We start from the raw sequence: 54,022 nt of genomic DNA on the forward strand, positions 1-54,022 counted from the left end.
GTACGAGCTGCCCAACGACGCGGGCGCGGTCGCGGCGATCGAGCGGTTCGTGGAGATCGCCCTGTCCGGGCAGGCCAAGGAGCGGTACGACAACGCGGGCCCGCGCCCGAAGTCCAAGGTCCGCATCGCCCTGGACGCCCGCGAGCGGTCCGAGCGCGAGGCGGCCCGCGCGGAGCGCAACGCCTTCGCCACCGGGACGGCCCTCAGCGGCGTCCCCCTCCTGCTCCTCCTGCTGTGGCTGCGATGGCGGCGCCACAGCAGGCGCCCGGCAGTGAACGCGAAGAAGGCCGGAAAGCAAGGGAAGCGCCGGTGAACACCGTCATCCGGATCCTGGCCCTCGCGGCCGCGCTGCTGACCGTCCCGCTCCACACCGCGCCCGCCGCCGCGAGCGAACCCATCCCCGCGTACGCGCAGCACCGGCTGGACCGGGTGGCCGCGGCCCTCGCCAAGGACCCCCTCTTCATCGACCCCGACATGGTCTCGGCGCTCGACGAGGCCGGACGCGCCCGCGTCCGCGCGGCCATGAAGTCGGCGGCGGACGCGCTCGGCGCGCCCGTCTACGTGGTGGTGATCCCGAACAAGTCCGAGTCGGAGAGCCAGGGCAGGGACGACGTCTTCCTGCACGGGATCCACGACCGGCTCCGCCGCGACGGCCTCTACGTCCTGGTCAACTCGTCCGCCTGGTTCGAGGAGAAGGCGTTCGGCGTGCCGCGCCGGCTGTACGCCATCGACGACGACCGCGCGCAGCGCCCCGCCGACTCCGAGCGCCGCTTCGCCGACCTGGCCGACCGCCTCGCCACCCGGCTGCGGATCATCCAGGACGCCCCGTCCCGCACCCCGGAGACCCCGCGCCTCTACACCACGCCGGACCCGTTCGGGCAGGAGCACACGCTGCGGACGGTCGAGCCCGAGACCAAGCCCCCCTTCCTCACCGGCCTGCTGCTCGCCGGCCCGTTCGCCGCGCTCGTGCTGTACGGCGCCGGCGCGGGCGCCGCCGCCTACCGCCGCCACCGCCGCAGACCCCGCGTCCCCGCGGCCGTCGGTGCCGTCGGTGCCGTCGAGACCCATGCCAACGCGCCCGCCGACCCCTCCGTGAAATGGCTGCGCCGCACGGGCGCCAAGGAACTGGAGCGCCTGCGGGGGCTGCTCCCCGCCGCCGCGGAGGGCAACCACGGCCGCGAGTACGCGGTGTCGGCCTACGACGTCGCGCAGATCCTCTACGACGACGCCGCCGAGGACCCCGAACGCGCGCTCGACCTCGCCGGAGCGATCGTGCTGGCCCGCCAGGGCCGGGCGGCACTGACGGGCAAGACCGCGACACCCCCGCCGCCGTGCTTCATCAACCCGCTGCACGGCCCGTCCTCGCAGCGCCGCAAGGTGCAGCTGAGCGACGCCCGCGCCAGGCGCCGCCCCGTCTGCTCGACGTGCGCCAACAAGAACACAGCGGCCCTGGCCGAACGAACGCTGAAGGCCCCCGGCCCCAGCGGTCGACGCCCGCACTACGCCGTCCCCGGGGTCTGGAAGGACACCGGTTTCGGGGCCGACGGAGACCTGATCCCCCGCATCCAGGAGTATCTCGGTGTCGAGTGAACCGTCCCCGGGCGAGCGGCTCGCCGCGGCGCTGCGGCGCTCCCCCGTCTACGTCGACCCGTCGCTGGCGTCCGCGCTGCCGCAGGCCGACCGCGACCGGCTCATCGCCAAGTTCCGCAAGCTGCCCGTCCCGGTGTTCGTCGTCCTCGTCCCGCTGGTCAAGGGCGGCACCTGGAGCGACGACGACCAGCTCGCGACGGTCGTGCACGCGAAGCTCGGCCGGGACGGCGTCTACATCACCTTCAGCGACATCGGCGACGACCTGCGCGCCAAGGAGTTCGGCGGCGACCACCAGGCCCGCTACGCCGCCTGGGCGGTGTCCTTCGACCGCGCCTACGACGACGCGTCCGTCGCGGACCGCCTCAACCGGATCGCCGACCTCATGCTGTCGGGCGACGCGAAGAAGGAGTACGACCGCCAGTCCGCGCTGATCCAGAAGCGCGCCAACCAGCGACGCTCCGAACAGGGCCTCCGCACGGACGAGGGCGACTCCTCCGCGCTCCCCCTCGCGCTGGGCGGCACCGGGATCGCGGCGGCCGGGGTGGCGGGCCTGCTCCTGTGGCGCCGCCGCCGCATGGCCTCGGTCCGCCGCGACGACAGCGCGCTGCTCCTGCCCCGCACGGTCTTCTCCACGGCGAAGCGCGCCGGCGAGGACCAGCTCCGCGAGCAGGCGTCCCATGAGGTCATCGCGTTCGGCGAGCTCCTCGACACCACCGACGTGCGGGTGTCCGGGGAGCGGACCGGCGAGCTGATGACCCGGGCGCTGGACGCCTACCAGGCGGCCGGCAAGACCCTGGACCGGGCGCGCGGCGTCCCCGACCTGGCGGGCGTGCTCGTCCTGGTCGACCAGGGCCGCGACGCGCTCGCGTCCGCCCGGGCCGTCGCCGCCGGGAAGCCGGAGATCCCCCCGAGCCCGCTCTGCTTCTTCAACCCGCTGCACGGCGACGCGGGCTCCCGCATCGACTGGCGCCCCATCGGCTCCCGCCGCCGCCTCCGCGTCCACGCCTGCCGCGACTGCGCCCGCGCCGCCCGCGCGAAGGAGACCCCCGACATCCTCATGGACCGCCGCGACGGCCGCGACGTCCCCTACTTCGAGGCCGACCCGTCCAAGAGCGTCTGGGCCGAAACCGGCTACGGCCACCTGAGAGAAGACCTGGTCCCCCGAATCCTCAGAGGCGACCACACCCCCCGCTGACCAGGACAGCCAGGAACCGCCCCCGGCCCCACACTGCGCGAGCCATCGCCTGCGCCGTTCAAGGAGCCTTGGGCCATAACCTCAGCCCCGGGACGGGTCGGGCGGCCGGAGGGCGCCCTAGCGGCCGGAGGGCGCCCTAGCGGCCGGAGGGCGCCCTAGCGGCCGGAGGGCGCCCTAGCGCCCGGAGGTCGCCCGACCCGCCGAGCCGGGCGACCGCAGCGACACGCCGCAAACCGCACGGTCACAAGAACCGAAACCGTGGCGTGAGGATCGACCGGCTCGCAACGGGGGTTCCAGGGGGTCGCCCCCCTGGGAAACACAACTACCCCAGCATGTCCGCCGTGAGGTTGGCCTCGGTGCCGGGGATGCCCTGGTCGGTGGCGCGTTTGTCGGCCATGGCGAGGAGGCGGCGGATGCGGCCGGCGATGGCGTCCTTGGTGAGGGGCGGGTCGGCGAGCTGGCCGAGTTCCTCCAGGGACGCCTGCTTGTGCTCCAGGCGGAGGCGGCCGGCCTTGACGAGGTGGTCGGGGGCGTCGTCGCCGAGGATCTCCAGGGCGCGGGCGACGCGGGCGCCGGCGGCGACGGCGGCGCGGGCGGAGCGGCGCAGGTTCGCGTCGTCGAAGTTCGCGAGGCGGTTGGCGGTGGCGCGGACCTCGCGGCGCATGCGGCGCTCCTCCCAGGCGAGGACGCTGTCGTGCGCGCCGAGCCGGGTGAGCAGGGCGCTGATCGCGTCGCCGTCGCGGACGACGACGCGGTCGACGCCGCGGACCTCGCGGGCCTTGGCGTGGATCTTGAGCCGGCGGGCGGCGCCGACGAGGGCGAGCGCGGCCTCGGGGCCGGGGCAGGTCACCTCCAGCGACATGGAGCGGCCGGGCTCGGTGAGGGAGCCGTGTGCGAGGAAGGCGCCGCGCCAGGCCGACTCGGCGTCGCAGGCCGCCCCCGCGACCACGTGCCGGGGCAGGCCGCGGACGGGCCGGCCGTTGTTGTCGATGAGCCCGGTCTGCCGGGCGAGCGACTCGCCGTCCCGGAACACGCGGACGACGTAGCGGTTGCCCTTGCGCAGCCCGCTGGGCGCGAGCACGACGACCTCGGAGGTGTGCCCGAACACCTCCGCGATGTCCTTGATCAGGCGCCGTGCCGCGACGCCGGTGTCGATCTCGGCCTCGATCACGATCCGCCCGCTGACCAGGTGCAGGCCGCCCGCGAACCGCAGCAGCGTCGAGACCTCGGCCTTGCGGCAGCACGGCTTCATGACCGTGAGCCTGCTCAGCTCGTCCTTGACCACACCGGTCATCGCCATCTGATGAACCCTCCCCCTATCGGACTCCCAGCAGTGTGGCCGATGCCGACCACGCGGGATGTCACTCGCTGAAAATCTGTACCAAGGCTTGGGCCAGCCGGGCGGGTTCATGACGCGGCGAGCCGTCGTCGGCGGCGACGTCGGCGAGGACCAGCCGCCCCCCGAGCGCCTGGACGGCCTTGTCGAGCGCGGCCGGGTCGTCCACCACGCCGCCGTCGGCGAGGACGACGTCGACCCGCAGGTCCGGGGCGTGCGCCTGCAGGACCTCCAGGTGGGTCTGCGGCGAGAAGTCGTCGGTCTCGCCGGGCTGCGGCGCGAGGTTCAGCGCGACGACGCGGCGGGCGCGGGCGGTGGTGAGGGCGCGGGCCAGCGCGGGCACCTTGAGGTGCGGCAGGACGCTGGTGAACCAGGAGCCGGGGCCGAACACGATCCAGTCGGCGTCCTCGACGGCGGCGAGCGCCTCGGGGCACGCGGGCGGGTCGGCGGGCACGAGCGAGATGCCGAGCACGCTGCCGGGCGTCTTCGCGCACGCCACCTGCCCTTTGACGCGGGTGACCTCGCCGGGGCGGGCCGGGTCGGCGCCGCGGACCTCGGCGACGATGTCCATCGGGACGGCCGCCATCGGCAGCACGCGGCCGTGCGCGCCGAGCAGCCGGCCGACCCAGTCGAGGCCCGCGACGGTGGAGCCGGCGGTCCCGGCGCCGCCGAGCAGCTCCCACAGCGCGACGATCAGCAGGTTGCCGACGGCGTGGTCCTTCAGATCGCCCTCGCTGCCGAACCGGTGCTGGACGACGTCCCGCCAGGTCTGGCCCCATTCGTCGTCGCCGCAGAGGGCGGCGAGCGCCATCCGCAGGTCGCCGGGCGGCAGCACGCCCAGTTCGCGGCGGAGCCGCCCGCTGGAGCCGCCGTCGTCGGCGACGGTGACGACGGCCGTCAGCCGGTCGGTGACGCGGCGCAGCGCCGACAGGGAGGCGTACAGGCCGTGGCCGCCGCCGAGCGCGACGACCTTCGGGCCCTCCGTCGAGCCAGAAGGCTTCACCGTGCCGTTTCTCTCCTCGTCCGGGACCCGCGGGTGCTCATTCGCGGCCGAGGTCACGGTGGGCGACCTGCACCTCGATGCCCTCGTCCCGCAGCCGGGCGGCGATCTGTTCCGCCATGGCCACACTACGGTGTTTTCCACCGGTGCATCCCACGGCGAGCGTCACGTAGTGCTTGCCCTCGCGCTCGTACCCGTCGGCGAGGAGCCGCAGGACCTCGGAATAGGCGTCCAGGAACTCCTTGGCGCCGCGCTGCCCGAGCACATAGTCGCGGACGGCGGTGTCGCGGCCGGTCTTCGGGCGCAGCTCCGGCACCCAGTGCGGGTTCGGCAGGAACCGGCAGTCGACGACGAGGTCGGCGTCGACCGGCAGGCCGTACTTGTAGCCGAACGACACCACGGTGGCGCGCAGGCTGGACTCGCCGGTGTCGTTGCCGAAGAACCCGATGATCTTGTTGCGCAGCTCGTGCACGTTGAGCCCGCTGGTGTCGATCACCAGGTCGGCCTCGGCGCGCACCTCGCGGACCAGCTCCCGCTCGCGGGCGATGCCGTCGACCAGCCGGCCGTCGCCCTGCAGCGGGTGCGGGCGGCGGACGCTCTCGAACCGGCGCACCAGGTCGGCGTCGCCGGCCTCCAGGAACACCACCCGCGGGTGGACGCCGCGCGCCTCCAGCTCGGCGATCGAGGAGTGCAGGTCCGCGGTGAAGGCGCGGCTGCGCACGTCCACCACGACCGCGATGCGGGGCACCGCGTCCTTCACCCGGCCGCCGAGGTCGGCCATCGTGGCGAGCAGCCCCGGCGGCAGGTTGTCGACCACGTACCAGTCGAGGTCCTCCAGGGACTTGGCCGCGGTGCTGCGGCCCGCCCCCGACATGCCGGTCACGATCACGATGTCCGGGATCTTCGTCTCGCTGGTCATCCCCGTCTCCCCCTGTGCTCCCCGTCGCCCGTGCCGCCCGCCGCCTCGCGCGCCGGGACGGTACCGCCGTGCAGCGCCGCGACGATGCTCTCGGCGCTGCGCATGCCGATCCCCGGGACCTCGGCGACCTGCTCGGGCGTCGCGTCCTTCAGCCGCTTGAGCGAGCCGAAGTGCTTCAGCAGCGCCGCGCGCCGCGCCGGGCCCAGACCCGGAACGTTATCGAGTTCGCTGGCCGTCATGGACTTGGACCGCCGCTGCCGGTGGAAGGTGATGGCGAAACGGTGCGCCTCGTCGCGTACCCGCTGGACGAGGAACATGCCCTCGCTGTTGCGCGGCAGGATCACCGGATCGGCCTCGCCGGGCAGCCACAGCTCCTCCAGCCGCTTGGCGATGCCGCACACCGCGATGTCGTCCACGCCCAGCTCGTCGAGGGCGCGCTGCGCGGCGGCGACCTGCGGCGGGCCGCCGTCGACGATCACCAGGTTGGGCGGGTAGGCGAACTTGCGCGGCCTGCCGGTCTCGGGATCGATCGGCTGGTGCGCGCCCTCCTCCTCGGGATCGCCCAAGTGGTCGAGCTCGCCCATCTTCTCGCTCTCGGCGAGGTAGCGCCGGAACCGGCGGCTGATCACCTCGTGGATGGAGCGGACGTCGTCCTGCCCCTCGACGGCCTTGATCGTGAACCGGCGGTACTCGCTCTTGCGGGCCAGGCCGTCCTCGAACACGACCATGGACGCGACCACGTTGGTGCCCTGCAGGTTCGACACGTCGTAGCACTCGATGCGCAGCGGCGCCTCGTCCAGCTCCAGGGCGTCCTGGATCTCCTGGAGGGCGCGGCTGCGGGTGGTGAGGTCGGACGCGCGGCGCGTCTTGTGCTGCTTCAGCGCCTCGTGGGCGTTGCGGGCCACCGTCTCCAGCAGGGCCTTCTTGTCGCCGCGCTGCGGGACGCGCAGCCGCACGGGGCCGTCGCGCTGCTCCGACAGCAGCTCGGCCATGGCGTCCGCGTCGGGCGGCAGCGCCGGGACGAGCACCTCCCGGGGCACCGACTCGATCTCGCCGTAGATCTGGATGAGGAAGTTCTCCACCAGGTCGGCGGTGGTGACCTCCTCGACCTTGTCGACCACCCAGCCGCGCTGCCCACGGATGCGGCCGCCGCGCACGTAGAACACCTGGACGGCCGCCTCCAGCTCGTCCTCGGCGAAGGCGATCATGTCGCAGTCGGTGCTGTCGGGCAGCACGACGGCCTGCTTCTCCAGGGCCCGCTCCAGCGCGCGGATGTCGTCGCGGAGCCGGGCGGCGCGCTCGTACTCCTGGGACGCGGCGGCCTCGCGCATGTCGCGTTCGAGGCGGCGGGTGAACCGGGAGGTGTTGCCCGCCATGAAGTCGCAGAAGTCCTCGGCGAGCAGGCGGTGCTCGGCCGGCGAGACGCGGCCGACGCACGGCGCGGAGCACTTGCCGATGTAGCCGAGCAGGCAGGGCCGGTCGAGCTGGTGCTGCCGCTTGAACACGCCGGCGCTGCACGTCCGGACGGGGAACACGCGCAGCAGCTGGTCGACCGTCTCCCGGATCGCCCACGCGTGCGAGTACGGCCCGAAGTAGCGCACGCCCTTGCGTTTCGCGCCGCGCATCACCATCACCCTCGGGAAGTCCTCGTTCAGGGTGACGGCGAGGTACGGATAGGACTTGTCGTCCCGGTAGCGGACGTTGAACCGGGGGTCGAACTCCTTGATCCAGGAGTACTCCAGCTGGAGGGCCTCGACCTCGGTGCCGACGACCGTCCAGTCGACGCGGGCGGCGGTCCGCACCATGGTCTGCGTGCGCGGGTGCAGCGCCGAGAAGTCGGCGAAGTAGGAGTTCAGCCGCGAGCGCAGGCTCTTCGCCTTGCCCACGTAGATGACCCGGCCGTGCTCGTCGCGGAAGCGGTACACCCCCGGGGACTCCGGGATGGAGCCGGGTGCGGGTCGGTAGGTCGCCGGATCTGCCACGCTCAAAAGCCTAGTGGGCGGTACCGACACGCCGTGCTCCCGTGCGCGTCCGGCCCGATCCGGGACGGCGCGGGGGTGACATAGATCTCCCTTCCGGGTCGGATGACCGCAAAGGCAGCGGAAAGAGAAGGTCGAACGGAGGTCGTCGATCGCCGGAGGAGGTCGCCGCGCACATGTCCGCTCTCTGGGCGTGGGTCGTCCTGGCGGGCGTCGTCGCCACGTCCGCGGTCGTCGTGGAGGCGGGGCGCCGGCTGCTCGCCGGGCGGCTGTCGCACCGCTGGCCGGGCGCGGGCCGGGTCGCCCGCCGCGTCGCGGCGCCCGCGTTCGCGTTCGCGGCGGTCGTCAGCGCCAACGCCGCGATGCCCTACCACCTGCTGCACGGGCAGCCCGACGGCGCCGTCCGGCACGTGCTGCGGATCGCGGCCATCGGCGCCACCACCTGGCTGGTCCTGCGGATCGGGTACGCGCTGAGCGACCCGCCGCTGGAGCGGCTGATGCGGATCGAGGGCGAGCGCAACCGGCGGGCCCGGCGCGCCCGCACCCAGATGCTGCTGCTGCGCCGGATCGCGGCCGTGCTGATCGTGGTCCTCGCGGTGGGCGCGGCGCTGTTCACCTTCCCGGGCGTGCGCGCGGTCGGCGCCGGGGTGCTGGCCTCGGCGGGCGTCGCCGGGCTGGTCGTCGGCATCGCCGCCCGGCCCACCCTCGGCAACCTGCTCGCCGGGCTGCAGCTGGCGTTCAGCGACGCGCTGCGGCTGGACGACATCGTCGTCACCCAGGGCACCTGGGGGCGGGTCGAGGAGCTGACGCTGTCGTACGTGGTGCTCCGGCTCTGGGACGACCGGCGGATGATCTTCCCGGTGTCGCACTTCACCGAGCAGCCGTTCGAGAACTGGACCCGGCACTCCAGCCGCCTGCTCGGGTCGGTGGAGCTGCACGTGGACTGGACGGTGCCGGTCGAGGAGCTGCGGGCCGAGCTGTACTCGGCGCTCCAGGACAACCCGCTGTGGGACCGGCGCGAATGGGTGCTGCAGGTCGTGGAGACCCAGCCGAACGGGCTGATCACGCTGCGGGCGCTGATGAGCGCCGCCGACTCGGCGAGCACCTGGGACCTGCGCTGCGACATCCGCGAGCATCTCATCGCCTACATCCGCGACCACCACCCGGAGGCGGTCCCCCGGTTCCGGGTCGGGTCGGTCCCCGTCGCCGACGGCGCCGCGCCCTCCCCCGACGGGGCGGCGCCGGATGTCCCGCCGGGCACGGAGGGCGGCGCCTCGGCCGGCGTGAACGCGCCGGACGACGCCGACGGCGGGCGGGCCGACCCGGCCGGGGACGGCCCGCCGCCGAAGCGGCTCAGGCAAGCATGATCTTGTCGCCCTGAACGGTGACCTTCCTGGCCTCCAGCGGCTCGTCGGCGGGCGGGTTCGCCACCGAGCCGTCGGTGATCTTGAACTTGCTGCCGTGGCAGGGGCAGTTGATCGTCCCGCCGGACACCGAGCCGACGCTGCAGCCGCGGTGCGTGCAGGCGGCGGAGAAGGCCGTGAACCGGCCCTGCTCCGGCTGGCACACGACGACCTTGGCGTCCTCGAACACCTTGCCGCCGCCGACCGGGATCTCGCCGGCGGACGCGAGCGCGGTTCCGGCCGCCCCGCCCGCGCCCGGCTCCGCCCCGGAACCGGCGTCCGAGCCGCCGGACCCGCCGCCGCCGTCACCGGACCCGCCGCACGCGGCCGCCAGCCCGGCCACGCCCGCGAGCCCCGCGCCGACGAGCAGCGTCCTGCGGCTGCGCGGCTCCCCCGGCGCCTGCTCCGTCCCGTCCGCCTGCGTCTCGGACGCCTCTGCCATGCTCGCCCCTCCGGTGGTTCCCTCGATCGATCCGTCACCGGGAAACACGGACGGGCGCGCCGGATGGTTCAAACCGGAACCAACATCAGGTGACGACGATGCCGCCGTTCCGCACCTGGACGGGGTACTCCCGCAGCGGCTTGTCCGCCGGGCCCTTCACCACCGAGCCGTCCGTGATCTTGAAATCGCTGCCGTGGCACGGGCAGTTGATCAGCCCCTGCCTCACGCTGCCCACCGTGCAGCCCTGGTGGGTGCAGACCGCCGTGAACGCCTTGAAGGTGCCCTGCGTGGGCTGCGTCACGACGACCTTCTCGTCCCCGTAGATCTTCCCCCCGCCGACCGGGACGTCCGCGGCCTTCGCGATCTCCTTGCCCTTGAGGTCCTGCGCGGACTTCACCTCGTTGCCGGAGGCGCACCCGGCGAGCGCGGCCGCGCCGACCACCCCGGCGCCGCCGTACAGCACCGCACGGCGCCCGATGTCCCCGTCCCCGGCAGCCCGGGGCGTCGCGTTCTCTGCCATGGGTCCATCTTGGTGGACGGACGCGGGCGCCTCGAACCGGCCCCGGTCTAGCCGAGGATCTTCTTGAGGAACTGCCCGGTGTGGCTGGCCTCGACCGCGGCGATGTCCTCGGGGGTGCCCGCGGCGACGACCGTGCCGCCCCGGGAGCCGCCCTCGGGGCCCATGTCGATGATCCAGTCGGCGGTCTTGATGACGTCCAGGTTGTGCTCGATCACGATCACCGTGTTGCCCTTGTCGACCAGGCCGTTCAGCACGCCGAGGAGCTTGCGGATGTCCTCGAAGTGCAGGCCGGTGGTCGGCTCGTCCAGCACGTAGATCGTGCGCCCCGTGGAGCGCTTCTGCAGCTCGGACGCCAGCTTGACGCGCTGCGCCTCGCCGCCCGACAGGGTCGGCGCGGGCTGGCCCAGCCGGACGTAGCCGAGGCCGACGTCGTTGAGCGTCTTCAGGTGCCGGTGGATCGCCTTGATCGGCTCGAAGAACTCGGTGGCCTGCTCGATCGGCATGTCGAGCACCTCGGAGATCGTCTTGCCCTTGTAGTGGACCTCCAGGGTCTCCCGGTTGTAGCGGGCGCCGTGGCAGACCTCGCACGGGACGTAGACGTCCGGCAGGAAGTTCATCTCGATCTTGATGGTGCCGTCGCCGGAGCAGTTCTCGCAGCGGCCGCCCTTGACGTTGAAGGAGAACCGGCCCGGCTGGTAGCCGCGCACCTTCGCCTCGGTGGTCTGCGCGAACAGCTTGCGGATGTGGTCGAACACGCCGGTGTAGGTCGCCGGGTTCGAGCGCGGCGTGCGCCCGATCGGCGACTGGTCGACGTGCACGACCTTGTCGAGCTGGTCGACGCCGTTGACCCGCTTGTGCTTGCCGGGGACGGTCTTCGCCCCGTTCAGCTTCTTGGCGAGCGAGTTGTAGAGGATGTCGTTGACCAGCGTCGACTTGCCCGACCCCGACACACCGGTGACGGCGGTGAGGACGCCGAGCGGGAACGCCACGTCCACGTCGCGCAGGTTGTTCTGCTGCGCGCCCTTGACGGTGACCTCGCGGCCCTTGGCGCGCGGCCGGCGGATCTGCGGGACGGCGATCTCGCGCCGCCCGTCGAGGTAGGCGCCGGTCAGCGAGCGGTCGGACTTCTTCAGGTCCTCGACGGTGCCGGACACGACGATCTCGCCGCCGTGCTCGCCCGCGCGGGGGCCGATGTCGACGATCCAGTCGGCGGCGGCGATGGTGTCCTCGTCGTGCTCCACGACGATCAGCGTGTTGCCCATGTCGCGGAGCCGGATCAGCGTCTCCAGCAGCCGGTGGTTGTCGCGCTGGTGCAGGCCGATGGACGGCTCGTCCAGCACGTAGAGGACGCCGACCAGGCCCGACCCGATCTGCGTCGCGAGCCGGATGCGCTGCGCCTCCCCGCCGGCGAGCGTCGCCGACGCCCGGTCGAGGGTGAGGTAGTCGAGGCCGACGTCCAGCAGGAAGCCGAGCCGGGCGTTGATCTCCTTGAGCACCCGCTCGGCGATCTTCTTCTCGCGCTCGTTCAGCTCCAGCGCCAGCAGGAACTTCGCGGCCTCGCCGATCGGCAGCGCGGCGACCTCGGCGATCGACATCCCGCCCATGGTGACGGCCAGCACGACCGGCTTGAGCCGGGCGCCCTCGCACGTCGGGCACGGGATCTCGCGCATGTAGCCCTCGAACCGCTCCCGGCTGGAGTCGCTCTCGGACTCGGCGTGCCGCCGCTGGATGTAGGGGATCACGCCCTCGTAGGCGGTGTAGTACGACCTCGTCCGGCCGTAGCGGTTCTTGTACCGCACGTGGACCTGGGTCTCGTGACCGTTCAGGACGGCCTTGCGGGCCTTGGCGGGCAGCTTGTGCCACGGGGTGTTCAGGTCGAACCCCATGGCGTCGCCGAGGGCCGACAGCAGCCGCAGGAAGTAGTCGCTCACGTGCCCGTTCGACCACGGCTGGATGGCGCCCTCGCCGAGGGTCAGCTCCTCGTCCGGCACGACCAGCTCGGGGTCGACCTCCATGCGCGTCCCCAGCCCGGTGCAGTCGGGGCAGGCGCCGTAGGGCGAGTTGAACGAGAACGAGCGGGGCTCCAGCTCCTCGAACGACAGGTCGTCGTAGGGGCAGTAGAGGTGCTCGGAGTACATCCGCGTGCGCTGCTCGTCGTCCTCGGGGAGGTCGACGAAGTCGAGGACGATCGTGCCGCCCGCGAGCCCGAGCGCGGTCTCCACCGAGTCGGCGAGGCGCTGGCGCGCGGAGTCCTTCACCGAGAGCCGGTCGACCACGACGGAGATGTCGTGCTTCTCCTGCTTCTTGAGCTTGGGCGGCTCGTCCAGGCGGATCATCTGCCCGTCCACCAGCGCCCGGGAGTAGCCCTTGGACTGCAGCTCGCGGAACAGCTCCAGGTACTCGCCCTTGCGCCCGCGGATCACCGGCGCCAGCACCTGGAAGCGGGTGCCGGGCTCCAGTTCCAGCACCCGGTCGACGATCTGCTGCGGCGCCTGCCGGCTGATCGGCCGGCCGCACTCGGGGCAGTGCGGGTGCCCGATCCGCGCGTAGAGCAGCCGCAGGTAGTCGTACACCTCGGTGATCGTCCCGACCGTCGACCGCGGGTTCTTGCTGGTCGACTTCTGGTCGATCGACACCGCCGGGGACAGCCCCTCGATGAAGTCGACGTCGGGCTTGTCCATCTGGCCGAGGAACTGCCGGGCGTACGCCGACAGCGACTCCACGTACCGGCGCTGCCCCTCGGCGAAGATGGTGTCGAACGCCAGGCTGGACTTGCCGGACCCCGACAGACCGGTGAACACGATCATGGAGTCCCGCGGGAGGTCGAGCGAGACGTCCTTCAGGTTGTGCTCGCGTGCTCCACGCACGATGAGTCGGTCATGCACGGTGTGAATCCGGTTCCTCTTCTGGGGCGCGGCGATCTGGAGAGAGACGGGCCGTCTCAAGGCTAGCCACGGGGTAGGACAGAATCCCCCGACTCTGTAACGACGGCGCCCGCCGCCGCATTTCACGAAGCTACCCGCCCGTCCCCACCGGTCCGGACGGCACACCAAACCGTACACGTGTTCGAACATCGCCCGCCACCACAACACCCGAACCCCACGCGCCCCACGGGGCACCCCCTCCAGGGGCTACTCGTCGTCCAGGGCGTAGCTGAGGTAGCGGTCGGCGGAGCGGCGGACGGCGTCCTTGCCGTCGGTGTAGACGATCTTCTTCCACCAGGCGCCGTAGACGCGGTCGAAGTCGTAGGGCTCCAGCAGGCGCAGCGCGCGCCGGACGGTGCGGGGCCGCTCCGGGATGTAGTTCGGGTAGCTGTACATGAAGCTCACCCAGTCGCGGTCGTTGACGACCTGAAGGATGTCGCCGGAGAACAGGGCGCGGGCGTCCCGCCAGTGCAGCACCTGGCCGCCGTCGAAGTGGACGCCGGCGTTGATGAGCGTGAGGCCGTCCGCCAGTTCGTGGGTGTCTCCCTCCCAGAAGACGACCGCGTCGTCGGGGCGGGCCACCCACCGGCGGTCGGCCTCGTGGATGTAGACGGGGGCGTCGAACGCGTGCGCCCACTCGATCATGGTGCCGTAGTAGTGCGGGTGGCTGATCGCGATCGCGGAGACGCCGCCGAGGTCGTTCACCCGGCGGACCAGGTCGTCGTCCAGGTAGGTGATCATGTCCCAGAGGACGTTGCCGGACGGGGCGCGCAGCAGCAGGGCGCGCTGGCCGATGGCGAAGGACGGCTCGGTGCCGATCCCGACGATGCCCGGCCCCTCCTCGGCGATCCGCGCCCGGTGGTTCTCGCGGAGCTCGGTGAGGGTCGTCCACCGCTGGCCGTCCCAGCCGACGTACTGGCGCTCGTCCTCGCAGATGGGGCAGTCGGGCCGGGGTCCGCCGTACTGGGCGCCGCAGGTCGCGCAGATCGGAAGGTCCATGATCACCACTCTGGCACGGGACGGGCGGGTGCGACAGGATGGAGCGTCGTTTCCGGCCGAGGAGGGGTCATGGACTGGCGGGGCGTGATCGGGGAGCTGGACGCGGGCACGGAGCGCATCATCGGGACGCTGGAGGGGCTCGGCGAGGCCGGGCTGCGCGGCCCGTCGGCGCTGCCGGGGTGGAGCCGGGGCCATGTCGCCACGCACATCGCCCGCAACGCCGACTCCCTGTGGAACCTGCTCGAATGGGCGCGGACGGGCGTGGAGATCCCGCAGTACCCGAGCCTGGACAAGCGCAACGCCGACCTCGACGCGGGCGCGGGGCGCAGCGGCGCCGAGCTGGTCGCGGACGTCCGCGCGACCGCCGAGCGGTTCGCCGAGCAGGCCCGGAGCCTGCCCGAGGAGGTCTGGAACGCTCCGGTGAAGGCGATGCAGGGCTGGGCGCATCCGGCCTGGTACACGGTGTACCGCCGGTGGAACGAGGTGGAGGCCCACCACGTCGACCTCGCCGCCGGCTACGGGGCCGCCGACTGGCCCGAGCCCTACGTCCGGTGGGCGGCGGCCGCGACGCTGGCGGACATGGCGGCCCTGCCGGGCAAGTCGCGCGGCCAGCTCGCCGGGTACCGGATCACCGCGACCGACTCCGGGGAGTCCGCCGACCTCGGCTGGGCGGCGGGCGGGCCGGAGGCGTCGGGGTCGGGGCGGGCGCTGCTCGGCTGGCTGTCCGGCCGCACCGGCGGGGAGGGCGTGCACGTCCGCCCGGACGGCCCGCTGCCGGTGCCGCCGCCCTGGCCGCACCCCCCGTCGGGGTTCTAGCGTCAGTCGCGGCCGGCGAGGCGGCGCAGGGCGCCGGCGGAGCGGACGACGATCGCGTTGCGCGCGACGGTGAGGCCGTCGCGCAGCGGTTCGGCGGCGAGGATCTGCGCGACCTTCCGGCGGCCCATCCCGGCCCAGCGGCCGAGGTCCTGCTGGGAGATCGGGATCTGGACGTGCACGCTCTCCTCCGGCGCGCCGTCCGGCCCCTCCTCCTTGACGGGGGTGCCGAACCGCCCTGCCAGCCGCAGCAGGCGGCCGGCGAGGCGGCGCTCGGGGTCGTCGGGGAAATGGGCGACGCGCAGGTCGTTGGCGTCGCGCAGCCGCTCGGCGAGGACGGCGGCGACGGCCCAGACCGCGCCGGGGTGGGCGTCCAGGACGGCGCGGAACCGGGCGGCGGGCAGCACGAGCGCCTCCACCCGGGTCATCGCCTCGCAGTTGGCGTGCCGGATGCCGTCGTCCGCCGCCTCCACCTCGCCGACCAGGTCGCCAGGGCCGAGGACGTCGAGGATGGCGGTCTCGCCGTCCCGGTCCACCCAGACCTTCACGGCGCCGGCGCGCAGCACGAAGACCTGGGACGCGCGGGTGTGCTCGCGCATCAGGAACGCGCCCGGCCTGATCACCACCGGGGTTCCGGCGGCGTGCAGCGCCTCCCTGGCACGCGGGCTCAGCGCGTCCCAGAACGGGGTCTCCACCCTCTCGCCTCCTTCCCTCCGGGGCCGCGACGCGCATACGTGTCCTCGTCAAGTGAACGCGGCGTCCCGCGGAAAGAACTGCCCGTCCTCCAGCCCCGCCCGTCGCCGATCATTGGACGAGCTCCGCGCGAACTTCACTTTTCACATGTCGAGTGATCTTTCCGATTCAAGCAGGTTGTCGAGGGCGCGGACGCGCCGGGCGCAGTCCGCCGCGGCGGCCCGGTCGCCGAGCGCGCGGTGGGAGTCGCCGAGCAGCTCCAGCGCCGCCCGGAGGCCGCGCCGGTCGTCCATGTCGCGGCGGACGACGATCTCCGCGCCGACGTGCTCGACCGCGCGGGCGTGCTTGCCGAGCAGCTGGGACGCGCGGGCCATCGTGTGCAGCGCGTGCGCCTGCTCGCGGGCGGCGCCCAGCTCGGCGGCGAGGTCGAGGGCGCGCCGCCCGGTCTCCAGGGCGTCGTCGGCGCGGCCGAGGTCGAGGTGGATGGCGGCGAGGTGGACCAGGCCGGTGGCCTCGCTGTGCCGGTCGCCGACCTCGCCGAGGAAGCGCAGCGCCTCCGACTCCTCGGCGAGCGCCTCCTCCGGGCGTCCGGCGCGGCGCAGCACCGCGGCGAGGGTGTCCAGGCCGACGCCGAGGCCGTACCAGTCGCCGCCCGACCGGCGCAGGTGCAGCGCCTGCCGGGCGGCGTGCTCGGCCTCCACGGGCAGGCCGAGCCAGGAGTAGGTGCGGGCGAGGCTGCCGAGGGTCCCGGCCATGCCGCTGCGCGCGCCGAGCTGGTGCCACAGGTCGAGGGCCTCCAGGCCGAGGACGAGGGCCTCCTGGGGGCGGCCGAGGCGGCGCATCACGACCGACAGGTGCTCCAGGTCGTGGGCCTCGCCGTGCTGGTCGCCGATCTCGCGGCGGATCTCCAGCGCGCGCAGCAGGTGCTCGCGCGCCTCCCGGTACCGCCCGAGCCGCCAGTGAACGATCCCGATCTGCGCGAGCGCCTCGGACTCGCCGTGCCGGTCGCTGGTGTCGCGGTGCAGGCGCAGCGCCTCCCCGCAGTAGGTGAACGCCTCGGCGAACTTGCTGGCCTCGCACATCAGCATCCCGAGCGTGGTCAGCGCGCGCGCCTCCCCGTGGCGTCCGCCCAGGGCGCGGTAGGTGCGCAGGGCCTGCTCGGCGTCCTGCTGCGCCATGTCGCGCAGGCCGAGCGCGGCGTTCATGCGGGCGAGCTCGGTCAGCGCCTGCGCGGCGCCGTGCATGTCAGCGAGCTCCTGCCGGATGGACAGCGCTTCCAGCGCGTGCGTCACGGCCTCGTGGACGTTGCCCTGGCGGCGGTGGACGCCGGCCACGGTGATCAGGGTCTCGGCCACGCCCGCCTGGTCGTCGATCCGGCGCCGGACGGCGAGCGCCCGGTCGGCGTGCTCCAGCGCCGTCTCGTAGTCGCCGATGCCCAGGTGCGCGCGGGCGAGCGTGCTGCGGCTCTTGGCCACTCCCCCGTCGTCGCCGAGCCGCTCGTGGATCTCCAGGGACCGCCGCGCGTGGTCGATCGCCGTCAAGTAGCGGCCGAGGACGACGTGGACGTCCGCGAGCGTGGCCAGCGTGACGGCGTCCCCGTACGGGTCGGGCGGGTCGGCGGCCCGGAACCCGCGGCGCGCGTCCTCCCCGTAGCCGATGGCCTCGACGGAGGCGCCCAGCTCGAAGTGGGCGACCGCGAGGTTGTGCAGCATCACGGCCGCCGCCGGCCAGTCCTCCTCGGTGCGGGCGGCGTGCAGGCCCGCCTGCTGGACGGCGATGTTGTCCTCGCTGTAGCGGCGGAACTCCTGGAAGTCGAACAGCGCGTCGGCGAGTTCCCAGCAGGTGCGGTGCAGGCCGAGCCGGGCGGCCTGGTGGACGGCGGCGACCAGGTTGCGCCGCTCGGCCTCGAACCAGGCGAGCGCCTCCGCGCGCTCGTCCGCCGACGGGCGGCCCCGCGCCCCGCCCCGGTGCACGGTGGGGCGGGGCCGCCCCGGCAGCGCCGCGCCGGCCGCGCGGGCGTCGGCGAGGTAGCCGGCCAGCAGCCGCCGCTGCGCCGCCTGCCGCTCGCCGTCGGAGTCCTCGCCGAGGCCGCGCTCGCGGGCGAAGTCGCGCAGCAGGTCGTGCATCCGGTAGCGGCCGGGGCCGACGTCCTGCACGAGGTACGCCTGCCGGAGGCCCTCCAGGCACTCGCGGGCCTCATCCGCCGTCCGGTCCTGGAGGGCGGCGAGCGCGGCGGGCGTGAAGTCGGGGCCCGCGACGAGCCCGAGGCGGCGGAACGCCTCCCGCTGGTCGCGGCGCAGGCTGCGGTAGGCGACGTCGAACGTCGGGTCGACGACGGCGCTCAGCCCCGGCCCCGGCGTCCCGGGCGGGGCGCCGCCGGGGGCGTCCCGGGCGGCCAGCTCGCGGACGGTCCCGGCGATCGACTCGCCGGGGTTCTCGGCGAGCCGGCCGGCGATGACGCCGAGCGCCAGCGGCAGGTGCCCGCACTCGCGGGCGAGCCGCTCGACGGCCCGGTGCTCGTCGCGGACGCGGGCGTCGCCCGGCCCGAGGACGTTGGCGATGAGGTCCACCGCCTCCTGCGTCGCCATCTCCCGCAGCTCCAGCGTCCGGACGTCGGCGCCCTCCAGCAGCGCGGGCAGCCGCCGCCGGCTCGTCACCACCACCAGCCCGGAGGCGACCGCCGCCAGCAGCGGCCTGACCTGCTCGGGCTGGACGGCGTTGTCGAGGATCAGCAGCATCCGCCGGCCGCCGAGCAGCGACCGGCACTGGGCCGCCAGCTCGTCCTCGGTGCGGGGCAGCTGGTCGCCGGGGACGCCGGCGGCGCGCAGCACCTGCCCCATCGCCTCCGCCGGGGTGACGGGGCTGCGGGTCGTGCCGCGCAGGTCGGCGAACAGCGCGCCGTCGGGGAACCGGTCGGCGACGCGGTGCGCCCAGTGCAGCGCCAGCGTCGTCTTGCCGACCCCGGCCATGCCCTGGACGACGACCGCGCGCGGCCACACCGACTGGCCGACGAGCAGGTCGAGCTTGCTCAGGCTGACCGCCCGTCCGGCGAAGAAGGGATTGTCGGCGGGGAGCCGCACCGCGGTGGGGCGGCCGCCCGGCGGCTCCAGCCGCACCGGCTCGCGCGCCGCGATCGCGGCGTCCCCGGCGGGCTCGGCGGGCTCGGCGGGACGGGCGGGCGCGGCGCCTGCGGCGGGCCACTCGTCCCCCCAGGGGCTGGCGGCGCGGCGCAGCCGCTCGACGTCGAGCACGGTCAGCGGCCGGGGCCGCTGGTGCAGGATGCCCTTGGCGCGCCAGGACCGGAACCACCGCACGAGCGTCTCGCGGGAGATCCCCGCCCAGTTCGCCAGCTCGGCCTGGCTGAGCTTGAGCGGGATCCGCGTCCCGTCGCCGGGGCCGGGCTCGCCGAACCGGTGCGCCAGCTCCAGCAGGTGGTAGGCGAGGCGCTGCGGGTGGTCGGCGGCGCGGACCGCGTGGCGGCGGCCGCCGAAGGTGACGCTCTCGGAGATCGCGTGCATCATCGCCTCGGCGACCCGCGGGTTCGCCGCCAGCAGGCTGCGGAACGTCGCGCGGTCCACGCGCAGCGCCGCGACGTGGTCGAGCGCGGCGACGCTGCCGCGCTGCGGATGGCCCCACGGGCCGAGGAAGCCGACCAGGTCCCCGGCCCCGAACAGATCGATGATCGACTCGTCGCCGTCGCTGGAGTCGACGAACTCCTTGGCGACCGCGTTGCTGGCCGCGCGCGGCGACGCCTTGAACACCACGTACACGGCGGGGGCCACCGACCCCTGGTGGCACAGCATCCCGCCGGGCGGGATGTCGGTGCGGCGGCCCATGGCGCGCAGGGCCTGCCGGTCGGCGGGGGCGAGCCGGTCCCAGAAGCTGCCCGGCCGGACGTCCGGCACGTGGTCGATCTGCCCGAGGTCGGTCAATCCGGTCACCCGCCCGCCATCGCCGCCGCCAGCGTCCAGAAGAGGAACAGCACGGAGGTGGCCGCCGCCCAGGCGACGGCCTGCCAGGACAGCTCGCCGCAGCGGTGCGCGGCGGCCAGCAGCCGGCGCAGCTCCGCGTCGCGGACCCGGTCCTCCAGCGCGACCGCGGACCCGAACGGCGTCCACGGCACGGCCGGGTCGACGGGCGAGCCGGTGCGGGCGCGGACCTCGCCGAGCACCGCCAGCAGCGTGCGGCGGGACCGGGCGGCGTACCCGGCCGAGACCGCGAACGCGCCGGCGAGCACCGGCAGCAGCGCCAGCGCGGGCAGGCCGGGCAGCCCGGCCGCGAGCCGGGACGCGGTCCCGGCGAGCACGAGGGCGAGGAACACCGCGGCGACGGCGGAGTCCCTGCCGCTGAGCCGGACCAGCTCGCAGGCGTGCCCGAGGAGGTCCTCGGGCTTCTCCCTGTCCGGTCCGGGACGGAATGCGGTCACCAACGCTTCCACCGTCCTCACGCGTCGAACCTGATCTTCCAGTTCCCATGGTGCGGTGGCAAGCGGGAGATTTCCGTCCGCCCGCGCACGGTTCGGCTGCGTCTGGCGACTCATTCCGTCGGCGGGCCCGGCGCGCCGTCCGCCGCGCGATGATGGAAGATGGTCTCCGCACCACCGACGGGGAGGACCCATGACCTACACCGGGAACGTCGAGACCGGCGGGCGCCCCGACACCCGGGAGCTGCCCGGGCTGTCGGTCACGAAGGTGAGCGTCGGCCCGTACGACAACAACGCCTACATCCTGCGGTGCACGGCGACGGGCGAGCGGCTGCTGATCGACGCGGCGAACGAGGCGTCCCGGCTGCTGGAGCTGGTCGGCGACGGCCCCCTCACCCGCGTCGTCACCACCCACCGCCACCAGGACCACTGGATGGCGCTGAGCGAGGTGGTGCGCGCCACGGGCGCCCCGGTCGCCGCGCACCCCCGCGACGCCGACGCGCTGCCCGAGCCGGTCGCCGAGCCCGTCGAGCACGGCGACGCGATCCGCTTCGGGCGGGTGTCCCTCGACGTCATCCACCTGCGCGGCCACACGCCGGGCTCGATCGCGCTGCTGTACGACGCGGGCGGCGAGCTGGCCGACCGCCCGCACCTGTTCACCGGCGACAGCCTCTTCCCGGGCGGCGTCGGCAACACCTGGGGCGACCCGACGCGGTTCAAGCAGCTGCTGTCGGACGTCGAGGAGCGCGTCTTCGACCGCCTGCCCGACGCCACCTGGTTCTACCCCGGCCACGGCAAGGACTCCACGCTCGGCCGCGAGCGGCCCTCGCTCCCGGAGTGGCGCGCGCGGGGATGGTGACGTCCGGCCCGGAACAAGCGGTGCGGGGTGTTCGTTGGCCCCTTCACCACCGGGCCGAGACCAGGAGACGACCATCCACGAACTCCACGAGGTGGATCCGGGGCCGGCGCTGCGCTACCCGGCGGGCTCCCTCGTGCTCGTCGCCGGCCTGCCGGGGGCCGGCAAGAGCACCCTGCTCGACCGGCTCTACGGGCTGCGCGGCGACGAGACGGCGCCGGTGCCCGCCGGCGGCGCGCTGGTGATCGACTCGCGGCAGTCCCGCAACTGGTGGGCGCGGTTCCTGCGCCCCCTGCCGGTCCGGCTGCGCACGCCGATCGTCCACGCGACGCACGTGTGGCGCATCGGGCGCGCGGTCCTCGCCGGGCACGGCGTCGTCGCGCACACCCGCGGCACCTGGCCGCACATCCTGCACCTGTTCGCCTGGCTGGCGCGGCGGCGCGGCGGCCGGCTCCACCTGATCCTCATCGACGTCGCCCCGGAGACGGCCCGCGCGGGCCAGTTCGCGCGGGGCCGCGTCGTGACGTCCGCGACGTTCAACCGGCACTGCCGCCGCTGGGGGCCGATCGTCGACCGCGCCCGCGGCGGCGACCCCCTGCCGCCCGCCGCCGGCGTCACCGTCCTCGACCGCACGGCCGCCGACAAGCTCCAGGCCATCCACTTCACCTGAGGGCGGCGAACCAGCGGACGGCCTCGGCGGTGCCCGCGAGGTTGGAGCCGAGGTGGCGGGAGCCCCCGTAGAGGGTGTCGTCCAGGTCGACGACGTCGACGCGGGCGCCGCGCCGCCCGAACGATGCGGCGCAGTTGTCGGTGTTGGCGGTCACCGCCTGCTCGTCGGCGGCCATCTTGTAGAGCCGGACGGGGACGCGGGGAGTCCAGGCGGTGCAGACCTCCACGTCCACGCGCAGCGCCTCGGCGAAGGTGCCGGACGGGTCGCGCAGCAGGTCGAGGCCGCGCGGTTTGAGGAGTTCATCGAGCGTCCCCGGAAGGCCCTTGAGCATCACGGGGCCGGGGGTCGTGCCGTCGAAGTACTTCTCGACGCGGTCCGCGTACTCGTCCTCGAACACCTCCGACGGCGTCCGGTAGATGCCGCCGTAGACGCGGTTCCAGGACGTGAGCAGGTACGCGGTGTAGGCGACGGACAGCTTCGGGTCGAGGTCGCCGTCGAGCAGGGCCGGCAGTTCGGCGCCCCGGAAGTCGTACGCGCCGCTGATCGGCGCGACGGCGGCGAGCCGGAAGCGGGGGTCGGCGCCCTCCTGGAGGGCCCGGGCGAGGCCGAGCGCGGACGACGCGCCCTGCGAGAACCCGGTCGCGAAGACCCTGCCGTCCAGCGCGTGGCCCCGGCGCGGCGCGAACTGGCGGGCGGCGCGGAGCATGTCGAGGGACGCGCTCGTCTCGGACGGCACGTGCTTCCAGGGGTGCACGCCGGGGCCTTCGCCGAGGCCCAGGTAGTCGGGTGCGACCGCCGCGAACCCGGCGGCGGCGTAGGTGACGGCGGGCCCGGCGCCCCACACGTCGCCCGACGTCGAGGGGGCGTCCGGCTTGTAGCTGGTCGTGCCGTGCGTGTAGGAGACCGTCGGCAGGCGGTGTGCGCGGGTGCGCGGCAGGACGAGGAGGCCGCTGGCCGTGGTGGCCCGGCCGCGGGTGTCGACCGTCCGGTAGACGAGGCGGTAGATGTCCACGCCATAGCCGACGGATGCGGCGTCGAAGTCGTCGGCGGCCAGCCAGGTGCGCACCTCCGCGGCGGACATGGTGCCGAGATGGGTGTCCGAGACGAGGTGGCCGCGCGCGGCGTGCTCCCGCCCGGCGGCGGGGCGCTCGAACGCGGCGGCCGGGACGGCGGTCGCGGTGACCGCGGCGGCGGCCAGGAACGCGGCGGTGAGCCGGATCGTGGTGCGTGTCATGGCGGCCAGCCTCCCGTCCGGCCGGCCGGACGCACCTCGCGCACGCGGACGATCTCGCTCCTCATACCTGCGGGGGTGTTCCGCCGAGCAGAAGGGTGCGGGCGGGCAGGCAGGGAGGCGGATAGGGTCGTGGAAGATCCAGAGGACGGAGGCGGCAAGGATGGCGCAGCAGGTACGCGGGGTCGTGGCACCGGGCAAGGGGCAGCCGGTGCGCATCGAGACGATCAACATTCCGGACCCGGGGCCCGGGGAGGCGGTCGTCCAGGTGCAGGCGTGCGGGGTGTGCCACACCGACCTGCACTACCGCGAGGGCGGGATCAACGACGAGTTCCCGTTCCTGCTCGGGCACGAGGCCGCCGGGATCGTCGAGTCGGTCGGCGACGGGGTCACCGAGGTGGCGCCGGGCGACTTCGTGGTCCTGAACTGGCGGGCGGTGTGCGGTCAGTGCCGGGCGTGCCTGCGGGGCCGGCCCTGGTACTGCTTCAACACCCACAACGCCGCCCAGAAGATGACCCTTGAGGACGGCACCGAGCTGTCGCCCGCGCTCGGGATCGGCGCGTTCGCCGACAAGACGCTGGTGGCGGCCGGTCAGTGCACGAAGGTCGACGCGGCGGCCAAGCCCGAGGTGGCGGGGCTGCTCGGCTGCGGCGTGATGGCCGGGCTCGGCGCGGCGATCAACACCGGGCAGGTGGGGCGCGGCGACACGGTCGCGGTCATCGGCTGCGGCGGCGTCGGCGCGGCGGCCGTGCTCGGCGCCCGGCTGGCCGGCGCCGCGAAGATCATCGCGGTGGACCTGGACGAGCGGAAGCTGGCGACGGCGTCCGGGCTCGGCGCGACGCACACCGTCAACGCCAAGGAGGCGGACGTCGTCGAGGCCGTCCGGGAGCTGACCGGCGGGTTCGGCGCGGACGTCGTCGTCGAGGCGGTCGGCCGCCCGGAGACCTACGAGCAGGCGTTCTACGCGCGCGACCTCGCCGGGACCGTGGTGCTGGTCGGGGTGCCGACGCCGGAGATGAAGCTGGAGCTGCCGCTGCTGGACGTGTTCGGGCGCGGCGGCTCGCTGAAGTCGTCCTGGTACGGCGACTGCCTGCCCTCGCGCGACTTCCCGATGCTCATCGACCTGTACCTGCAGGGGCGCCTGGACCTCGACGCGTTCGTGTCCGAGACGATCGGGCTCGGCGACGTGGAGGCGGCGTTCGAGAAGATGCACCACGGCGACGTGCTGCGCTCGGTGGTGCTGCTCTGATGGCGCAGGCCGCGCCGCGGGCGCGCATCGACCACATCGTCACGTCCGGGACGTTCTCTCTCGACGGCGGGACGTGGGAGGTCGACAACAACGTCTGGATCGTCGGCGACGACGACGAGGCCGTCGTGATCGACGCGGCGCACGACGCCGAGGCGATCGCGGCGGCGGTCGGCGGCCGGCGGCTCGTGGCGATCGTGTCCACGCACGGGCACGACGACCACATCGACGCGGCGCCCGCGCTGCGGGCCGCCACGGGCGCGCCGATCCTGCTGCACCCGGACGACCTCATGCTGTGGAAGCAGAAGCACCCCGGTGAGGATCCCGACGGCGAACTCGCCGACGGGCAGGTCCTCACAGTGGCGGGCACGGAGCTGACCGTCCTGCACACCCCGGGGCACAGTCCCGGCGCGGTCTGCCTGCACGCCCCCGAGCTGGGCACGGTGTTCTCCGGCGACACGCTGTTCAACGGCGGACCGGGCGCGACCGGCCGGTCGTTCTCCGACTTCCCGACGATCATCACCTCGATCCGGGAGCGGCTGCTGACGCTGCCGGCGGAGACGACCGTCCGCACCGGGCACGGAGACTCCACCACGATCGGCGCGGAGGCCCCGCATCTGGACGAGTGGATGGCCCGCGGGCACTGACCGGGATAAGGTCCCCGGTGGTGGGCGGGCGTCCCGAGCCGGGAGGGTGCGATGCGGCGCGCGGTACCGGCGGCGCTGATGCTGTGCGGCGCGCTGGCGGGGTGCGGCGCGCTGGCTGGATGCGGCCAGGACGCCGAGGGCGCGGCGGGCTACGTCCCGCCGCCGGCCGCGCCCGCTCCGGCCGGCCCCGCCCCTGCCCTGCCTGCTCCGACTGCGCCCACCCCGGCCGTGCCCACCCCGGCCGTGTCGGCGCCCGCGTCCGCCTCGGTGCCGCTGGGGCGGCCGGGCGGGTGGCGCGTCACCACCTACTACACGGCGCTTGAGAGCCTCTACGACGGCAAGCGCAAAGCCGTCCGGGGCTGCACGCGGTTCCACTGCTCGCACGGAAAGGAACCGCTCGGCTCATACCCGGAGAACTTCCTGAAGGTCGTCCAGATGGAGGGCAGCGGCCGCATCACCGCCGGGCCGCAGCGGGGCCGGTACCTGAACTGGTCGCACAGCGTCGGGTTCTGGCTGGACGACACGACGCGCGACTCGAAGGGCCGTCCGCTGAAGGCGTGGGCGTCGGCGGCGGCCGACAAGTCGGTGCTGGCGCGGGGGCAGCGGTTCGCGATCGTCGGCTGCGGCGAGGACGCGCACGGCCGCCCGATCGAGGGGCCGGTGTGCGAGGCGTTCCGCGAGGCCCGCTGGACGGTCACCGACCTGTTCCGCCCCGGCTACGGGGGCGAGAACCACGCCGACGTCTACATCGGCGAGGAGAAGGGGTCGCGGCTGTCGGAGTCGCCGTTCTACACGACGTTGAACCGCGCCACCCTCGGCTCGTCCTAACTGGTGACGCGCTCGGGCTGGCAGGGCGAGGCGAGCCGCGTGGCCTGCGTCCGCCCGCGGAGGGTGACCTCCTCCCCGATGAGCCAGTGCTCCTTCTCGTCCGGGTCGGCCTGGTCCACGAGCGAGCCCGCGGCGAGGACGCGCTCCTCGGTGCCCTTGGCCAGGTCGGTGAGGCGGGCGGCCTCGTTCACCGGGTCGCCGATCACCGTGTACTCGAAGCGCTCCTCGGCGCCGATGTGCCCGGCGACGGCCTCCCCCGCCGAGACGCCGATGGCCGCCGCGAGGTCGGGGACGTCGGCGCGCAGCCGGGCGGCCAGCTCGCGGGACGCGGCGAGCGCGCGGCTCGGGGCGCCCTCCAGCGGCAGCGGCGCCCCGAAGATCGCGAGCGCGGCGTCCCCCTCGAACTTGTTGATCCAGCCGCCGTGCGCGCCGATGACCTCGACGACGACGGCGAAGAACTCGTTCAGCAGCCGGACGACCTCGGCGGGCGGCCGGTCGGCGGCGAGCCGGGTGGACCCGATCAGGTCCACGAAGATCACCGCGACCTCGCGCAGCTCGCCGCCGAGGTCGATGCCGCGCTCGACGGCGACGCGCGCGACGTCCGCGCCGACCTGCCGGCCGAACAGGTCGCGGAGCCGCTCGTGCTCGCGCAGCCCGGCGGCCATGTGGTTGAACCCGGCCTGCAGCAGCCCGACCTCGCTGGCGTCGTAGACGGGGACCTCCACGTCCAGGTCGCCGCGCTGCACGCGGGCGAGGCCGGCCCGCACCGACTCGACCGGGTCGGCGATGGCGCGGGCGGCGGTGTAGGTGACGCCGAGCCCGACGAGCAGCGCGATGCCGCCGAGCGCGAGCACCGCGACCGCGAAGTCCCGCACGGTGATCTTCGCGATGAGGAAGCTGCCGATGGCGAGGGTGATCAGCCCGAGGATCGGGACGCCGGTGCCGAGCGCCCAGGCGAGCACCGAGCGGGCGACGACGCCGGGCAGCCCGGTGCGGCTCGGCACCTCGCTGCGCAGCGCGGTGGTCACCGCGCGGCGCAGCAGCCGCTCGGTGAGCAGGTAGACGATCGTGCAGGTGGTGAGGCCGCCGAGCAGGCTCGTCAGGCCGAGCTTGACGGCGAGCAGGCCGGAGAACGGGGCGTTGATGACGACCCAGCCGACCGTCCCGATGCCCCACAGCGTGAGGTGCAGGGCCATCAGCCGCAGCGGCCCGTACAGCAGCAGCGCGCGCTCGTGCCGGTCGGGCTCGCCGTGCCGCTCGACGAGGCGGCGCACGCGGCGGAAGAACCGCTCGCCGAGCAGCAGCCCGACGGGCACGGCCGCGGCCACGTAGGCGGTGAAGACGCTCAGGTTGATGAGCCGGAGCCGCTCGGAGACGTGCCCGACCGGGTCGGGGACGACGACCGTGAACGCGAGCACGACGAGCGCGCCGCCGAGGTTGGCGAGGCCGGTGGCGATCGTGACGAGGACGCGGGCGCGGCGGGCGATCCGGGCGCGCGAGTCGCCGGGGGCGCCGTCGATGAACCGCCACAGGGGACCGAAGATGATCCGCCTGGGCCGGGGCGCAGGCGTCGCCTTTTCGGTCTCCATGGGCGTGCAGGTTATCCGGTCATAACTCGCATATCCCCGTCCGGAGCGCGCGATCTCGGCGAGGGATTGCTCACTCAGGTGCGAATCGGGTCGAGCATCCGGTGCGGCGAGCGCAGCACCAGGCTGACCGGGTCGGTGCGGCGCCGGACGCCGGGACCGGCGTGGATCTCCAGCTCCTCCGGCCGGACCGGCCGCTCGCAGGCGGCGCACATCCCGTCCGGCCCGATCCGGGTGCCGCAGCCGGCGTGCAGGAACACGCGGCACGCCTCGGCGGACAGGTGGTCCTCCGCCCAGCGGGCGAGCGTGTGGACGACCGGCCACAGCTCCCGGCCCGCCTCGGTGAGGACGTAGTCGTGCTCGTCCTTGGCGAGGACGCCGGCCTCCACGAGCGACTGGAGGCGCGCCGACAGCACGGCGCGCGGGATGTCGAGGTGCACGAGGAAGTCGCTGAACCGGCGCACGCCGTAGAAGGCGTCCCGGACGATCAGCAGCGTCCAGCGCTCCCCCACGACCTCCAGCGCGCGGGCCAGCGAGCAGTCCTGCGCCGCGTAGTCCTTGCCGAGTGCCATGCGTCCCACATTACCCGCCAGGTAGTTCATTGACCGAACCACGCGTGCTACCGTAGCGCCGCATTCGGTTCGTTCACTGAACTTGATCGGAGATCGCATGACGACCCTGGCCGCACCGCGCGCGGCGCGCCGCGCGTCCGGCCCGCCCGCCGCGCTGGCGCTGCCGGCCGCCGCGACCCTGCTGGCCCTGATGAACTACTGCGCCCCCGCGGCGACGCTCGCCGACACCGCGCGCGGCCTGCACGCCGGCGCGACCGCGCAGATCTGGCTGATGAGCTCGATCAGCCTGGGCCTGTCCGCGGCGCTGCTCGCCGCCGGCGGCCTCGCCGACGACCACGGCCGCAAGCGGACGTTCGTGATCGGCGCGGCGGCGCTCGCCGCCTCCAGCGTGGCGTGCGCGCTCGCCCCGAACGCGCCGGTGTTCGTCGCGGGCCGGATCGCGCAGGGGGGCGCCAGCGCCGCGCTGCTGGTCACCGGGCTCGGCATCATCGGCGCCTCCTTCGGGCAGGGGCCGCGCCGGGCGCGGGCCACCGGCATGTGGGGCGCGATGGTCGGCCTCGGCATCGCGCTCGGCCCGATCGGCGCCGCCGGGCTGACCGTGCTCGGCGGCTGGCGGCTCTGGTACTGGGCGACGGTCGCGGCGTCCGTCCTGCTCGCCGCCGCGGCGGCCCGCGCGCTGGAGGAGTCCCGGGCCGAGCAGCCGCGCGGCGTGGACGTCCCCGGCCTCGCCACGATGAGCCTCGGCGTCGCGGCGCTGACCGCGGCGATCACCTGGGGCCGCACCGGCTGGACGGCGCCGGGCGTCCTCGCGCTGTTCGCCGCGGCGGCCGTCCTGCTCGCCGCGTTCGTGCTGGTCGAGGCGCGGCGCCGGGAACCGCTGGTCGACCTGGCGCTGTTCCGGCGGCCCGCGTTCCTGCTGTCGGTGACGGGCGCGCTCGCCACCGGGCTCTCCGTGATCGGCATCATGACCTACCTGGCGACGATGATGACCCTGGTCATGGGCCTGTCACCGGTCGAGGCGGCGCTCGTCCTCGCGATCTGGTCCACGCTGTCGTTCGCCGTCGCGATGCAGGCGCACCGCCTTCCGGCGCGGCTGCCCGTCCGGCGCCTGCTGGCCGCCGGGTTCGCGCTCGGCGCCGCCGGCGAGCTCGCGATGGCCGGCCTCGCCCCGGACGGGCACTGGTGGCGCCTCGCCCCCGGCCTCGCCGTCGCCGGCGTCGCGAGCGGCCTCACCAACGCGATGCTCGCCCGGCTGGCCGTGGAGAGCGTCCCCGCGGACCGGGCCAGCATGGGCGCCGGCGCCAACAACACCGCCCGCTACATCGGGGCGTCGCTGGGCGTCGCGATCGTCGGGGCCGTCGCGACCGGCTCCGGGCACGGCCCCGCCGCCCTGGCGCACGGCACCAACACCGCCCTGGTCGTCTCCGCGGTCGCCGGGCTCGCCTACGCCGCCCTCGCCCTGGTCATCCGCGACCGCCGCCCCACCCCCGCCTAAGCGAGTTCCTTGTGGGGGCCGCCCCCCACACCCCCCGATTCGCTTCGCTCAAGCCAGTTCCTCGATGAAGGCGGCGAGTTGGGTCAGGTTGCGACACTCGAACATCGGCACCAGCTCGCCGTAGCGGGACGCGGCGGAGTCGCCGGTGTCCCACCGGCCGCGCGGCTCGGGGTTCAGCCAGTACGCGTGCCGGGCCCGGTCCACCAGCGACTCCAGGACCGGCAGCGACAGCTCCCCGTAGTTGGAGCGCGCGTCGCCGAGGATCAGCAGCGCCGTCTTGGACGTGACGGCGTCGCCGTACCGCTCGTCGAACACCTTGATGGCGTGGCCGTAGTTGGACCGGCCGGTGATCCAGACGAGGTCGGCCTCGGCGGCGAGGCGGGCCATCGCGTCCACGACGTCGCTGCCCGGCGCGAAGTACTTGGTGATCTCGTCGGTGGTGTCGATGAACGCGAACGCGCGGACCTTGCTGAACTGCTCCCGCAGCGCGAACGTCAGCAGCAGCGTGAAGTGCGCGAACGCCGACACCGAGTCGCTGGCGTCGCACAGCACCACCAGCTCGGGCCGGTGCGGGCGCGGCGGCCGGTGGTGGGTGGTGAGCGGCACTCCCCCGCTGGCCAGGGACGCGCGGACCGTCCGGCGGAAGTCCAGCCGCCCGCGCCGGCCGTGCCGCTGCCGCTGCACCAGCCGGGCCGCGAGCCGGCGCGCCAGCGGATGCACCTCGCGGCGCAGCGCCGCCATCTCGGCGCGGGTCGCGCCGGCGAAGTCGAGCCGCTCCAGCGGCGGCCGGACGGTGATCCGGGCGGTCCGCTCGACGCCGGTGTCCTCGGCGATGCGGCGGCGCACCTCCGCGCCGACGAGGTCCTGGAACCGGGCGATGCGGTCGCGGAACGTCCGGCGCGCGACCCGCTCGGCCATCCCGCCGCGCTCCTGCCCGCCGAGGACGGCGTTCAGCAGCCGCGCCATCAGCGTGTCCGGCGACAGCGCGTTCAGGACGCCGGAGGAGAACCACGACTCCTGCCCCGGCGTCCGCCCGTACTCGGCGACGGCCGACCGGGCGAACTGCCGCAGGCCCGCGTCGTCGCCGGACAGCAGCAGCTCCGCCAGCTCGTCCCGGCGCACCCGCACCTGCGGGTCGAGCGCGGGCGGGACGGGCCGCCCGTCGTCGTTCAGCGTCCGCCCCGGGGGCTCCGGCGGCGCCGCCGCGCCGTCCCCGACCGCCGCCGGGAACCACAGGTCGAAGAGCGTGTCGAACGTCGGGCGGTGCTGCGGCCGCTTGACGACCGTCGCCGCGTAGGCGGCGCGCAGCGACTCCCGGTCGAGCAGGTCGATCGCCTGCATGGCGCGGACCGCGTCCAGGCCCTCGGCGACCGACACCGGCAGCCCGGCCCGGCGCAGCTCCGCGACGAACCCCGTGTGCCGGTCGACGAGCGATGCCATGTCAGCCCCGCAGCCCCAGTTCCGTCGCGGCGCGCCGCTGGTCGGAGACGTGCTTGAGGACGACGCCGAGGGTCCGCGCGACGGCGGCCTCGTCCAGCTCGTCCAGGCCGAGGGCGAGCAGCGTGCGCGCCCAGTCGACCGTCTCGGCGATGGACGGCGCCTTCTTGATCTCCAGGTCGCGCAGTGTCCCGACCGTGCGGACGAGCTGCTCGGCCAGCTCCGCCTCGATCCCCGGCACCTGCGCGAGCACGATCTCGCGCTCCCGCTCCGCCGACGGGTAGTCCAGGTGCAGGTAGAGGCAGCGGCGCTTGAGCGCCTCCGACAGCTCCCGCGCCGCGTTGGAGGTGATGAGCACGAACGGGCGCCGCACCGCGCCGACCGTGCCGAGCTCGGGGATCGTCACCTGGAAGTCCGACAGGACCTCCAGCAGCATGCCCTCCACCTCGACGTCGGCCTTGTCGGCCTCGTCGATCAGCAGGACGGTCGGGCCGGTGCGCCGGATCGCCGCCAGCAGCGGCCGCTCCAGCAGGAACTCCTCGGAGAAGATGTCGTCGTGGGTCTGCTGCCAGCCCCGGTCGGCGGGCGCCGCCTGGATGGCGAGGAGCTGCTTCTTGTAGTTGAACTCGTACAGCGCGCGGGCCTCGTCCAGCCCCTCGTAGCACTGCAGCCGGATCAGCTCCGCGCCGGTGGAGGCCGCGACGACCTTCGCCAGCTCGGTCTTGCCGACCCCGGCGGGGCCCTCGACGAGCAGCGGCTTGCCGAGCGCCTGCGCGAGGTACACGGTGGTGGCGATCGCCTCGTCCGCGAGGTAGCCGGCCTCGGCCAGCCTCGCCTCGACGTCCGCGGGCGAGGAGAACATCGCGTCGGTCATCCCTTGCCCTTCTTCGCGACGGCCTTCTTGTACTTCTGGTTGGTCCCGGCGAAGACGAGCGTGGACCTGCCCTCCAGCGTGACGCCCCAGTACGAGGCGATCTGCGGGTCGCCGCCCTGCCACGAGAACCGGAACTTGCCGTCCCCCTCGGGGATGGCGGCGCCGCTCCACAGCTTCTGCCCGCCCCGCACCCACACACCGTTGCCGTCCGCCGTGAACTGGAAGTAGTCCTCGGCCGTGCCGACCCAGCGGCCGACGAGCGGCTTGACGTCGGACGGCTTCACCGCCGGCAGCGGCGCCAGCGTCGTGGCGGCCGCGGACGGGCCGCCCTCCGCCGCCTCCTTCTCCCCGCCTCCGCCGCAGCCGCCCAGCGCGAGCGCGGCGGCACTGACGGCACAGACGGCGAGGACGCTCCGACGCGTCACGCGGACCTCCGGGTGGTCTGGGGCGAAAGCGGCAGTGTAATGCGGTTGCTACCTGGGGGGTACCGGCCGGTTCGTCCCACGGGGGGACGCGGCTCCGCCGCCCGCCCGTCTATAACCGGGATATGACGTCCCCACGACTGCCGCGCGAGGACCTCACCGCGGCGATGGCGGCCCGGCGCGAGCTCGGGCCCGACTACGACGAGGCGTTCCTGGAGACGGTCGTCGACCGCATCGAGGAGGCCTTCGACGCGCGCACCGCCGCCGCGCCGCGGCCCCGGACCCGTCCGGCCCCGGAGCCGCGGCGCGGCGGCGAGCGCGATCACAGCCTGGCCATGGCGGTGCTGTCGCTGCTCGCCGCCATCCCGCTGAGCGCGATCGGCGTCGTCAACGCCGGCCTGCCCGGCCTGATCTTCGCCATCGCCGGCGTCGTGCTGGTGAACGTCACCTACACCTTCCGTCCGCGCCGGTAGCGGCGCTACCTGCCGGGCTCGGCGTCGCGCGGCAGCCCGAGGATGCGCTCGCCGATGATGTTGAGCTGCACCTCGGTCGTCCCGCCGTAGATGGTCATCGCGCGGCTGAACAGCATGGCGCGCCCCACGATGCCGCTCTCGGCCATCGGGACCTCGGTCGTGGCGGCCGTGCCCTGCGCCGCCCAGCAGTAGTCGGCGACGTCCTGGTTGAACTGGACGCCGAGGAGCTTGCGGACGCTGGCCTCCGCGCCCGGCTCCACGCCGTTCAGCTGCTTGAGCGTGGTGCGCAGGCCGAGCAGGTCGATCGACTGGCCCTGCGCGACGAGCTTGCCGACCTCGGCCGCGCCGACGGCGTCCGGCTCCCGGTTCGCGAAGAACCGCAGCAGCTCGGGCACGCCCATGCCGAGCCCGCCGCCGGTCGACAGCGACACCCGCTCGTTGGACAGGGTGTTGCGCGCGACCTGCCAGCCCTGGTTCACCTCGCCGACGACCTGCTCGTCCGGGACGAACACGCCGTCCAGGAACACCTCGTTGAACAGCGCGTCGCCGGTCAGCTCCCGCAGCGGCCGGACGTCCACGCCCTCCGCCTTCATGTCGACGAGGAAGTAGGTGATGCCGTCGTGCTTCGGCGCGTCGACGTCGGTGCGGGCGATGCAGAAGCCCCACTGGGCGTGCTGGGCGAGCGACGTCCAGATCTTCTGCCCGGTGAGCTTCCAGCCGCCCTCGACCCGCTCGGCCTTCATCGACAGCGACGCGAGGTCGGAGCCCGCGCCCGGCTCGGAGAACAGCTGGCACCAGACGATCTTGCCCTGCAGCGTCGGGCGCAGGAAGCGCTCCTTCTGCGCGTCCGACCCGTAGCGGACGAGGGACGGCACCAGCCACGCGCCGATCCCGAGGTTCGGGGCCTTGACCTTGGCGGCCTTCAGCTCCTGCTGGATGAGGATCTGCTCGACCGGCCCGGCCTCGCGGCCCCACGGCCTGGGGAAGTGCGGGACGGTCCAGCCCTCGTCGCCCATCCGGGCGGCCAGCGCGTCCTTGTCCTCGACCGCGGCCAGTTCGGCGATCTCGGCGCGGACCCGCTCGCGCAGCGGCTGGGCGTCCTCGTCGAGCTCCAGCACGACCTCGCGGCGGCCGCCGGCGAGGGCGAGCTCGGCGACCTTGGCGGCCCAGTCCTTGGACGGGCCGAGCAGCGCCCGGAGGGTGAGGGCGCGGCGCAGGTAGATGTGCGCGTCGTGCTCCCAGGTGAACCCGATGCCGCCGAGGATCTGGATGGCGTCGCGGGCGGTCTGCACGCCGGCGTCGAGCGCGATCACCGCGGAGACGGCGGCGGCGAACCCGGCTTCCTCGGTGCCCTCGTCCAGCGCGCGGGCGGCGTCCCAGGCGGCGGCGCGGGCCTGCTCCAGCGCGATCAGGCTGCGGGCGGCCTTGTGCTTGACGCCCTGGAACTGCCCGATCGGGCGGCCGAACTGCTCGCGGACCTTGGCGTACTCGGCGGCGGTCTCCACCAGCCACCCGGCGAGCCCGGCCGCCTCCGCGCCGAACAGCGCGGCGGCGAGGTCGGCGACCCGGCCGGCGGTGAGGCCGTCCAGGACGCGGTCGGCGGCGACGGCCACCCCGGACGCCTCGACGGCGGCGACGCGGCGGACCCGGTCCAGGCTCGCGACCGGGGTGACGGCGAGGTCGGCGGCGTCCACCGCGACCCACTGCTCGCCGTCGTCGGCCGCGACCGGCAGGACGACGATGTCGGCGAGCGCGGCGCCGAGCACCGTGCCGGACGTGCCGGACACGACCAGGGAGCCGTCCTCGCGGCGGCCGGTCAGCGCGCCGTCCAGCGCGACCGCGGCCGTCTTGGACCCGTCGGCGAGCGCGGGCAGCAGCTCCGCGCGCAGCTTGGCGTTGCTGGACGCGTCGATGACGGCGCTGGCGAGGACGGTCGGCAGGAACGGGCCGGGCGCGGCGGCGCGGCCCAGTTCCTCCAGCACGACCGACAGCTCCAGCAGGCCGTAGCCCTGCCCGCCGTGCTCCTCGTCCAGGTGCAGGCCCAGCAGGCCCTGCTCCGCCAGGGCGGGCCAGAAGCCCGGCCTGGTCTCCTCGTCGGCGTCCAGCACGGCCCGGACGGCCGTCGCCGGGATGTTGCGCTCGGCGAAGCCGCGCACCGATTCGGCGAGCGCCTCGTGCTCCTCGGTCAGCCCGATGGCCATGCGTCAACCCTCTCTCAGACCCTTTTGACCGAGATTCTAGAACAGGATTCGGATCAGTGGGAGGAGAGGCGGGTCTCAGCTCTCGCGTGTCGCGGCGGCGTCCCGCTCCGCCGCGCCGGCCTCCGCAGGCGCGCCCTCGGCGGCCTTGCCGGACTTGCCGCCGCCGACCGCGAGGCTCGCCACGGTGGTGGCGACGAGCGTCCCGGCGATCACCCCGAGGGACAGCCAGATCGGGATCTCCGGCGCCCAGGCGACACCGTACTCGTGCAGCGCGTGGAAGATCAGCTTGACCCCGATGAAGCCGAGGATGAACGCCAGCCCGTGCGCGAGGTAGACGAGCCGGTCGGTGAGCCCGCCGAGCAGGAAGTACAGCTGGACGAGGCCCATCAGCGCGAACGCGTTGGCGGTGAACACCAGGTACGGCTCGGTGGTCAGCCCGAAGATCGCCGGGATCGAGTCGAGCGCGAACAGCACGTCGGTGGAGCCGATCGCGATCATGACGATGGCCATCGGGGTCAGCAGCCGGCGCCCGCCCTGCTTGGTGGTGAACCGGCTGCCGTCGTACTCGTCGGAGGTCGGGATGACGCGCTTGGCCCACCGCAGCAGGGCGTTCTCGTTGACCTCGTCCTCGTCGTCGCCGCGCACCAACCCGATCGCGGTCCAGATGAGGAACGCGCCGAAGAGGAAGAACACCCAGGTGAAAGTGGAGATCGCGGCGGCGCCGACCGCGATGAACAGGCCGCGCAGCAGCAGCGCGATCACGATGCCCGCCATCAGCACGGTGTGCTGCGCCTGCTTCGGCACCGCGAACCGGGCGAGGATCACCATGAAGACGAACAGGTTGTCGACGCTGAGGCTCTTCTCGGTGACGAACCCGCCGAAGTACTCGCCGGCGTACCGGCCGCCGGCGAAGAGCCAGACGCCGACGCCGAACGCCACCGCGAGGCCGATGTAGATCGTGGACCAGAACGCGGCCCTGCGGGTGGTGAACTCCCGCGTGTCGTTGCGGTGGATCAGGAACAGGTCGGTGGCGATGACGGCGAGGATGCCTGCGATGGTGAGGCCCCACACCAGCGGGGACACGGACAACGTGAACACCTCCAGCGGACACGAACGAGCGCTGGAGGTCTCTCCCGCCCTGAAGAGAATGCGGGCCGCGGAACCCGGGCCGGCATGGGCCGACCGTACTGACGAGAACCGCGCGCGGGGATACTCCCCTCCATTTGCCTACTTGAACGCAGGCCGCGGCGGGGCGGTTCCCGGTCCGGCGGTCTTTTTCCGAGCCCGTTCCGAACCCTGTCCCCGGTTCGGGCGTCTAACGCCCGGCGGCCAGCTCCCGGTAGACGCCGGCGAGCTGCTCGACGGCGTCGTCCTCGCCCGGCAGCGCCGCCGCGCGCTCGGCGGCGGCGGAGCCGAGCCGCGCCGCGAGCGACGGGTCGTCCAGCACCCGGCTCACCGCGCGCTCCAGCGCCTCCGGGTCGCCCGGCGGCACCAGCAGCGCCGCCCTGCTCTCCGGCCCCTGCAGCAGCGACACCCCGGCGGGCCGCGGCTCGGCGCCCACCATGCCGGGGATGCCGCCGACCCGGGTCGCGACGAGCGGCCGCCCGGCCCGCAGGATCTCCTGGACGATCAGCGGCTGCCCCTCCCACACGCTCGGCAGCACCGCCACATCGCACGCGGCCAGCAGCCCGGGGACGTCGGAGCGGTGGCCGAGCAGCCGGACGGGCAGGTCCTCGGCCTCGATCCGGGCGCGCAGCTCGCCGGCCAGCGGGCCGTCCCCGGCGATCGCGACCAGCGGCCGCGGGGTGCGGGCCGCCCAGACCGCGGCGGCGTCCAGCAGCGTGGGCAGGCCCTTCTGCGCGGCGAGCCGCCCCACCGTGAGGATCAGCGGCCGGTCCCCCACGCCCAGCTCGGCGCGCAGGTCGGCGCGCGCGGCCGGGCCCGGCTGCGCCGTCGGCGCCGGGGCGGGCACGATCGCGTGCCCGACCGACCGGGCGCCGAGCGCGCGCATCCGCTCCTCCAGGTCGGGCGAGACGCCGAGGACGCGGGCGGCGCCGCGCGCGACGACGCGCTCCAGCGCCCCGTAGATCGCGGCGGTCCGGCCGCCCGTGATGACCGCGTTGTGCAGGGTGACGACCAGCGGCGACCCGCCCCGGGAGAACCGCAGCGGGCCCGGCGCGACCCGCGCGCCCGCCGCCACCGCGAGCGCCCCCGCCCGCAGCCCGTGCGCGTGGACGACGTCGGCGCCGCGCAGCAGCGACCGCAGCCGCGCCACCGCCCGCGCGTCGTGCACCGGGCGCGGCCGGTCGCCGAGGTCGACCTCGGCGAACCGGGCCCCGGCGGCGCCGAACCCGAACTGCTCCTCGGTCTGCGCGGGCCCGCACACCAGCACCCGTGCGCCGCGGCCGGCGATGCCCGCCGCCACCGACCGGACGTGCCGCCCGACGCCGCCCGCGCTCGTGCCGAGGACGAGCGCGACGCGCAGGCCCTCCAGGTCCCGGCCGTCAGCCATGGCGTGTCACCTTCCGGGTGAGGACGGCGCGCAGGTCGCGGCCGTCGATCATGAATGCGAGCAGCAGGAACACCGCGCCCGCGACCAGCGCGGCGAGGGCCCCCGTCCCGACGTTGCGCAGCTCGCCGGCCGCGCCGGTGCCGCCGGGGCCGAGCAGCGCCGCGACCGCATAGCCGGCGCCGCCGCCCGCCGCGCCGCCCAGCACCCCGGCCGCGAGCGCCCGCGGCAGGCCGCGCGCGGCCGCGGCGCCCCGCGCGCGCACGAGCGTGCCCAGCAGCAGCACACCGGCGACGGTCATCCCCAGGGCGTTGCCGGCGCCGAAGGCGGCGACGACCCACTGCCGCTCGACAGCCAGCACCAGCGCGACGTCGGCGATCATCACGACCCCCCAGCCCGCCGCGACCGCCGCGGCCCCCATCCGGCCCCGGTGGCACGCGTACAGGACGCGGCCGAGATGCGCGACCAGCCCGTAGCCGAGCAGGCCCGGCGCGAACGCGAGCACCGCCCGCGACAACACCTCCTGCTGGTCGGGATGGCCGGGGTTGAACACCGCCGCGATCGGGACGGCGACGGCGGCGAGCGCGGCGGCGCCCGCGCACGACACGAGGATCACCGCGCGGGTGGTGGACGCCGTCACCGCGTCGAACCGGTCCTGCTCCCCCGCGCTGATCCGCGCCGACAGCAGCGGGAACGCGCTGGTCGCGATCGGCACCGCGAGGATCGCCCAGGGCAGCAGGTAGATCGCCCAGGCGTACTGGTAGTTGGCCAGCGCGCCGCTCGTCCCCTGCGAGCTGAGCCGGACCACCAGCAGCGCCGACAGCTGCTGCGCCGCGACCGTCGCGAGGCCCGCGACCGCGAGCCGCCGCACCCGCGGCGCCACCCCCTCCGGGAAGCGCAGCGTCGGACGCAGCTTGAGCTTCAGCCGCCACACCGCGACCCCGGCGGTCGCCGCCATCGCGACGCCGCCGAGCGCCGTCCCGATCGACAGCGTCAGCATCGCGTCCGTCGGCAGCCCGGCGAGGTCGTTCTCGAAGCCGCGGCCGAGGGGCGCGTAGGCGAGGTACGCGCCGATCACCACCAGGCTCGACATCAGCGGCGCGAGCGCGGGCGCGACGAACCGGCGGTGCGACTGCAGCAGCCCGTACAGGACGACCGCCATCCCGTACATCACCATCTGCGCCGACATGATCGCGAGCATGGTGGAGCCCGCGTCCACGATCTCGTCGGGCGAGCAGCCCTGCAGGTCGTCGCCGACCAGCGCCCGCATGATCGGCCGGGCGCCGAGCGCCATCAGCGCCGACAGCGGCACCATCAGCACGACGATCCAGGTGAGCAGCGCCGACCCGATCCGGCGGACCTGCTCGCGGTCGCCGCGCTCGGCGGGCCCGGCGAGCACCGGCACGACCATGCTGGCGAGCGCGCCGCCCGCGACGATCTCGTAGACGATGCTGGGGAACTGCGTCGAGGTGAAGTACGCCTGGCTCAGGCAGGACGTGGTGACCGTCTGGGAGAAGGCGTAGGTGCGGCCGAACCCGGCGAGCCGCGCCAGCACCGTGATGACGGCGATGACGACGGCCGCGCCCGCGAGGCCGCCGGCGAACCGGCGCACACTCGGGGACCGCCGGGCCGGCGGTGACGTTTCGGGAGGGGTCACGCGCGTGGACGTTCTCCGGGGGAGCCGGCGGGCCGGCCTAGGCGGGGCCCGCCGCGACGCCGTCGCCCGCGGGACCCGCGGGCGGCGGGACGGACGGCCGGAACGCGTCCTCCGCATCGGGCTTGCCGGCGGCGGGGGCGGGGGCGGCGACCGGGCGGCGGCCGAGCATGTCGATGCGGTTCAGCACCGGGTTGCCCGCGATGACCTTGGTGAAGCTGACGAACTCGCTGGCGGCGTTCAGCCCGGCGAGCCCGGCCAGCACGGCGAGCCGCGGCCCGCGCCCGAGCCGGGTCGCGCCGAGGCCGAGCAGCGCGCCGAGCGCGTTCGCGCCGGTGTCGCCGAGCATCGCGCGCTCGCCGAGGTCCTCGGGGAGCAGCGCGGCGGCGGCGCCGAGCGGCGCCGCGACGACGGCGGAGCCGGACCGGGTCAGCGCGAGCGGGCCGCCGGCGAGCAGGCCGACCTTGATCGCCCGGCCGGGGCGCAGGTCGAACAGGTTCATCAGGTTCGCGCCACCGGCGATGATCGCGCCGTTCACCAGCGTGTCGAAGGCGCGCCCGGTGCGGGACGGGGCGGGCGACCCCGCGACCGCGGCGGCGGCCAGCCCGGTCGCGCCGATGCCGAGGATCTTCACCGCGCCGCTGGTGACCTCGCCGCGGGCGAGCGCGGTCAGATGGCCCTTGAAGCCGCGGGAGGCGCCCGACCCGGCGAGGTCGTCGTAGCCGCCGAGGACGCCGGACCCGGTGCCGGCGAGCAGCGCGGCGGCGCGCATCCGGCCCGCGGCCCCGGGTGCGAGCAGCCCGGCCGCGGCGGCGCCCGCGACGAACGCGGGCCCCTCCAGCAGCGTCACCGGCTCGCCGCGGTGGTTGGTGCGCCCCCAGACCTCCTCGCCCGGCAGCCCGTTCAGGCCGGGCGGCCGCCGGGTCAGCGCGGCGTGCGCGGCGCGCGCCGCCACCGCGCCGAGGGCCAGGCCCGCCGCGAGCCGCGCGCCCCTCGCGATGCCTCTGCTCATCAGGTCACCCGTTCTTCCCCGCCGTGGGCGCGGGCGAGGGCAGGTAGCCGCTCGCGCCGGCGCCCGTCCCGTACTGCCCGGACTTGCCGCCGATCTCCCTCTGCAGCGCCAGGATCGTCACGACCTGCCCGGACGCGGTGTCCACCGCGTCCACGGTGGAGACCGAGTCGCCGGCGTCGGAGTCGCGCAGCGCCGCGATCAGCCCGCCCTCCTGCGCGGAGGTCGGCGGGCCACCGACGACGGTACCGCGCCCGGCGGCGTCGAGGGCGGTGGCCAGCGAGATCAGCCCCTTGGTCGCGGCGTCGCCCCCGGTGTAGTTGTACGGGGCGGCGGGCGCGACCATGACGGCGAGCGTGGCGTGCTGGCCCGGCTTGCCGCTGGTGGTGACGTACCCGGCCTCCTTGAAGCCGTTGAGGACGGCGCCGCCGACCGCGTCCTCGCGGCCGGACTTGGCGGGGTCCTTGGTGACGAGGGCGTTCGCCAGCACCATGCCCGCCTTGTCGTAGGCGCTCGCGTCGCCGGGGAAGGACACGTCGTCGGCCTTCAGCTGGGTGGCCAGCTCGTCGACGGTGGTCTGCTGGTCGGCGTCCAGGAGCTTCTTCTGGATCGTGACGCGGCCGGTGACGGCGGCGCCCGCGTTCTTCGCCAGCTCGCTGACCCGCTCGATGCTGTCGTTGCCGGCGCCCGGCGTCTCGATCAGCACGACCGACTGGTCCTTCAGCCGGTCGGCGACGATCTGGGGCGACAGCACGTTCGCGAACTGCTCCTGCCCCTTCACCTGGTGCTCCAGCTCGCGCTGCGCCAGCCGGGCCTGCTGGGCGGTCTTGGCCGCCGAGTTGGCCTGCTGGCGCAGGGTGTCGCTCACCGAGTCCGACAGGGTGGTGGAGCCCAGCACGATGCCGAGCGCCAGCGCGAGGAAGATCGCGACGATGGAGACGAGGTGGTAGCGGAAATCGATCACGTGAAGAGTCCGGTCAGCCAGAAGACGAAGGCGTGCCAGCGGTCGGCGATCAGGGGACTGATGACGTCCCCCGCCGGGGACATGGCGACGGCCGTGACGATGGCGATGAACGCGCCGAGGACGAGGAACAGCAGCGACCAGGTGGAGATCCTGCTGCGGTAGAGCCTGCTGACGCCCTTGGCGTCGACGAGCTTGCTGCCCACCCGGAGCCGGGTGAGGAAGGTGCTGGCCATGCCGGCGCGGCCCTTGTCGAGGAACTCCACCATGTTGGCGTGCGTGCCGACCGCGACGATCAGGGTGGCGCCCTTGTCGTCGGCGAGCAGCATCGCGATGTCCTCGCTGGTGGCGGTGGCGGGGAAGACGACGGCCTCCTGCCCCAGCTCGTGGACGCGCTTCAGCCCGGGCGCGCGGCCGTCCCGGTAGGCGTGCACGACGATCTCGGCGCCGCAGGTGAGCGCGTCGTCGGACACCGAGTCCATGTCCCCGACGATCATGTCGGGGCGGTAGCCGGCCTCCAGCAGCGCGTCGGCGCCGCCGTCCACCCCGATCAGCACCGGGCGGTACTCGCGGATGTAGGGCCGCAGGGTCGCGATGTCCTCGCGGTAGTGGTAGCCGCGGACGACGATCAGCGCGTGCCGGCCGGCGATCTTCGTGGTGACGTCGGGGACGCCGACGCCGTCGATGAGCAGGTCGCGCTCGCGCTTGACGTACTCCATCGTGTTGGCGACGAACGCCTCCAGCTGGGCCGCGAGCCCCGCCTTGGCCTCGGTCAGCGCCGCCTCGACGGTCTCGGCCGTCTGCTCGGTGCCCTTGGCCACCACGTCCTCGCCGCGGTGCACGGCGGGCCCCTCGACCCGGACCTGCTCGCCCTCGTGCAGCTTGGTGAAGATCTCCGGGCCGACGTCGTCCACCAGCGGGATGCCGGCGTCGATCAGGATCTGCGGGCCGAGGTTCGGGTAGCGCCCGGAGATGCTCGGCGCGACGTTCACCACGGCGCCGACCTCGCACGACACCAGCGCCTCGGCGCTGACGCGGTCGAGGTCGACATGGTCGATCACCGCGACGTCGCCGGGCTGCAGCCGCTTGGTCAGGTCCTTGGTGCGGCGGTCGAGCCGGGCCGTGGCGGTGACCCCGGACCGGCCGTCGTCGCGGCCGCGGCCGAGCGTGAGCACGCGCCGCGGCAGCTTCAGGGCCGGCCGGGCGCCGCGGTCGGCGCCGGGCTCGGCGGTGGGTGACGGGTCGTTCATCACCGACCATCCTGCCAGAGCGCCGCAGTGGACGCCGGAAGGCACGACTGTCCAGGCGTGTCCGATCGGGCACGCTCTGTAGCGTTTGCCGGGGCGCCGCGGCGGGCGGGGGCCGCGGCGGAGGGCGGCGCGCTCACCGGTCGTCGGCGGCCATGGCGAGCAGCTCCTCGGCGTGCGCGCGGCCGAGCTCGGAGTCCTCCAGGCCGGCGAGCATGCGCGACAGCTCCCGGACGCGGCCCTCCCGGTCCAGCGCGGTGACGCCGCTGCTGGTCACGGTCCCGTCGTCGGACTTCTCCACCACCAGGTGCTGGTCGGCGAACGCGGCGACCTGCGGCAGGTGCGTGACGACGATCACCTGCGCGTTGCGGGCCAGCCGCGCCAGCCGGCGCCCGATCTCCACCGCGGCCTTGCCGCCGACGCCCGCGTCGACCTCGTCGAACACGAACGTCGGGACCGGGTCGGCGCCCGCGAACACGACCTCGATCGCCAGCATCACCCGGGACAGCTCGCCGCCGGAGGCGCCCTTGTGCAGCGGCAGCGGCGGCGACCCGGGGTGCGGCGCGAGCCGGACCTCGACCTCGTCGACGCCGTGCGGGCCGTACTCCTCGGTGGGGGTGACGGTGACGGAGACGCGGGCGTGCGGCATCGCCAGGGCCGTCAGCTCCTCGGTGACGGCGCCGGAGAACCGCTCGGCGGCGCGGGCGCGGACCGCGGTCAGCTCCCCGGCCTCGGCGGCGAGCCGCTCAGTCAGCTCGGCGTGCTCGGCGCGCAGCTCCTCGATGCGGTCGTCGTCGCCCTCCAGTTCGGTGAGCCGGGCCGCGGCCGTGCGGGCCCACTCCAGGACCGCGGCGGCCGTGCCCTCCGCCCCGCCGTACTTGCGGACCAGCGCGGTCAGCTCGGCGCGGCGCTCCTGGACGGCGGCGAGCCGCGCCGGGTCGGCGTCCACGGACTCGGCGTAGGAGGCGAGGTCGGTGCCGACGTCGGTGACGAGGTAGCCGGCCTCGGCGAGCCGGTCGGCGAGCGCCGCCAGCTCCGGGTCGTGGTCGCGGACGGCGTCCAGCGCGTTGCGGGCCTGGCCGAGCAGGCTCGTGACGTTCGCGGCCTCGAACGCGGCGGCCGGGTCGCCGAGCAGCGCCTCGTGCGCGGTGTCGGCGGCGCCGCGCAGCGCGTCGGCGTGCCCGAGGCGCTCCTCCTCGGCGGCGAGGTCGGCGTCCTCGCCGTCCTTGGGGTCGACCTTCTCGATCTCCTCCAGGCCGAAGCGGAGCATGTCGGCCTCCTGGGCCCGCTCGCGCGCCCGCGTCGTCAGCTCCTCCAGCAGCGCCGTGACCTGCCGGTGCCGCTGGTACGCCTTGGTGTAGGCGCGCATCGGCTTGGTCAGCGCGCCGCCCGCGTACCGGTCGAGCGCGGCGCGCTGCCGCCCGGCCTGCAGCAGCCGCTGCTGGTCGGACTGGCCGTGCACGGCGACCAGGTCGTCCGCCAGGTTGATCAGCACGCTCACCGGGACGGACCGGCCGCCGAGGAACGCGCGGGAGCGGCCCTCCGCCGACACCGACCGGGTGACGATCAGCGCGCCCTCGTCCAGCTCGCCGCCGGCCTCCTCGACCCGCTCGACGACGCGGCCGCCAGGATCGACGACGAGCCGCCCCTCGACCGTGGCGCGGCCCGCGCCCGGCCGGACCCGCTGCGGGTCGGCGCGGCCGCCGAACAGCAGCCCGAGGCTGGTGACCACCATGGTCTTGCCCGCCCCGGTCTCCCCGGTCACCACGTTGAAGCCCGGCGACAGATCGAGCACGGCCTCGTCGATCACTCCGAGGCCCTGGATCCGCACCTCATCGACCATCGGACGCACCGGCGTCACAACCCTCCGCAAACAGATCCCCGATCGGCGCCTGTGGAGATTATCCTCTCTGCCCGCCCGCCGCTCCCCCGGCCGATTCGCCGGAGCCGCCCTCCGGGCCGCCGCCCGGCCCCGGGACTGCGGTGCCGCCGCCGGTCCCAGAGGCGTCCCCGACCTGCGAATCCGCCAGCGGCGGGGACGGCCGGGACGGCTGCCTGACCCGCCCGCGCCAGCCCGTCACGGGCAGCCCGAACTTGGTGACCAGCCGGTCGGTGAACGGGGTGAGGTGCAGCCGGGCGAGCCGCACCGGCACCGCGCCGCGGCGGACCTCCACCCGCGCGCCCGGCGGCAGGTCGAGGGTGCGGCGCCCGTCGCACCACAGCACCGCGCGGGGCGTGCCGGGCAGCACCTCGACGGCCACCGACGAGCGCGGCGACACCACCAGCGGGCGGGAGAACAGCGAGTGCGCGCTTATCGGGACGACGAGCATCGCCTCGACCTCCGGCCACACGACCGGGCCGCCGGCGGAGAACGCGTAGGCGGTGGAGCCGGTCGGGGTGGCGCACACCACCCCGTCGCAGCCCCAGTTCGACAGCGGGCGGCCGTCGATCTCGGCGACGACCTCCAGCATCCGCTCCCGCTCGGCCTTCTCGATGCTCGCCTCGTTCAGCGCCCACGTCGCGCCCATGACCGTGCCGTTGCGGCGGGCGGTGACGTCGACGGTCATCCGCTCCTCGACCTCGTAGCGGCGGTCGCACACCCGGTCGACGGTGGCGGCGAGGTCGTCGCGCTCGGCCTCGGCGAGGAACCCGACGTGCCCGAGGTTGACGCCGAGCAGCGGCGTGCCGGACGCGCGGGTCAGGTCGGCGGCGCGCAGCAGCGTCCCGTCGCCGCCGAGGACCATGACGACCTCGGCGTCGTCGGCCGCCGCCGCGGTGCTGGGCATGACCTCCACGCCCGTGCAGCCGATCTGGTCGGCCTCGGTGTCCAGGACCCGGACGCCGATCCCGGCCTGGCCGAGCCGCTCGATGACCAGCTGCGCGCTGCGGACGGCCTCCGGCCGCCCGGTGTGCGCCACCACCAGCACCGACCTCTTGCTCATGCTCTCGCCCCACTCCCCGGTGCGCTGCGGCCTGCAGACGTCTGGACGAACACCCCTCCCGCGGGGGTTCCCTTCTCGGACGTCCTCTGTACGTTCCGGGGACGGTCCACGTTCGGGGGCGCGCCGCTCACTTCGGCCCCTCGTCGATCGCCTTGGCGAGGTCGGCCTCGTCCAGCGGCGGGGCCCCGGCGCGCAGCCACAGGAAGTACTCGACGTTGCCGGACGGGCCCGGCAGGGGGCTGGCCGCCACGCCGAGGACGCCCAGGCCGAGCGTCGCGGCGTGCTCGGCGACGCCCCGCACGGCGTCGGCGCGCAGTTCCGGGTCGCGGACGACGCCGCCCGCGCCCACCCGGTCCTTGCCGACCTCGAACTGCGGCTTCACCATGACGGCGTAGTCGGCGTCGGGGGCGACGCACGCGCGCACCGGCCCGAGGACGAGCTTCAGCGAGATGAACGACAGGTCGCCGACGACCAGGTCGGGCGGCGGGTCGCCGAGCGATCCGGGTTCCAGGTCGCGGATGTTGACCCGCTCCATGACGGTGACCCGCTCGTCGGTGCGCAGCGACCAGGCGATCTGCCCGTAGCCGACGTCGACCGCGTAGACGCGGGCGGCGCCCGCGCGCAGCAGGACGTCGGTGAACCCGCCGGTGGAGGCGCCCGCGTCGAGGCAGGTGCGGCCGTTGACCTCCAGGCCGGGGAACGCCTTGAGCGCGCCCGCGAGCTTGTGCCCGCCGCGGGAGACGTAGTCGGGCCCGTCGGCGGCGTCCTCGACGACGATCGCCGCGGCGGCCTCGACCTGCGTCGCCGCCTTGGCGGCCCGCTGCCCGCCGACCCGGACCCGGCCGTCGGCGATGAGCTGGCCCGCGTGCTCGCGCGACCGCGCCAGCTTGCGGCGGACGAGCTCGGCGTCCAGCCTGCGCCTCGCGCTCACGGGCGGGGGCGCAGGGAGTCGGGGAAGGCGGGGCGCGGCGGCACGGCCGGGGCCGCCGCCGGGGCGGGCTCGTCCTGGGCGGCGGACACGAGGAGGTCCTGGAGCCGCCGGTGGACGTCCTCGAAGACCCGCACGTGCTCGGCGACGGGCAGCCCGCCCAGCCCGCCGAGGGGCGCGACGGCGGCGTCGACGCGCGGGTCGCCGGTCGGGTCGGGCGGCGGCGCCGCCGGGAACTCCGGCTCCGGCACCGGCGCCGGCACCGGCGCCTGCGCGGCCTCCGCGGCCTCGTCGGACATCACTTTTACCTCCCAAACGGTCCCGGAGCGCCCGCCACGAGTCGCCTCCGGCTCATTCCGAACGCTACCGTCCCTGAGCGACATCGTTGCCGGACGAGGGGGGAACGGCCTGACCATGGCGAACGAGGACGACTGCCGCGCGGCGCTGGAGCGCATCGCGGCGCGGCTGGCGGAGGTGGACGGCGACCGGCTCGCCGAGCACGTCGTGGAGCGGACGATCAGCTGCCGCATCAGCGACCTCGGGCTGGCCTACCGCACCCGGCTCCACGCGGGCGGCCTCGACCCGTTCGAGGCCGACGGCGACCCGGAGTCGGCGCAGGTGCGCCTCACCGTGGGCAGCGACGACCTCGTCGCCATGGCCGGCGACGAGCTGCATCCGGCGAAGGCGTGGGCGGCCGGCCGCGTCAAGATCGAGGCGAGCTTCCTCGATCTGCTGCGGCTGCGGAGGCTGCTCTAGCGCCGGGCCGGCGGGCGGTCTAGAGCCGCAGGGCCTCCAGGGCGCCGGTGAGGGCCTCGGCGGGTGGCGGCGTGTCGCTCTCCCAGGCGGCGGACGCGAGGGCGCGCAGGCCGTCCCAGGGGTCGCCGGAGCCGGTGACGGTGAAGGCGTCGCCGTCGCGGCGGGCCGCCCAGTCCCGGCAGCGGTGCGCCCCGTCCGCGCGGACGGGCTCCGGGTGCGGGACGAGCAGCCCCGCCAGGTCGGCGGCCAGGAAGCTCGGGCGCCGGTGCGGCGGCGCGGTGAGGGCCCGCAGGGGGTCGGTGACGCCGGTGAAGACCAGCAGGCTGTCGGCGCCGCCATTCCAGGCGCCCTCGATGTCGGTGTCGAGCCGGTCGCCGACCACGAGCGGGCGCCGCGCGCCGGTGCGCAGGATCGACTCCTGGTGCAGCGGCCGCTCGGGCTTGCCGGACACGACGGGCTCGACGCCGGTCGCGGCCGTGATCACGCGGAGCAGGGCCCCGTTGCCGGGCTGCGGCGGGCCGTCGCCGCCGGGGATGGTCAGGTCGCCGTTGGAGCCGACGAACAGCGCGCCCATGCTGACGGCCCGCGCCCCCTCGGCCAGCGTCCCGTAGGAGAGGTCCGGGTGGTAGCCCTGGACGACGGCGGCCGGGCGCCCCGCCGCGGTCGACACGGGCCGCAGCCCCTGCGCGTAGAGGGCGTGGCGCAGGCCCATGCCGCCGACGACGAGCACCTCCGACCCGGCGGGCAGCCGCTCGGCGAGCAGCCGCGCCGCGGCCTGCGCGGAGGTCACCACGTCGGCGGGCTCGGCCGGGACGCCCACCTCGGTCAGCAGCGCCGCGACGGCCGACGGGGTGCGGGAGGCGTTGTTGGTCACGAACGCCAGCCGCTGCCCGGCCGCGCGCGCCTTGGCGAGCGACTCCGCCGCCGCCGGGACGGGCCTGCGGCCGACGTAGACCACCCCGTCGAGGTCGAGCAGGGCGACGTCGTACGCCTCGCTCAGGGGACGGTCGCTGCCTTTCATCGCGCTCCTCATGCGTGCGATCGTACGGGGGTTGTTACCGACGGGTAAGGGCCGGGTCAGCGCCGGGCGTCGAGGGTGGCCCTGGCCTGCCGCAGCGCCCTGGCGTAGTCGGGGTTGTCGGGGCGCATGGCGGCGGCGAGCGCCAGCTGCTCGACGGCGCCCGCGAAGTCGCCGAGCCTGCTGAGCGCCAGCCCGAGCCCGAACCGGGCGTAGTCCTCGGCTGGCTCCTCCTCGACGATCCCGCGGAAGCTCTCGGCGGCCGCGCCGAACTGGCGGGCGCCGAACTGGGCGCGGCCGAGCGCCTCCCGGATGCTGTGCGACCCGGGCTCGGCCTCCGCCGCCCTGGCCAGCAGCTGCAGCGCGGCGGCGGCGCTGCCGGACCGCAGCAGCTCCAGACCCCGCGTGTACCACTCGTAGACCCCGCCGCCCGGCGAGGCCGCATGCTCGCCCGGGTCGGCACCCGCTTCCGCGCCCCGGTCGGCGCCGGGGTTCTCGCTCGGGGAATCCTCCGGCCGCCCAGGCCCTTGACCACTCATATGGACCTCCCCTCGGATCATTACGACCGTACCCGCCGGGACGCCGCGCGCCCTCCGCTGAATACCATGCCCAGCGTGGACGACGACCTCTCCTACGGCCTCGCGCCGGAGGAGTTCAGCGCCCGGATCTTCGGGACGGCGGGGCCGCGCACGGGCGGCGGCCTGGAGCTGGCCCCGTTCCGCGGCGTCCGCTTCGTCCCCGCGGTGGCGGGCGACCCGGCGGCGGTGACCATGCCCCCCTACGACCTGATCGACGAGGCGGCGGCGCTGCGGCTGCTGGCGGGCGGCGGGCACAACATCGTCCGGCTCAACCTGCCGCGCGCCGCCGGGGAGAGCTACGCGGCGGCGGGCGGCCGGCTGCGCCGCTGGCTGGCCGAGGGCGCGCTCGCCGCCGACCCCGAGCCGGCCCTGTACGTCTACGAGGCGGCCCGCGGCGGGACGGTCCTGCAGCGCGGCCTGATCGGCGCGCTGGGCCTGCGCGCCGAGGCCGACGGCGTCGTGCTGCCGCACGAGAACGTCTTCCCCGGCCCGGTCCGCGACCGGCTCGCGCTGATGACGGCCGCGAACGCCAACCTGGAGCCGATCTTCCTGGTGTACGAGGGCGGCGGCGACGCGGCCCGGATCGTCGACGACGCCGCCGCGCACGCCCCGCTGCTGGAGTTCGACGCCGACGACGGGCTGACGCACCGGCTGTGGAGCATCACCGATCCCGCCGCGCACGCGCGCGTGGCCGCCGACCTCCGCGACAAGCAGGCCCTCATCGCCGACGGCCACCACCGCTACGCCACCTACCGCGCGCTGCAGGCCCGCCGCCACGCCGCCGGCGACGGCCCGGGGCCCTGGGACGCCGGCCTGGCGCTGCTGGTCGACTCGACGCGCTACCCGCCGCACCTGGGCGCGATCCACCGCGTCCTGCCCGGCCTCCGCCCGGACGAGGCGGTCGAGAAGGCGCGCAAGGTGTTCCGCGTGACCGACTTCACCGACGAGGGCGCCGCCGTGGCGGCCCTCGCCGAAGCGGGCGGCCCCGCGTTCCTCCTCGGCGGAGGCGACGCCCTGCACCTGCTCACCGACCCCGACGCGGACGCCCTCGCCCGCTGCCTGCCGTCCGAGCACTCACCGCGCTGGCGCGGGCTCGACACCGCCGTCCTGGACCACGTCCTCATCGGCGGCGTGTGGGACGTCCCGGAGAACGAGAACGCCATCGAGGTGGTGCACGACGACCCGTCCGCCGCCATCGCCCGCGCCCGGCACTCGGGCGGGACGGCGGTCGTCCTGAACCCGCTCAAGGTCGAGGACGTCCTCGCCGTCGCGGGCGGCGGGGAGCGCGTCCCCCGCAAGTCGACGTCGTTCGGGCCCAAGCCCCGCACCGGTCTCGTCCTGCGTCTCCTCGACCCGGACGCCTCCGAGAGGCCATGATCGGGGAATGGACACCGCGACCACGATCACGCCGCTCGGCGGGGACGTCTACGAGATCGACACCCGGATGGCCGGCTACAGCGGCATCACCGCCGGATACCTGATCCTGTCCGACCGGCCCTGCCTGGTGGAACCCGGCACGTCCGGCTCGGCGCCCGTGGTGCAGGCGGCGCTGCGGCAACTGGGCGTGGGGCCGGACGACCTGGCGTCCGTGGTCGTGACCCACATCCACCTCGACCACGCGGGCGGCGTCGGCGACATCGCGGAGATGTACCCGCGCGCGGAGGTCGTCGTCCACGAGAAGGGCGCGCGGCACCTGGCCGACCCGGCGCGGCTCATGCGCAGCGCCCGCATGGTGTACGGGGACAGCCTCGACACCCTGTTCGGCGAGCTGAAGCCCACCGACGCCGCCCGGATCCGGGCCGTCGAGGACACCGGCAGCATCGACCTCGGCGGCGGGCGGCGGCTGGAGTCGCACTACTCCCCCGGCCACGCCAAGCACCACGTCGGGCTGATGGACTCCCGGACCGGCGACCTGTACGTGGGCGACGCAGCCGGCATCTACATCCCGGAGACGGCGGACGTGAAGCCCGCGACGCCGCCGCCGGACTTCGACCTCGACACCGCGCTGGCGTCTCTCGGCAGGTTCCGGGCGCTGGGCCCGCAGCGGCTGCTGTTCGCGCACTACGGGCCCGTCACCGAGGTGGACGCCACGCTGGAGCGGTCGGCGGAGGAGCTGCGCGTCTGGGTGGACGCCGTCCAGGACGCCAAGGACCAGGACCTCGACCTCGACCACGCCGTCGCCATGGTCGTCGACCGGACCAGGCACCGCTACGCCATCATGAGCGACGACACCGACCCCGACCTGGTCGCCAAGTACGAGGTGCTGAACAGCGCGGAGAGCAACGTCACCGGCATCCTGCACGCCCTGAACAGGCACGCGTGAGCGCTCAGCGGCGGAAGGGGCCGGTCACCTCGAACGTGCAGCCGTCCGTCCCGGCGATGAAGCCGCTCTTTCCGCGCTGGGACGAGAAGTACAGCCGCGACCCGTCCGGACTGAACGCGCACCCGGTGATCTCCGACTCGTCATGGCCGACGACGCGCAGGAACGGGGTCACGATCCCGTCCCTGGTGATGAGGTTGATCTCCATGTTGTCGCCGTCCTCGGCGACGTACAGCTCACCGGACGCGGTCGCGGTCACGGCGTCGACGCCGTGCAGGGGCGCCTCCCCGGTGGTGACCAGGTCGTCGTCGTAGGCGATGTCCAGACTCTCGTTGGCGGCGTCGTAGGCCCACACCCGGTTGTCGCCCTTCGTGGTGAAGTAGCAGACGCCGTGCGTGTAGTAGCACCCCTCGCCGCCGTCGAAGTGCATGGCGTCCGCCACCTGCTCGCGGGTCGGCGTCAACCACAGCTGCGGGCTCGGTACCTTCGTCCACCGGACGGGGCCCGTCCCGGACCCGACCAGGACTTCGAGCGTCCCCGACGACAGGTCGCCCCACGTGGTCGGACGGAACCGGTAGAAGCACCCGTCCCCCTGGTCCTCGGTCAGGTAGACGACCTTGCGCTCGGGGTCGGACGCGGCGGCCTCGTGCTTGAACCTGCCCATCGCCGGACGCGCCACCGCCGACTTCTGCCCGCGCGGGTCCGTCTCGTACACCAGGCCGAAGTCGTGCTCCTCGCACGACAGCCACGTGTTCCACGGCGTGGCGCCGCCGGAGCAGTTCAGCGTGGTGCCGTTCAGGATCCGGTAGGCCGACGTCACCTTCCCGGTCGCGTCGAACCTGATCGCGGACACGCCGCCGACGACCGGGACCTCCGAGTTGCTGACGTAGATCCAGCCGTCCCCGTCGGCGAAGCACGCACCGCCGTCGGGCGCCGGATGCCAGGTGTGGCGCGTGCCCTCGACGCGTTGCATCGACCGCGCCACGACCCGGCTCGTGAAACCCTCCGGCAGCTGCACGCCGTTGCCGTCCGCGGCGCCCGGCGGCCCGTACGGGCTCGGGCCGGGCTGTGCGGGCCCGGCGGCGAAGGCCCGCTGCCACAGGGCGCCGGAGAACGCGGTCGTGCCGCCGGCGACGGCGGAGGCGCGCAGGAACGTACGTCGGTTCAGGGGCATGACTCTCCTCAAGGAGTCGATCTCCGCCGGACGTGTCCGGCGGCCCCCCCGAACGGCGCGGTCCCGTGAATATCCGGGAAACCTACCCGCCAGTCAAGTACCGGTGGTCAAGCCCCTGCCGGCGGCTCCTCCTCGGGCCCGCCGGGCTTGCCGGGCCGCTCCTCGCCGGTCGCCTCGGGCTCCAGGAACACCGCCGGGGCGTTCGGGGCGTCCCCTTCCGGCGCCTCCACCACCTCGGGCTCGGCGGGCTGGAACGCGATGTCGGTCGCGGCCGCCGGCTCGGACGCCGCACCGGAGTCGCCGGCGTCCTCCGCCTCTGCCGCGTCCTCCGCGTGCTCCGTCTCGCCGGTTTCGTCCTCGTCCTCGGTCTCGTCGCTGTCCTCGGTGTCGAGGATGTGGAGCCCTTCGATCTCGGCGTAGCGCTCGGCGGCGTCGGTGTCCCCGTCCCGGTCCGCGGCGGCGGCCCGCGCGAACCAGTCGGCGGCCTCCTCGGCGCGCCCGGCCTCGACGAGCGCGTCCGCGTAGGCGTAGAACAGCCGCATCGACCACGGCCGGAGCCGCCGGTCGCGCAGCTCCGGGATCTGCAGGGTGACGACGGCGGCGTCGTACTGCCCCATGTCGCGGCGGACGCCCGACTCCACGATGCGCAGTTCGATGCGCCCCATCTGGTCGAGCTTCCCGGCCTCCGGCGACTTGATCAGGTCGAGGGCCCGCTCGGGCCGGCCGAGGCCCCGCTCGCAGTCGACCATCACCGGCAGGTACGAGTCGTCCCCGGCACCGAGCCGCCGGGCGGCGCGCAGCTCGGCGAGCGCCTCCGCCCATTCGCCCGCGTGGTAGGCCGCGATCCCCGCCGCCTCCCGGACGATCCCGACCCGGGACGCGAGCCGCCGCGCCGCCTTCGCGTGCTTGTAGGACTGCTCCGGCTCGTCCTCGGCCAGCCGTCCCGCCATCACGAGATGGCGCGCGACCTTGGCGGCCAGGTCCTTCGGCAGCGTGCGCAGCTCGACGCGCGCATCGGCGTCCAGTTCCTCGCCGGTGACGTCGTCCGGCAGCAGCGGATCGTCGTGCGCCGGCGCGGGACGCTCGCGCTCCTCCGTCCGCGGCCGCCGGTCCTGCCGGTCGCGGGGCGGCCCGTAGGAGCGCCCGCCGTCCTGCGGACGCCTCTCGCCGCGCCCCTTGAACGGCGGCCTGCCCTTGTCGCGGTCGCCGGGACGCCCTTCGCGCCTGCCCTCGAACCGGCGCCCCGCCGGACGGTGCTCCTCGCGCCCCGGCCGGTCGTCGCGGTCCTTGAACCGGCGCTCGGGCGGACGTCCCTCGAACCGACGCTCGCCCTGCCCGCCGGCCGGACGCCCTTCGCGCCGCGGCCCGCCGCCCTGGCCCTGCCCCTGTCGGGGCCCGCCGAAGCGGCCTTCCTTGCGCTCGCCGGGCTTACCGCCGAACCGGCGCTCACCGGGCCTATCCTGCCCACCGTCACGCGGGCCGCTGAAACGACGCTCACCGGGCCTACCCTGGCCGCCATCGCGCGGACCACTGAACCGGCGCTCGCCAGGTCTGCCCTGGCCGCCGCGCGGTCGTTCGAACCTGCCTTCAGAACGGTCGTTCCGGGGCCCGCCGGGGCGGCCCTCACGGCGGTCGTCCGGCCGTCCCTCGCGGGATTCCGGACGCCGGTCATCGGAACGCTTGAACGGACGGCCGGGCTTGCGGTCATCGCGCTGCCCGCGCGAGTCCCGGTCCTTCCACCCGCCGCCCGCGGGACGCCCGCGTCCGCCCTGCGGACCGCCGGCGCGGGGCGCTCCACCGCGGGGGCCTCCGCCCTTGCGGTTCCCGGGCCCGCCCTGGCCGCCGCGGGGGCTGGCCCCGCGACGGGGCGGGGTGCCCCGCCGCCCATTGTCGCCCCGCCGTTCGCGGCTGTCGTCGCCGCGGCCGTCCTCTTCCGCGCTCATCACGTCCGTCACTGTTCTTGATGGTGTTCGTGGATACTTCCAGCCTACTTTGGCCGGAGGCCCACATGCGTCGAGGGCCGCCCCGCGAAATAGGGGCGACCCTCGACCAATTCATGTCCGGCGGCGTCCTACTCTCCCACACGGTCTCCCATGCAGTACCATCGGCGCTGAAGGGCTTAACTTCCGGGTTCGGGATGGGACCGGGTGTT

Annotated in this window: 46 protein-coding genes, 1 rRNA gene and 1 pseudogene (1 of these 48 cut by a window edge); 15 read left to right on the plus strand and 33 right to left on the minus strand. The window is 74.6% G+C overall.

The window, feature by feature from the left end; all coding sequences use genetic code 11:
• The 3 genes in view from ACGFI1_RS33240 to ACGFI1_RS33250 are tightly spaced (each overlapping or abutting the next) and all read left to right on the plus strand, a layout consistent with a single transcriptional unit that may run on beyond the window.
• Positions 1-313, plus strand: the 3' end of a protein-coding gene (locus tag ACGFI1_RS33240) for a hypothetical protein (RefSeq protein ID WP_392791119.1). 413 nt of this gene lie to the left of the window's left edge; 313 of the gene's 726 nt are visible here — the last part of the coding sequence; the start codon falls outside the window, past its left edge; it ends in the stop codon at positions 311-313.
• Positions 310-1,590: a hypothetical protein gene (locus ACGFI1_RS33245; RefSeq protein WP_392791120.1), complete on the plus strand. Its 1,281-nt coding sequence runs from the start codon at positions 310-312 to the stop codon at positions 1,588-1,590. Before ACGFI1_RS33240 ends, ACGFI1_RS33245 begins: the two co-directional genes overlap by 4 nt.
• Positions 1,580-2,785, plus strand: coding sequence for a hypothetical protein (locus tag ACGFI1_RS33250; RefSeq protein ID WP_392791123.1), 1,206 nt, complete (start codon positions 1,580-1,582; stop codon positions 2,783-2,785). The genes ACGFI1_RS33245 and ACGFI1_RS33250 overlap by 11 nt, the downstream gene beginning before the upstream one ends.
• A gap of 322 nt (positions 2,786-3,107) precedes the next feature.
• Here the strand turns inward: ACGFI1_RS33250 and whiA are convergent, their stop codons facing one another.
• The 4 genes from whiA to uvrC form a co-directional block, all read right to left on the minus strand.
• Entirely contained in the window at positions 3,108-4,085 is a 978-nt protein-coding gene (gene whiA, locus ACGFI1_RS33255; protein ID WP_138639614.1) for a DNA-binding protein WhiA, read from the minus strand.
• Positions 4,086-4,146: 61 nt separating this feature from the next.
• On the minus strand, positions 4,147-5,124 hold the full coding sequence (locus ACGFI1_RS33260; protein WP_171069278.1) for a gluconeogenesis factor YvcK family protein: 978 nt from the start codon (positions 5,122-5,124) through the stop codon (positions 4,147-4,149).
• Positions 5,125-5,161: 37 nt separating this feature from the next.
• A complete protein-coding gene (gene rapZ / locus ACGFI1_RS33265) occupies positions 5,162-6,040 on the minus strand; it encodes an RNase adapter RapZ (RefSeq protein WP_138639616.1) in 879 nt (292 codons plus the stop codon).
• Positions 6,037-8,022, minus strand: a complete 1,986-nt coding sequence (gene uvrC / locus ACGFI1_RS33270; RefSeq protein ID WP_138639617.1) for an excinuclease ABC subunit UvrC — start codon at positions 8,020-8,022, stop codon at positions 6,037-6,039. Before uvrC ends, rapZ begins: the two co-directional genes overlap by 4 nt.
• A gap of 173 nt (positions 8,023-8,195) precedes the next feature.
• Between uvrC and ACGFI1_RS33275 the strand changes: the two genes are divergently transcribed.
• On the plus strand, positions 8,196-9,386 hold the full coding sequence (locus ACGFI1_RS33275) for a mechanosensitive ion channel family protein (protein ID WP_392791124.1): 1,191 nt from the start codon (positions 8,196-8,198) through the stop codon (positions 9,384-9,386).
• On the opposite strand, the gene ACGFI1_RS33280 is transcribed toward ACGFI1_RS33275, so the two are convergent.
• The 4 genes from ACGFI1_RS33280 to ACGFI1_RS33295 all read right to left on the minus strand — a co-directional run bounded on the left by ACGFI1_RS33280 (position 9,373) and on the right by ACGFI1_RS33295 (position 14,307).
• A complete protein-coding gene (locus tag ACGFI1_RS33280; RefSeq protein WP_387069845.1) occupies positions 9,373-9,864 on the minus strand; it encodes a Rieske (2Fe-2S) protein in 492 nt (163 codons plus the stop codon). The two genes, ACGFI1_RS33275 and ACGFI1_RS33280, sit on opposite strands and share 14 nt — an antisense overlap.
• 85 nt (positions 9,865-9,949) lie before the next feature.
• Positions 9,950-10,384: a Rieske (2Fe-2S) protein gene (locus tag ACGFI1_RS33285; RefSeq protein WP_364551321.1), complete on the minus strand. Its 435-nt coding sequence runs from the start codon at positions 10,382-10,384 to the stop codon at positions 9,950-9,952.
• 47 nt (positions 10,385-10,431) lie between these two features.
• The gene (gene uvrA, locus ACGFI1_RS33290; RefSeq protein WP_138639620.1) at positions 10,432-13,269 is read right to left on the minus strand and encodes an excinuclease ABC subunit UvrA; all 2,838 of its coding nucleotides are present in this window, start codon (positions 13,267-13,269) and stop codon (positions 10,432-10,434) included.
• Between the two features lie 246 nt (positions 13,270-13,515).
• A complete protein-coding gene (locus ACGFI1_RS33295) occupies positions 13,516-14,307 on the minus strand; it encodes an MBL fold metallo-hydrolase (RefSeq protein ID WP_386865231.1) in 792 nt (263 codons plus the stop codon).
• Positions 14,308-14,376: 69 nt separating this feature from the next.
• Here ACGFI1_RS33295 and ACGFI1_RS33300 point away from each other — a divergent pair, with 69 nt between their 5' ends.
• Positions 14,377-15,123 (plus strand): maleylpyruvate isomerase family mycothiol-dependent enzyme, encoded by a 747-nt coding sequence (locus tag ACGFI1_RS33300; protein WP_392791127.1) that lies wholly within the window; start codon positions 14,377-14,379, stop codon positions 15,121-15,123.
• Positions 15,124-15,125: 2 nt separating this feature from the next.
• Here ACGFI1_RS33300 and ACGFI1_RS33305 read toward each other — a convergent pair whose 3' ends face one another.
• From ACGFI1_RS33305 to ACGFI1_RS33315, 3 genes are all read right to left on the minus strand, one after another.
• Complete coding sequence (locus tag ACGFI1_RS33305; protein WP_387069841.1) at positions 15,126-15,815, minus strand: Crp/Fnr family transcriptional regulator; 690 nt, start codon at positions 15,813-15,815, stop codon at positions 15,126-15,128.
• A gap of 141 nt (positions 15,816-15,956) precedes the next feature.
• Positions 15,957-19,754, minus strand: coding sequence for a tetratricopeptide repeat protein (locus tag ACGFI1_RS33310; RefSeq protein WP_392791130.1), 3,798 nt, complete (start codon positions 19,752-19,754; stop codon positions 15,957-15,959).
• Positions 19,751-20,239: a hypothetical protein gene (locus ACGFI1_RS33315; protein ID WP_392791132.1), complete on the minus strand. Its 489-nt coding sequence runs from the start codon at positions 20,237-20,239 to the stop codon at positions 19,751-19,753. Before ACGFI1_RS33315 ends, ACGFI1_RS33310 begins: the two co-directional genes overlap by 4 nt.
• A 190-nt stretch (positions 20,240-20,429) precedes the next feature.
• Here ACGFI1_RS33315 and ACGFI1_RS33320 point away from each other — a divergent pair, with 190 nt between their 5' ends.
• Both ACGFI1_RS33320 and ACGFI1_RS33325 read left to right on the plus strand, forming a co-directional pair.
• Positions 20,430-21,095 carry an MBL fold metallo-hydrolase gene (locus ACGFI1_RS33320; protein WP_138640634.1) on the plus strand — a complete coding sequence of 222 codons (666 nt, stop codon included), beginning with the start codon at positions 20,430-20,432 and terminating at the stop codon, positions 21,093-21,095.
• Positions 21,096-21,129: 34 nt separating this feature from the next.
• Positions 21,130-21,762, plus strand: a complete 633-nt coding sequence (locus ACGFI1_RS33325) for an ATP-binding protein (RefSeq protein WP_386865222.1) — start codon at positions 21,130-21,132, stop codon at positions 21,760-21,762.
• On the opposite strand, the gene ACGFI1_RS33330 is transcribed toward ACGFI1_RS33325, so the two are convergent.
• Positions 21,755-22,996: a hypothetical protein gene (locus tag ACGFI1_RS33330; RefSeq protein ID WP_392791135.1), complete on the minus strand. Its 1,242-nt coding sequence runs from the start codon at positions 22,994-22,996 to the stop codon at positions 21,755-21,757. The two genes, ACGFI1_RS33325 and ACGFI1_RS33330, sit on opposite strands and share 8 nt — an antisense overlap.
• A 160-nt stretch (positions 22,997-23,156) precedes the next feature.
• On the opposite strand from ACGFI1_RS33330, the gene ACGFI1_RS33335 reads away from it, so the two are divergent.
• The 3 genes from ACGFI1_RS33335 to ACGFI1_RS33345 are packed head-to-tail and all read left to right on the plus strand — an operon-like array spanning position 23,157 to position 25,714.
• Positions 23,157-24,242: an S-(hydroxymethyl)mycothiol dehydrogenase gene (locus tag ACGFI1_RS33335; protein WP_387069834.1), complete on the plus strand. Its 1,086-nt coding sequence runs from the start codon at positions 23,157-23,159 to the stop codon at positions 24,240-24,242.
• Positions 24,242-24,886 (plus strand): MBL fold metallo-hydrolase, encoded by a 645-nt coding sequence (locus ACGFI1_RS33340; protein WP_392791137.1) that lies wholly within the window; start codon positions 24,242-24,244, stop codon positions 24,884-24,886. The genes ACGFI1_RS33335 and ACGFI1_RS33340 overlap by 1 nt, the downstream gene beginning before the upstream one ends.
• Positions 24,887-24,937: 51 nt before the next feature.
• Positions 24,938-25,714 (plus strand): hypothetical protein, encoded by a 777-nt coding sequence (locus ACGFI1_RS33345; protein WP_392791139.1) that lies wholly within the window; start codon positions 24,938-24,940, stop codon positions 25,712-25,714.
• On the opposite strand, the gene ACGFI1_RS33350 is transcribed toward ACGFI1_RS33345, so the two are convergent.
• Both ACGFI1_RS33350 and ACGFI1_RS33355 read right to left on the minus strand, forming a co-directional pair.
• Positions 25,711-27,303, minus strand: coding sequence for an adenylate/guanylate cyclase domain-containing protein (locus ACGFI1_RS33350; RefSeq protein ID WP_301175213.1), 1,593 nt, complete (start codon positions 27,301-27,303; stop codon positions 25,711-25,713). The genes ACGFI1_RS33345 and ACGFI1_RS33350 overlap by 4 nt on opposite strands.
• Positions 27,304-27,377: 74 nt before the next feature.
• Positions 27,378-27,872, minus strand: coding sequence for a winged helix-turn-helix transcriptional regulator (locus tag ACGFI1_RS33355; RefSeq protein WP_138639896.1), 495 nt, complete (start codon positions 27,870-27,872; stop codon positions 27,378-27,380).
• 97 nt (positions 27,873-27,969) lie between these two features.
• Here ACGFI1_RS33355 and ACGFI1_RS33360 point away from each other — a divergent pair, with 97 nt between their 5' ends.
• Positions 27,970-29,367, plus strand: a complete 1,398-nt coding sequence (locus ACGFI1_RS33360; protein ID WP_392791142.1) for an MFS transporter — start codon at positions 27,970-27,972, stop codon at positions 29,365-29,367.
• Positions 29,368-29,415: 48 nt separating this feature from the next.
• Here the strand turns inward: ACGFI1_RS33360 and ACGFI1_RS33365 are convergent, their stop codons facing one another.
• From ACGFI1_RS33365 to ACGFI1_RS33375, 3 genes are read right to left on the minus strand one after another with little or no spacing between them, the layout of a single operon-like run.
• Positions 29,416-30,807: a vWA domain-containing protein gene (locus ACGFI1_RS33365; RefSeq protein ID WP_392791144.1), complete on the minus strand. Its 1,392-nt coding sequence runs from the start codon at positions 30,805-30,807 to the stop codon at positions 29,416-29,418.
• Between the two features lies 1 nt (position 30,808).
• Entirely contained in the window at positions 30,809-31,678 is an 870-nt protein-coding gene (locus ACGFI1_RS33370; protein ID WP_301175215.1) for an AAA family ATPase, read from the minus strand.
• Positions 31,675-32,103: a hypothetical protein gene (locus tag ACGFI1_RS33375; RefSeq protein WP_387069826.1), complete on the minus strand. Its 429-nt coding sequence runs from the start codon at positions 32,101-32,103 to the stop codon at positions 31,675-31,677. Before ACGFI1_RS33375 ends, ACGFI1_RS33370 begins: the two co-directional genes overlap by 4 nt.
• 122 nt (positions 32,104-32,225) lie before the next feature.
• Here ACGFI1_RS33375 and ACGFI1_RS33380 point away from each other — a divergent pair, with 122 nt between their 5' ends.
• Positions 32,226-32,573, plus strand: a complete 348-nt coding sequence (locus ACGFI1_RS33380; RefSeq protein ID WP_138639891.1) for a hypothetical protein — start codon at positions 32,226-32,228, stop codon at positions 32,571-32,573.
• A 5-nt stretch (positions 32,574-32,578) separates the two neighbouring features.
• Here ACGFI1_RS33380 and ACGFI1_RS33385 read toward each other — a convergent pair whose 3' ends face one another.
• The 11 genes and pseudogenes from ACGFI1_RS33385 to ACGFI1_RS33435 form a co-directional block, all read right to left on the minus strand.
• Positions 32,579-34,774, minus strand: coding sequence for an acyl-CoA dehydrogenase (locus ACGFI1_RS33385; protein WP_392791146.1), 2,196 nt, complete (start codon positions 34,772-34,774; stop codon positions 32,579-32,581).
• 75 nt (positions 34,775-34,849) lie between these two features.
• On the minus strand, positions 34,850-35,863 hold the full coding sequence (locus ACGFI1_RS33390) for a TerC family protein (protein ID WP_386865202.1): 1,014 nt from the start codon (positions 35,861-35,863) through the stop codon (positions 34,850-34,852).
• A 226-nt stretch (positions 35,864-36,089) separates the two neighbouring features.
• Positions 36,090-37,286, minus strand: coding sequence for a glycosyltransferase family 4 protein (locus ACGFI1_RS33395; protein WP_392791149.1), 1,197 nt, complete (start codon positions 37,284-37,286; stop codon positions 36,090-36,092).
• Complete coding sequence (gene murJ / locus ACGFI1_RS33400) at positions 37,279-38,940, minus strand: murein biosynthesis integral membrane protein MurJ (protein WP_392791152.1); 1,662 nt, start codon at positions 38,938-38,940, stop codon at positions 37,279-37,281. The genes ACGFI1_RS33395 and murJ overlap by 8 nt, the downstream gene beginning before the upstream one ends.
• Before the next feature lie 37 nt (positions 38,941-38,977).
• Positions 38,978-39,949 carry a hypothetical protein gene (locus tag ACGFI1_RS33405; RefSeq protein WP_392791154.1) on the minus strand — a complete coding sequence of 324 codons (972 nt, stop codon included), beginning with the start codon at positions 39,947-39,949 and terminating at the stop codon, positions 38,978-38,980.
• Between the two features lie 4 nt (positions 39,950-39,953).
• Positions 39,954-40,910 carry a copper transporter gene (locus tag ACGFI1_RS33410; RefSeq protein WP_138641361.1) on the minus strand — a complete coding sequence of 319 codons (957 nt, stop codon included), beginning with the start codon at positions 40,908-40,910 and terminating at the stop codon, positions 39,954-39,956.
• A complete protein-coding gene (gene steA / locus ACGFI1_RS33415; protein ID WP_387069820.1) occupies positions 40,907-42,157 on the minus strand; it encodes a putative cytokinetic ring protein SteA in 1,251 nt (416 codons plus the stop codon). The genes ACGFI1_RS33410 and steA overlap by 4 nt, the downstream gene beginning before the upstream one ends.
• Positions 42,158-42,290: 133 nt before the next feature.
• Positions 42,291-43,997, minus strand: a complete 1,707-nt coding sequence (recN, locus tag ACGFI1_RS33420; RefSeq protein WP_386865192.1) for a DNA repair protein RecN — start codon at positions 43,995-43,997, stop codon at positions 42,291-42,293.
• 211 nt (positions 43,998-44,208) lie between these two features.
• Positions 44,209-45,096: pseudogene (locus ACGFI1_RS33425) on the minus strand (NAD kinase); the annotation flags it as partial.
• Positions 45,097-45,223: 127 nt separating this feature from the next.
• Positions 45,224-46,027, minus strand: coding sequence for a TlyA family RNA methyltransferase (locus tag ACGFI1_RS33430; protein ID WP_392791156.1), 804 nt, complete (start codon positions 46,025-46,027; stop codon positions 45,224-45,226).
• The gene (locus ACGFI1_RS33435) at positions 46,024-46,323 is read right to left on the minus strand and encodes a hypothetical protein (protein ID WP_392791158.1); all 300 of its coding nucleotides are present in this window, start codon (positions 46,321-46,323) and stop codon (positions 46,024-46,026) included. Before ACGFI1_RS33435 ends, ACGFI1_RS33430 begins: the two co-directional genes overlap by 4 nt.
• 115 nt (positions 46,324-46,438) lie before the next feature.
• Between ACGFI1_RS33435 and ACGFI1_RS33440 the strand changes: the two genes are divergently transcribed.
• Positions 46,439-46,780, plus strand: a complete 342-nt coding sequence (locus ACGFI1_RS33440; RefSeq protein WP_138640974.1) for an SCP2 sterol-binding domain-containing protein — start codon at positions 46,439-46,441, stop codon at positions 46,778-46,780.
• A 19-nt stretch (positions 46,781-46,799) separates the two neighbouring features.
• Here ACGFI1_RS33440 and ACGFI1_RS33445 read toward each other — a convergent pair whose 3' ends face one another.
• Together ACGFI1_RS33445 and ACGFI1_RS33450 are read right to left on the minus strand one after the other, a co-directional pair.
• On the minus strand, positions 46,800-47,801 hold the full coding sequence (locus ACGFI1_RS33445; RefSeq protein ID WP_387079118.1) for an HAD-IIA family hydrolase: 1,002 nt from the start codon (positions 47,799-47,801) through the stop codon (positions 46,800-46,802).
• 56 nt (positions 47,802-47,857) lie between these two features.
• Positions 47,858-48,337: a tetratricopeptide repeat protein gene (locus ACGFI1_RS33450; protein WP_364554405.1), complete on the minus strand. Its 480-nt coding sequence runs from the start codon at positions 48,335-48,337 to the stop codon at positions 47,858-47,860.
• A 66-nt stretch (positions 48,338-48,403) separates the two neighbouring features.
• Here ACGFI1_RS33450 and ACGFI1_RS33455 point away from each other — a divergent pair, with 66 nt between their 5' ends.
• Positions 48,404-49,753 (plus strand): DUF1015 family protein, encoded by a 1,350-nt coding sequence (locus ACGFI1_RS33455; RefSeq protein ID WP_392791161.1) that lies wholly within the window; start codon positions 48,404-48,406, stop codon positions 49,751-49,753.
• Between the two features lie 7 nt (positions 49,754-49,760).
• A complete protein-coding gene (locus ACGFI1_RS33460) occupies positions 49,761-50,699 on the plus strand; it encodes an MBL fold metallo-hydrolase (RefSeq protein ID WP_386865183.1) in 939 nt (312 codons plus the stop codon).
• A 4-nt stretch (positions 50,700-50,703) separates the two neighbouring features.
• Here ACGFI1_RS33460 and ACGFI1_RS33465 read toward each other — a convergent pair whose 3' ends face one another.
• From ACGFI1_RS33465 to rrf, 3 genes are all read right to left on the minus strand, one after another.
• Positions 50,704-51,870 carry an alkaline phosphatase PhoX gene (locus ACGFI1_RS33465; RefSeq protein ID WP_392791163.1) on the minus strand — a complete coding sequence of 389 codons (1,167 nt, stop codon included), beginning with the start codon at positions 51,868-51,870 and terminating at the stop codon, positions 50,704-50,706.
• Positions 51,871-51,977: 107 nt separating this feature from the next.
• Entirely contained in the window at positions 51,978-53,816 is a 1,839-nt protein-coding gene (locus tag ACGFI1_RS33470) for a hypothetical protein (RefSeq protein ID WP_392791166.1), read from the minus strand.
• Positions 53,817-53,928: 112 nt separating this feature from the next.
• Positions 53,929-54,022: ribosomal RNA gene (rrf, locus tag ACGFI1_RS33475) — 5S ribosomal RNA — on the minus strand; the annotation flags it as partial.

Origin of the sequence: Actinomadura geliboluensis (genome assembly GCF_043197915.1) — a bacterium.
Lineage (GTDB): Bacteria > Actinomycetota > Actinomycetes > Streptosporangiales > Streptosporangiaceae > Spirillospora > Spirillospora geliboluensis.

Bases quoted from the DNA above. Each gene is read 5' to 3' on its own strand.
- whiA (WP_138639614.1), bottom strand. From the start codon at position 4,085: ATGGCGATGACCGGTGTGGTCAAGGACGAGCTGAGCAGGCTCACGGTC.
- rapZ (WP_138639616.1), bottom strand. From the start codon at position 6,040: ATGACCAGCGAGACGAAGATCCCGGACATCGTGATCGTGACCGGCATG.
- ACGFI1_RS33275 (WP_392791124.1), top strand. From the start codon at position 8,196: ATGTCCGCTCTCTGGGCGTGGGTCGTCCTGGCGGGCGTCGTCGCCACG.
- ACGFI1_RS33280 (WP_387069845.1), bottom strand. From the start codon at position 9,864: ATGGCAGAGGCGTCCGAGACGCAGGCGGACGGGACGGAGCAGGCGCCG.
- ACGFI1_RS33285 (WP_364551321.1), bottom strand. From the start codon at position 10,384: ATGGCAGAGAACGCGACGCCCCGGGCTGCCGGGGACGGGGACATCGGG.
- ACGFI1_RS33295 (WP_386865231.1), bottom strand. From the start codon at position 14,307: ATGGACCTTCCGATCTGCGCGACCTGCGGCGCCCAGTACGGCGGACCC.
- ACGFI1_RS33300 (WP_392791127.1), top strand. From the start codon at position 14,377: ATGGACTGGCGGGGCGTGATCGGGGAGCTGGACGCGGGCACGGAGCGC.
- ACGFI1_RS33320 (WP_138640634.1), top strand. From the start codon at position 20,430: ATGACCTACACCGGGAACGTCGAGACCGGCGGGCGCCCCGACACCCGG.
- ACGFI1_RS33330 (WP_392791135.1), bottom strand. From the start codon at position 22,996: ATGACACGCACCACGATCCGGCTCACCGCCGCGTTCCTGGCCGCCGCC.
- ACGFI1_RS33335 (WP_387069834.1), top strand. From the start codon at position 23,157: ATGGCGCAGCAGGTACGCGGGGTCGTGGCACCGGGCAAGGGGCAGCCG.
- ACGFI1_RS33340 (WP_392791137.1), top strand. From the start codon at position 24,242: ATGGCGCAGGCCGCGCCGCGGGCGCGCATCGACCACATCGTCACGTCC.
- ACGFI1_RS33345 (WP_392791139.1), top strand. From the start codon at position 24,938: ATGCGGCGCGCGGTACCGGCGGCGCTGATGCTGTGCGGCGCGCTGGCG.
- ACGFI1_RS33350 (WP_301175213.1), bottom strand. From the start codon at position 27,303: ATGGAGACCGAAAAGGCGACGCCTGCGCCCCGGCCCAGGCGGATCATC.
- ACGFI1_RS33355 (WP_138639896.1), bottom strand. From the start codon at position 27,872: ATGGCACTCGGCAAGGACTACGCGGCGCAGGACTGCTCGCTGGCCCGC.
- ACGFI1_RS33360 (WP_392791142.1), top strand. From the start codon at position 27,970: ATGACGACCCTGGCCGCACCGCGCGCGGCGCGCCGCGCGTCCGGCCCG.
- ACGFI1_RS33365 (WP_392791144.1), bottom strand. From the start codon at position 30,807: ATGGCATCGCTCGTCGACCGGCACACGGGGTTCGTCGCGGAGCTGCGC.
- ACGFI1_RS33370 (WP_301175215.1), bottom strand. From the start codon at position 31,678: ATGACCGACGCGATGTTCTCCTCGCCCGCGGACGTCGAGGCGAGGCTG.
- ACGFI1_RS33380 (WP_138639891.1), top strand. From the start codon at position 32,226: ATGACGTCCCCACGACTGCCGCGCGAGGACCTCACCGCGGCGATGGCG.
- ACGFI1_RS33385 (WP_392791146.1), bottom strand. From the start codon at position 34,774: ATGGCCATCGGGCTGACCGAGGAGCACGAGGCGCTCGCCGAATCGGTG.
- ACGFI1_RS33395 (WP_392791149.1), bottom strand. From the start codon at position 37,286: ATGGCTGACGGCCGGGACCTGGAGGGCCTGCGCGTCGCGCTCGTCCTC.
- ACGFI1_RS33405 (WP_392791154.1), bottom strand. From the start codon at position 39,949: ATGAGCAGAGGCATCGCGAGGGGCGCGCGGCTCGCGGCGGGCCTGGCC.
- steA (WP_387069820.1), bottom strand. From the start codon at position 42,157: ATGAACGACCCGTCACCCACCGCCGAGCCCGGCGCCGACCGCGGCGCC.
- recN (WP_386865192.1), bottom strand. From the start codon at position 43,997: ATGGTCGATGAGGTGCGGATCCAGGGCCTCGGAGTGATCGACGAGGCC.
- ACGFI1_RS33435 (WP_392791158.1), bottom strand. From the start codon at position 46,323: ATGTCCGACGAGGCCGCGGAGGCCGCGCAGGCGCCGGTGCCGGCGCCG.
- ACGFI1_RS33440 (WP_138640974.1), top strand. From the start codon at position 46,439: ATGGCGAACGAGGACGACTGCCGCGCGGCGCTGGAGCGCATCGCGGCG.
- ACGFI1_RS33445 (WP_387079118.1), bottom strand. From the start codon at position 47,801: ATGAAAGGCAGCGACCGTCCCCTGAGCGAGGCGTACGACGTCGCCCTG.
- ACGFI1_RS33450 (WP_364554405.1), bottom strand. From the start codon at position 48,337: ATGAGTGGTCAAGGGCCTGGGCGGCCGGAGGATTCCCCGAGCGAGAAC.
- ACGFI1_RS33455 (WP_392791161.1), top strand. From the start codon at position 48,404: ATGCCCAGCGTGGACGACGACCTCTCCTACGGCCTCGCGCCGGAGGAG.
- ACGFI1_RS33460 (WP_386865183.1), top strand. From the start codon at position 49,761: ATGGACACCGCGACCACGATCACGCCGCTCGGCGGGGACGTCTACGAG.
- ACGFI1_RS33465 (WP_392791163.1), bottom strand. From the start codon at position 51,870: ATGCCCCTGAACCGACGTACGTTCCTGCGCGCCTCCGCCGTCGCCGGC.